Here is a 57,671-nt window from a genome sequence, read left to right as displayed (position 1 = left end):
GACCGTCAGGTTGTTGTTGCCCGACAGATCCGTAAGCCCGGTTGCACTCGTGCCACTGTCGCACACGTAAGTGTCGTCGCCTGCCGTGGGTGACAATGTGCAAGCCGCCATCGCTGATGAGGCAGGAAGCAGGAACGGAGCCGCTACCCACAAGGCGTTGAACAGACGATTGATATGCCGATCGCGCCGAATCATGTGCTATCCCTCTGCATGGGCATCCATGGCATGCCTGTTTCAGCATGGGTTGCACGACAGATGGCACACAGGACCCGGCAACGCTCGCTGTATGGAAAGGCACGCTAGCAACGAATCAAAGGCGTCGCTACTGTCAGATCTTACAGGTCGGTTTACCCGAATCAGGGGCTACAGATGCACTTCCACCGCCAACGGCAGGTGATCGCTCAAGTGCGTCCAGGGCTTGTTGCCGAGGATCTGCGGGGCGTGGCTGGTGGCGTTGCGCAGGTAAATGCGGTCCAGGCGTAGCAGGGGGAAGCGGGCGGGGTAGGTCCGGGCAGGACGCCCGTGATGGTGTTCAAAGGCCTCGTGCAGGTACTGGCGACGGGCAAGCGTGGTGTTGCCGCGCAATTGCCAGTCGTTGAAATCCCCGGCGATGATCACCGGAGCGTCCTCGGGAAGAGAGTCAAGCAATTTGCAGAGCAGCTTGAGCTGCAATTGGCGATGGCTTTCCAGCAGGCTCAGATGCACGCAGATCCCGTGGACTTCGGCATGGCCCGGCACGTCCAGCACACAATGCAGCAACCCGCGCCGTTCGGGACCGGTGATTGACACGTCGAGGTTGCGGAACTGGCGGATCGGGTATTTGGAAAGCAGCGCGTTGCCGTGATGTCCGTCGGGGTACACCGCGTTCCGGCCGTAGGCGAAGTCGCTCCACATGCTGTCGGCGAGAAATTCGTATTGCGAGGTCTGGGGCCAGTTGTCGTAGCGCAGGGCATGTCGATCATGTTCACCAAGCACCTCCTGAAGGAAAACCAGGTCGGCACCTGTGGCGCGCACCGCTTCGCGCAGCTCCGGCAAAATGAAACGACGATTGAGGGCTGTAAAGCCTTTATGGGTATTCACCGTGAGAACACGCAGTCGATGAATCGCCGCGGGTGCGTCCAGCGGCACTGATTCTTCGACCCGCCAGTGGGGATCGCGAGTCACGTTCACTCCTGAGTCAGACGTCTCTGTTCATGCGACTCATGGCGACTGCGGCAGTTCCGGAATTCTTGCCGGACAAAACTTCAAGGCCGAAAAATGTGGGGGCGAGCCTGCTCGCGATAGCAGTAGGTCAGCTTGACGAGATGTTGGCTGGGCCGCTATCGCGAGCAAGCTCGCTCCCACAGGGCTGGGGTCAGATAAATACAATTTCGTACGGCATGCCCATGCGATCGAGAATGACCCTCGGCACCAGCGGTGCGATGCAGTTGGTGGGCTCGCTGCCGAGCTGGCTGGCATAGGCGTGCATGGCGTGACGCTTGCGGGCGGTGGTCCACACGTCCAGCCGTAATTTGCGCGCCCGATGCCAGGGGATCCTGTTCTGCTCACGAACCGGCCAGTGCCAGGCCCATACGGGCAGTTCGTTGAACACCGCTCCGACGGTTTCAGCGGCCAAGGCTCCAGCGCGGCCGACCGTGTCGTGGTCGCTGTCGCCGTCCAGGCGCCAAGTGCTGAACACCACGTCGCCAGGTTTGAGGTAATGGCCGATGAACGCGGTCAGTTGGGCTTCATGTTCGGCGAGGCCCTTTTCCGGGAACCCTCCGCGGACCCACTGCAGGCCATTGGAAGGCACGCCCAGGCGATGCAGGGCGTCCACGCTCTCCTGGGGATGCGGGCGAAACGTGCGCAGCCGCTCATCAGACCACAGTGGCGAGCCCGGATGGCTCAGGCTGCCGTCGGTGACCGAGATCAGCAACATCGGTTGGCCCAGGTTGCTCAACAACTGGAGCAACCCACCGCAGGCGCCGACTTCGTCGCCAGGGTGCGGGGCAAGGATGACCGCGCGGGCGCCCGCGGGTATGAGTGTCTGGGTGCTGATGATCGGAATATCGGCCAGTTGCGGCGCGCTGTTCCAGATTTGCGGGTGATGCCGGCCTTGCAACCGAGAGGCAGGTTTCATGAGATACGTCCTTGTCGTGTCCAATCGTTCAGTCACGCATCGGGCCAGCCGCCCAATGTCGCCCCTTGGGAGCGATGACTGTGATTCGCGATGTTCCGAGTCCTGGAATCGACCGCAGGCGAAGTATTGACCATGCCAGCGGATTCGTCGCGTCAGAATGTGTATCTGAACCGGTTTTTTTTGTTCGAACTGTGTTGCGCGTGCAGCAGGGCGCGTCCTTGCGCCAGCCGACTCGGGGAAGGTCCCTTATTCCTCTTCTTCGCGTTGAAGCTCGAACAGCAGCAGTGAGCGCCCGGTCACGGAATATTCGAAATCGAAATCGAAACGCTCCTGGCCACGCACCGCGGGTTGGTTGGTGTCCACCATGCAGGTCCAGAAACTCCCTTCGGGCACCTCTGGCAGGCGGAAGTTGACGATGTCGTGGTGCGCGTTGACCACCAGCAACAATGTCGCGTCGCCGCCCTTGCGGCGGATGCCGGTCTCCTGTGCGCGGCCGTCCATCAACATGCCGAGGCAACGGCCTTGGCCATCCTGCCATTGTTCGACGGTCATCTCGCTTGCGTCGGGGGCCAGCCAGGTCACATCCTTTACGCCGATGTCCTCGTTGTAATTGCCGACCAGGAATCGACCGCGTCGCAGGATCGGGTAGGACATGCGCAGTTTGATCAAGCGCTTGACGAACTTCAGCAACGCCTGGCCATCAGCGCTCAGGTCCCAGTTGACCCAGCCGATTTCGCTGTCCTGGCAGTAGGCATTGTTGTTGCCGTGCTGGGTTCGGGCGAACTCGTCGCCAGCGACAATCATTGGTGTGCCTTGGGCCAGGAGCAGGGTGGCGAAGAAGTTGCGCATCTGCCGATGACGCAGCTCATTGATCTCGGGATCATCCGTCGGGCCTTCGACGCCATGGTTCCAGGACAGGTTGTTGTTGCTGCCGTCCTGGTTGTTCTCGTCGTTGGCTTCGTTGTGCTTGTCGTTGTAGGAGACCAGGTCGTGCAACGTGAAGCCGTCGTGGGCCGTGACGAAGTTGACCGAGGCGTACGGCCGTCGGCCACGCTGGTTGAACATCTCGCCCGAGGCGGTCATGCGGCTGGCGAAGTCGGCCAGTTGGCCATCGTCGCCTTTCCAGAAGGCGCGCACGGTGTCGCGGAATTTGTCATTCCATTCGACCCAACCTGGCGGGAAGCGTCCGACCTGATAGCCGCCGGGGCCGCAGTCCCAGGGCTCGGCGATCATTTTTACCTGGCGCAGCACCGGGTCCTGGCGACAGGCGACGAGGAAACTGTGGCGTTCGTCGAAGCCGTCGTGATACCGGCCCAGAATGGTCGCCAGGTCGAAGCGGAAGCCGTCCACGTGCATTTCCGTGGCCCAGTAGCGCAACGAGTCGGTGACCATTTGCAGCACGCAGGGATGACTCAGGTCCAGTGTATTGCCGGTGCCCGAATCGTTGATGTAGTAGCGCTTGTCGTCGGGCATCAGCCGGTAGTACGACGCGTTGTCGATGCCTCGCATGGACAACGTCGGGCCCTGTTCATTGCCCTCGGCGGTGTGGTTGTAAACCACATCGAGGATGACCTCCAGATTGGCCTCGTGCATGTGCGCGACCATTTCCTTGAACTCGGCAATCTTGCCGCTGGCCAGGTAGCGCGGATCCGGGGCAAAGAAGGCGATGCTGTTGTAGCCCCAGTAGTTGGTCATGCCCTTTTGCAGCAGGTGCTGGTCGTTGACGAACGCGTGGATGGGCAGCAATTCCACAGACGACACGCCCAGCTTGCGAATGTGTTCCAGGACATCGTCGACCATCAGGCCAGCGAACGTACCACGCAGGTTCTCCGGCACCGAGGGATGGCGCATGGAGATGCCGCGCACGTGGGTTTCATACAAGATGGTCTTGTCCCACGGCACGCTGACCCGATGATCGCGGCCCCAGGTATGGGCCGGGTCGATGACCTTGGACTTGGGCACGAATGGCGCGCTGTCACGCTCATCGAAACTGAGATCGCCATCGGGATGGCCGATGGTGTAGCCGAACAGGGCTTCCGACCATTTCAGCTCGCCCACCAGTTGCTTGGCGTAGGGGTCGATGAGCAGCTTGTTGGGGTTGAAGCGGTGGCCGTTCTCGGGGTCGTACGGACCGTAGACGCGGTAGCCATAAATCAGCCCCGGATGTGCGTCCGGTAGATAGCCGTGGTAGATCTCATCGGTGTATTCCGGTAGTTCGATACGCTCGAGTTCCACCTCGCCTGTGTCGTCGAAGATGCACAGTTCGACCTTGGTGGCGTTGGCCGAGAACAACGCGAAATTGACCCCCAGGCCATCCCAGGTCGCGCCGAGTGGAAACGGCAGCCCTTCACGTATCCGCGAAGCCTCGATAACGGGCGGCGGCGTGGTATTTTTCGGACGGGTCATAGTTGCTCCTGCAAAAGACAGATACGGTGGTGCGCTGCACGCAGGGCTGCGTGCTTTGCGCTTGTGGCGACAATACAAGTCTGCACGCCACAAGCAGGCCTCTTCGTTGAAAGAAGCACTGGCTTGGGAACGATGAGTCCGCGGGTTCAGACCGCCGGGGGCTTGCGCGTGGCGCGTGGCTTTTTAGCGCTAGCCTTGTCGGCGGGCGGGACCATTGCCGCGGTAGCTGCCGAAGGCTTGGTCGCGGGCTTGGCCTTGGGCGCGGTGCTCTTGGCGGCGGCCTTGGCGACGGTGGCCTTGGCGGCAGCAGCCGGCTTGGTGCCGTCAGTCTTGCTGGCCGCGGATTTGCTCGGTGCTTTCGGTGGTTTGCTTGGCGCCAGGGCTTCGGCCTCCGCCAGCTTGCGTGCCATTTCCCAATGGCGCTCTTCTTGCCCGGCAGGCTTACCTTCCGACTCCCAGATCTGATAGGCAAATTCACGAATGCGTTTATCGTCGGTACTCATCGCAGTGCTCCTGACTTGACTCAAGATTCAATAAAGACATTGACCGGGAAATCCCCCAGTGCGGCGCTGACCATCAGCTCCCTTTGGGGTGTGACTGCTGCGCTTGCAAAAAGTCCCCTCAGTTTTGCTCCCTCGGTGGCAAACGGTAGCGAGATGCGCGTGTCGCCCCAGTCCGATGCAGCGACTTGGGGCAGGGCACTGTTTTCCAGCAGGCGCGCCGTGTGAATCGGCACCACGACGATCGCCCGTTGCTGCTGGTGTTGGCGCACGAAGGCCAATACGTGCTCGGCATGCTCACCCTGTACCGGCAACGGCTCGTAGCTGCCCTGGCGGAACAGTTGCGGATACTCGGAACGCAAGGCCAGCGTCCGCGCGATCAGTGCCTGCTTGACACGCCCGTCGCGCCAATCACGCACAAGCGCCACGGGGGCGCTGTCGGCCTGCATCGCCTCACGGCGGGCCTCGAAATCCACTGGGCGACGGTTGTCCGGATCCACCAGGCTGAAGTCCCAGAACTCGTTGCCCTGGTACAGATCCGGTACGCCGGGGACGGTCATGCGCAGCAAGGTTTGCGCCAGGCTGTTGAGGCCGCCCGCTGGAGCGATGGCCTGCACGGCTTCGGCGATGGCGCAGCGCAGAGGCAAGCCCTCATCGCACAGCAGCAACCGCTCCAGGAACATCTGCGTTGCCTGCTCATAAGAGTCGTTGACGGCGGCCCAACTGCTTTGCAGCTTGGCTTCGCGCAACGCCTTGCGCTGCCATTGCCACAAGCGTTCGGCATAGCTGGCCAAGGCCTTGGGGTCCTGCAAGTCAAGGTCCAGCGGCCAACTTCCGAGCAGGGCCTGGTAAAGAATCAACTCGTCACCGGCCGAAGGGGCGGCCGGGTCGCTGTGCAGCGACGGGGCGAGGATGCGCCATTGCTCCACGCACGCGGTGTACCAATCGGGGCGTTCGCTGATCACCGCCAGCCGTGCTCGAGTGTCTTCCCCGCGTTTGTGGTCGTGGGTGGCGGTGGTCACCAGGTTGTCTGGGAAATGCTCCAACCGCTCGAAGCAGGCCCCGTGGAACTCCTGAGCCGGGGCGCTGAACCGTTCGGTGTTGTAGCCCACGTCATTGCGCGACAGCAGCACCGCCGAACGATACAGCGCAGTGTCTTCGACAGCCTTGGCGGCGGCCGGCGAAGTCAGTTGCTGGAAGCGCACGCAAGCGTGGCGCAGCCGTTTGCGCTCGCTGCCCCGAGGCCGCCCGCGCCAAGGCATGCCACCGAGCCAGTCGGCCAGACAGTCAAGCACCGGCCAGTCGGCTTCGCTGAGGGTTTGCCGGGCGCCTTCCAGGGCCTTCTGGAAAAACACCTCATCTTCGGCGGAGCGACCCAGCGGGGTGATATAGGTGCGGTACACCGGGAAATGCACGATCAGTTCCTGCAATGCCCGTCGAATGGCACCCAGGGTCAGGTCGCGGGTCATCACGTCATCCCGCGCCACCTGCAACAGGGCTTGGGCCACGCTTTCGAAGTCCCCGGCCAGGGATCCGTTGAGAATCTGCTGGCGGGCCAGGCGCGCCTCTTCGATAAAATGCGCTGGCCGTTCACTGTGGCGGCTCCAGAATTCAGCGAGGGGCTCGGCGCCGGCCGGGTTGTGTTGCAGCAACGAAATCTGGTTCATGAATTCGTAACCGGTGCTGCCGTCAACGTTCCAATCCCGGCGCAGGGTTTCGCCATCGCCAAGGATTTTCTCCACGAAAATCGGCAGATGCCGTGACGGGGACAGCGAGTCGACGCGCCGGCGCAGCTTGCGGCAGTAGCCCCGAGGATCGGCCAGGCCGTCAATGTGATCGATCCGCAGCCCGTCCACCAATCCTTCGGCAATCAGCTCGAAGATTTTCGCGTGGGTCGCTTCGAATACCGCCGGCCGCTCGACCCGTAGGCCGCCCAGTTCGTTGACATCGAAAAAGCGCCGCCAATTGATATCGTCCGCCGCCGTACGCCAACTGGCGAGACGGTAGCTCTGACGTTCCAGCAGCCGATGCAGGCGTTCGAAACCTTCCGGCTGCGTGGAGTCGTAGCCGCTCAGGGTGACCTGGATGGCGTCGAGTATCGCGGGCTCCGCTGCCAGGTCTCGCAGTTCCTGTTGCAAGGGACGGGCGAGGGAGTGGGCATCGGTCTGGTAGTTCAGCGTGGTAAAGCGCTCGGCCAGGCCCTTGAGCGACTCGATCTGCTCGGCTGCCAGGTCGTCCGAAGGCTTTAGCAACTCACCGTACTGCATGGGGCAGACAGGGAAGCGATGCTCATAATGCTCGACATAAAAGCTGCCTTGCGTGGCGTCGAAGCGCAGTTTCAGCGTGCCTTCTTGCAGGGCCACGCCGTAGTCGCTGCCCAGGAAGGGCAGGAGCAGTTGGCCTTCCATCAACGGGTCGGGGGAATGCCATTGGATGTCGAAAAATTCGCCATAGGGGCTCAGCCGTCCCCATTCCAGCAGGTCCAGCCACCACGGATTGTCATTGCCGCCGACGGCCATGTGGTTGGACACGATGTCGAGGATCAGCCCCATCCGATGTTCGCGCAGGGTGGCGACCAGGCGCTTGAGCGCGGCTTCACCCCCCAGCTCGGGGTTGACCTGGGTCGGGTCGACCACATCGTAGCCATGCATGGATCCGGCCCGCGCCTTGAGCAGCGGTGAGGCATAGATATGGCTTATACCCAGCGACGCGAAGTAAGGCACTTGCGGTATGGCGTCGTCGAGGGTGAAGCCCTTGTGAAATTGCAGGCGTAAGGTGGCCCGCAGGGATGGAGTCATTTTATCGTTCATCGGTCACGCTCGTTCGCCTGAAGCCTCGCGCAGGCGAGTATTTCCAGACGCCGTGCGGCGTCCGGGTCGTCCAGCAGCGCTCCGCTCTCCAGAGCCAGGCGCCGCCGCCAGTTAGGGTGGGTGTCGGTGGTGCCGGGGAGGTTGGCCTGCTCGTCGATGCCCAGGGCATCTTCCAACGGCAGCAGTACCAACGGCGCTCGGGTATGCCCGAGAAAGCGCACGCTGGCGTCCAGCACCTGGTCGGTTTCGCGGTGTTCCTCGCGGAAATTCTGCGGGTCCTGGTTCAGCGCGTTGCGCAACCCTTTGCGTTCACGCTGGCGATGTTTGCGCCAATCCATTTCGGTGTGGGAATCGATCAGCTCCAGCCGGGCATTCCAGTCGATGTCGTGGCCGTGCCACCAGCCGTTGAGAGTGGGCAGGTCATGGGTGCTGGTGGTCGCCAGGGCGTCGTCGGGCCAGTCGAGAATGGGCTTGAAGTGCGTGTTGTCCTGTTCGAACAACAACACGCGCATGCCGAGGATCGAGCGCGCCGCCAGTTTTTCACGCAGGCCGTCGGGCACCGTACCCAGGTCCTCGCCTAGGACGATGGCCTGGTGACGATGGGACTCCAGGGCCAATAGTCGCAACAGGTCGTCGATGGGGTAGTAGAGATAGGCGCCGTCGGTGGGCGGGGCATCGTTGGGGATCACCCATAGCCGTTGCAATCCCATGATATGGTCGATGCGCAAGCCTCCCGCGTGGGCGAAATTGGCCCGCAGCATCTCGATGAAGGCGCGAAAACCATTGCGAACCAGGCCCTCGGGGGAGAACGCGGAGATGCCCCAACCCTGGCCCGAGCGATTGAGGATGTCGGGGGGCGCGCCCACCGTAAGGGAAGCGAGCAACTCATCCTGCCGGCTCCAGGCCTGGCTGCCGGCGCCGTCGGCACCCACCGCGAGGTCGGCGATCAGGCCGATGCTCATGCCGCTGGATTTGGCGGCGCTCTGGGCACGCTCCAGGCAGCGGGCGATCAACCATTGGCAAAAAGCGTAGAAGCCGATTTCGTCAGCGTTTTCTTCGGCGAAACGGGCGATTGCCGGGCTGCGCGGGTCCCGCCATTCTTCGGGCCACTGGCGCCAGTCGAGGCTTTCGCCGCGAGCCGCGCGTTCGGCCTGGAGGGCTTCGAAGCGGCAGTGATTCTCCAAGGCTTCTCCACTGCTATGGCGGAAGCTGCTGAAGTCTTCGTGCAAGGGGTGCTCGCCCTGGCTGAAGCCGTCATACAGGGCGCGAAGCACCCGTTGCTTGGCTTGGGCAGCAACCGGCCAGTCGATGAGCGGCTGCTCTTCAAGGCTGCGCAATTGGTTGGTCAGGCCGCTGGCGTCGATCGCCGTGCGCAGCGCACGCTCGCCCAGGATGGTGCCCGGCGCGGCATACAGGCTGTTGAGAAACAACCGGCTGGAAGGCGAGTAAGGGCTGTAGCGGCCGGTATCGCTGCTGAACATCGCATGCATCGGGCTGATAGCCAGGGCATCGGCGCCGCGTTCGCCCGCGACCCGCGCCAGCTCTTCGAGGGCCTGGGTGTCGCCGAAGCCGCCATCACCCGGGCGTCGTAGCGAATAAAGCTGTGCGCTCAAACCCCAGGCCCGAGGCGTTGGATCATCCACGGCATCGGCCACGCTGTAGCAACGGGCCGGCGCCACCGCCAGGGTGAAATGTTGGCCCTGGATGCTCACGTGCTGATACCCCACCGGGACGATCCCGGGGAGAGCGGCGTCGGCATCGAGCTTTGAGCTCATCGTCGCGCCGTCCTCGAGTTGGATTTCGCAAGGCGTGCCGGGCTCGAAATAACGGCTCAGGTCGACATTGACGCCCACGTCCGCCGTAATCAGCGGTGGCAGGCGGTGGTTCTGTTGGTCCTCTTGCAATTGCAACAGGCTGGCGTCGATTTCCTGCGCGCTACCGGCGGGATGGCCCAGGCCGGTGAGGACCGAACGCAGGACCGCCGGCGATACTTTCTGGGCCCGGCCGTTGGCGTCGATCCAGTCCACCGCCAGGCCTGCCCGGCCAGCGAGGATTTCCAGTTGCGCATCACTCATAGGCGCTCTCCAGTAAGGGTGGGCAAGGTTGCCGCTTGCGTCAGACTGACCAGCGCGCTGTAGGGCGTGAGTACCCCCTGTTGCAACAGACCCATGGCCTGCGGTGGATGTTCGAAAAGAATCTGTGCATCTTGCGGGGCGCTGTGGTTGACAGGCTTGTCGCTGAGGTTCAGGTCGATGCGCAACACGCTGCCATCGCCCATTTGCCAGCGTGCGCTGACGGCGCCGTGACCCAATACGTCGGCGCCCAAGGCATGGGCGGCGGGCAGGCGCGGAACGATTTCCTCCCGACGGATTTTCAGCAGTAGGCGATAAAGAGCTTCACTGGCCAGTTGCTCCGGCTGGTGCGCCTCCAGGTTGGGCCTTGAAGCGTCGAACGTACTGGCCGCGTTCGGATCGGGAATCCGTTCACGCTTCTGCGGATCGGCAAAGGCGCTGAAGGCCTTGAACTCGTTGCGGCGGCCTTCACGCACCAGCTCGGCCAGTTCGCCGTGGTGGCTGGTAAAAAACAGGAACGGTTGTTCAGCGACGACCTCATCGCCCATGAACATCAGCGGAATCATCGGCGATAAAAGCAATAGGGCAGTCGCGGCTTGCAGGGCTTGCGGCGGCGCCAGTTGATGCAGACGTTCACCGAGGGCGCGGTTGCCGATCTGGTCGTGATTCTGCAGGAACAGCACGAACGCGCTGGGCGGCAAGTGACCGCTGGGCTCCCCGCGGGATTCGCCATGGCGGTTGGTATGGCCCTGGAACACGAAGCCCTGGCTCAGGCAGCGGGCGAGTTTTTCCGTCGGTTGCTCGGCATAGTCGGCGTAGTAAGCGTCGGTCTCGCCCGTCAGCAGCACGTGCAGCGCGTTGTGTCCGTCATCGTTCCACTGGGCGTCGTAGCCTTGTTCCAGAAGGCTGGCCTGGTTGTGTTCGTTCTCGACGGTCAGCCAGACATACCGTGTCGGGTCCACCTGCTGACGCACCCTGGCGGCCAGTTCCTGAAGGAAGTCGGGGTCTTCGATGGCGTGAACCGCGTCCAGGCGCAGGCCGTCGAAACGGTACTCCGACAGCCACATCAGCGCGTTGTCGATGAAGAAGTCACGGACCTCGCGGCGCCGGAAATCAATCGCCGCGCCCCATGGCGTGTGCTTGTCTTCGCGAAAGAAGCCCTTGGCGTAGCGGTGCAGGTAGTTGCCGTCGGGGCCGAAGTGATTGTAGACCACGTCCAGGATGACTGCGATTCCATGGCCATGGGCGCTGTCGATCAAGTGCTTGAGCTGGTCCGGCGTACCGTAAGAAGCCTGGGGCGCGTACGGCAGCACGCCGTCGTAGCCCCAGTTGCGGTCTCCGGGGAACTGCGAGAGCGGCATCAGTTCAATGGCCGTGACGCCAAGCCCGGCCAGGCGCGCCAGCTGTTGCTCGACACCTTCGAAACCGCCCAGGGCGCCGACATGTAGTTCATAGATGACGGCATCGTACCAGGGGCGTCCGCGCCAACCGGTGTGCCGCCATTGATAAGCGTGGGGGTCGACCACCACGCTGTGGCGGTCAATATCGCCATCCTGGGACCTGGAAGCCGGGTCAGGCACTTGCAGTTCACCATCGATGTTGTAGCGGTAGCGAGTGCCGGCGGGGCAACGGGCCTGGATCATGTGCCAGCCGTTGGCCTGGGGCAGCATCGGTATGGATTCTCCAGTGTCGAGTTCGACACTGACATAAAGGGCATCAGGGGCCCACAGGGCGAAACGGGTGTGCTCTGGATCAAGCAGGACCGCGCCGTGGGTCCAGGTTTCAGGCGTCCTTGACGGCATCGGTTACCTCATTGTCTGGCAGATTTTCCTAATGATTTAGCGACCAGTTGTTCGTAAAGTTCGGCGTAGGGTTCCACAGCCTTGCTCCAGTTGAACGGCGCGGACATCGCCCGGCAGCGCATCGCATTAAGCAGTTCGGGGAACTCGTACACCTTGAACGCACGGGTCAGCGCCTCTTTGTAACTGTCGACGGTGGATTCGTTGAACAAGAACCCGGTGACTCCGTCCTCGATCGTGTCGGCAAGCCCGCCGGTATTCCGGGCTACGGGCAGCGATCCAAAGCGTTGCGCATACATCTGGCTCAAGCCGCAGGGCTCGTAGCGGGACGGCATCAACAGGAAGTCGCTGCCGGCGAACATCCGCCGAGCGTCGGTTTCGTTGAAGCCGATGCGCACGCCGATCCGGCCTGGGAAGCGCAGGGCCAGTTCACGCATGGCTTGTTCTTCTTCCGGCTCGCCGCGGCCGATGATCGCGATCTGCCCGCCGGACTCGACGATGAATTCGGAAACGGCTTCGGTCAGGTCCAGGCCTTTCTGATACACCAGACGCGATACCACGGCGAACAGTGGGCCGGTGGAATCATCCAGGCCGAACAGGTCGCGTACATGCGCGGCGTTGGCTGCCTTGCCATCCCAGTCGCCTATGGAAAACTGGCGCTGCAGGTGGGTATCGGTCGCCGAGTCCCAGCTTTCATCGATGCCGTTGGGGATGCCACTGAGCAAGCCTTGTTGAGTCTTGGAGGCAAGGAACCCATCGAGTCCACAGCCAAACGCCGGTGTGGTGATCTCCTGGGCGTAGGTGGCGCTCACGGTGGTGATGTGGCTGGAATAGGCCATGCCGGCCTTCAGGAACGACAGCTTGCCGTAGAACTCCATGCCTTCCTGTTGCAGCGCGTGCTCAGGAATACCCAACTCAGGGCAGGACGCGAGGCTGACCACGCCCTGGTACGCCAGGTTGTGGATGGTGAACAGGGTGGGGGTGCGTTGGCCGCGCCAGTGCATGTAGGCAGGCGCCAGCCCGGCTGGCCAGTCGTGTGCGTGGACTAGGTCGGGGCACCAGTGGATTTGCGCCAGGTTGGCGGCGATGTCTGCCGCGGCGAGGCCCAGGCGGGCAAAGCGAATGTGGTTGTCGGGCCAGTCGCGGCCATTGTTGGCGCCGTAGGGAGAACCTTCGCGGGCATAGAGTTCGGGACAGATCAGTACGTAGATTACCAGACCGTCGGCCATGTCCATGCGGCCGATCTTGCAGGGCGGAAGTGCGGCATGGCCGCCCAGTTCGCCGATGATATGGATAGGATTGCCGCTGTTCATGACTTGCGGGTACCCAGGGATCAGTATCCGCACATCGTGCAGCCCGGCCATCGCCCGGGGCAGGGCGGAAGAAACGTCACCCAGCCCGCCGGTCTTCACCAGGTCGGCGATTTCGGACGTCACGAACAGAATTTTCTTGCGATTTGGATTCTGTCGAACGACAGGGAGCAGTGCCTTGCCTCCGGTGGCCAGCACCGGTGCCGTCGGCGATTCTGCCGCCGGCGGTAGTTGAGAGCGGACTTGCTGTGGTTCCAAGGCAGCACTGATCATAAATAACTCCTATGTTCTCGATCTGTTTCCGGCAAGCGCCAGAGCTGTTGTTACATTGGCCGAATCCTGCGGCCAGGCGCACGAGCGCTACGCAAGGAGAGCAAAGCGCTGCCCAATGCGGCGAAGCGAATCAGGTGAGGGGGCCGTTGCAAGGAATGCTCCAGCCGTTGTTGCCCTTCCTCTAACCTGACCTTTCGCCGTTGTGAAAAGTTTCGACTTTTTTTCGTCCTGATGACCGGTCGGTTTTGCGCCCGGACCGGCAGTCTAGGTCAGAAGCTAGAGCGGTGCGGTTCGCTTCGTCGAATTGTCGGACAATCACATTTATTGTCGGCAATGTCTTACACGACGAAGGGGAATACGAGCCGACGAAATGCAGCCTTTTTGAAACATTCGTGTTGTAGGTAAAGGCGCTGGTTCAATCGCGTGCGCGGTTCAACAGCGCATCGCACCATAAAGGGGCGGGCAGGATGGAGGCGTTTTGATGGCTTTCAAGCAGGGTGCAGATGCTTCATGGTTTGAGCTGGGTGGGAGGGAGCCTGCTCGCGAAAGCGCCAGGTCAGACGACATCTCCTCTAACTGACACACCGCCTTCGTCGGCACGCCGCCCGGAAACGGCTCGCTCCCACAGGGACGGGCAAACTCAGGCTATCGGCTTCAACACCCGAATCGGCTTGCCTGCCGTCCAGGCCTGCAAGTCTTCGATCATCTGGCCGTAGAATTGCTGGTAATTCTGGCGGCTCACGTAACCCACGTGAGGTGTTGCCAGTACGTTGTCCAGCGTCCGGAACGGGTGGTCGGGCGGCAACGGTTCCTGGGCGAATACATCCAGGCCCGCCCCAGCCAGGCGTTTGTGCTGCAGCGCATCGATCAAGGCAGCCTCGTCCACGATCGGCCCGCGGGCAGTATTGATCAGCAGCGCACCAGGCTTCATCCAGCCCAGCGCCTGGGCATCGACCAGGCCCCGGGTGCGGTCACCGAGGACCAGGTGGATCGAGAGAATATCGGCCTGCTCGAACAGCGCTTGCTTGCTTACATAGGTGACGCCGGCATCGGCTGCCCGTTCGGCCGTCAAGTTCTCGCTCCAGGCGATCACCCGCATGCCGAACACTTGGCCGAACTGCGCCACGCGCGTGCCGATGCTGCCCAGGCCGAGGATTGCCAGGGTCTTGCCGTGCAAGTCGCCGCCCAGGCCCTGTTGCCAAAGCCCGGCACGCAACGCGTTGGCTTCTGGGACGAGGTTGCGCGTCAGCGCCATGATCAGTGCCCAGGTCAGTTCGGGCGCGGCGTGCTTGTAGCTGTCGGTGCCACACACCTGGATACCCAGCGCGGCGGCAGCCTTGAGGTCGAGGGCGGCATTGCGCATGCCGCCGGTCAGCAATAGCTTGAGCTTGGGCAAGCGGCGCAGCAGCGCTTCATCGAAACGCGTCCGTTCGCGCATCACGCAGATGACATCGAAGCCTTGCAGGCGCGCGGCCAGGGTGTCGTGGTCGGAGGGATAGTCATGCAGGAACGTCACCTGGCCGACGCTCTCCAGTGCGGACCAATCCACCACATCCCTTGCCACGTCCTGCCAATCATCGATGACTGCAATCTGCACCGCCATGGAATACCTCGTCAGAGAATGGGTTTGTCCAGCCAGCCCAGCAGGGCTTTGTGGAACCGGTCTGGTTCCTCCATCTGCGGCGCGTGACCCAGATTGGGGAATTCCACCAGTGTCGATCGAGGAATCAGCTGGGCGACCTGCTTGCCCAGCACGTCATATTTGCCCAACCTGGCCTTCACTGCCGGCGCAGCGATGTCGCTGCCAATGGCGGTGGTGTCGGACGTGCCGATCAGCAGCAGAGTCGGCGCCTTCAGGTCCTTGAACTCGTAGTAGACCGGCTGGGTGAAGATCATGTCGTAGATCAGTGCTGAATTCCATGCCACCTGCTTATGTCCCGGGCCTTTGTTCAATCCGGCCAGCATGTCCACCCAACGCTCGTACTCCGGCTTCCAGCGACCGCCATAGTATGTATTGCGCTCGTAGGTACGGATGCCGTCGGCGCTGAGTTTCAGCTCGCGTTCATACCATTGGTCCACGCTGCGGTAGGGAACGCCGAGGGCCTTCCAGTCTTCGAGCCCGATGGGATTGACCATCGCCAGGCGTTCGACCTGATCGGGAAATTGCAGCGCATAGCGGGTGGCAAGCATGCCACCGGTGGAGTGGCCCAGCACGATGGCTTTCTGCACACCCAGGGTCTTGAGCAGCGCGTTGGTGTTGTTCGCCAGTTGGTGAAAGCTGTACTGGTAGTGGTCTGGCTTGCTCGAGGTGCAGAAGCCGATCTGGTCCGGCGCGATGACCCGGTAGCCAGCCTCGCTGAGGGTCTTGATCGAGTCGCCCCAGGTCGCGGCGCAGAAATTCTTGCCGTGCATCAGCACGACACTGCGACCGTTGGCCTTGCCTTGGGCGGGCACGTCCATGTAGCCCATCTGCAATGTTTTGCCCTGAGACTGCAAGGAAAAGTGCTTGAGGGTGTAGGGGTATTTGAAGCCTTCGAGCTGAGGGCCATAGGCCGGACCTTCGGGCGGGTTCTCGGCCTGGGCGAACAGCGGTAGGGCAGCGAGCAAGAACAGGCTGGACTTCCAGCGGGTAGTCAAACGCGGCATTGTCAAACTCCTTTAGGCAACCGACCGATCCTGGAACGGCTGGATTATGGCGACATTAATCACAGGCAACCGAACCGTGGGAACGTTCAACCCATCCAGCCCAGGGTTGCGAGCACGAGTACGCCATAACGCAGGCCTTTGGCGAGGGTGACCATCAACAGAAAGCGTCGCCACGGTTCACCCATTACGCCCGCCACCAGCGTCAGGGGATCGCCAATGATGGGCACCCAGCTCAGCAGCAGCGACCAATAGCCATAGCGCTGGTAATGCTGGCGGGCCTTGTCCAGGTGAGACGGGCTGACAGGGAACCAACGGCGGTCCTTGAACTGCTCAACGCGGGTCCCTAGCCACCAGTTCACCAGTGAGCCCAACACATTGCCGAAGGTGGCGACCCCCAGCAACAGCCAGACCGCGTGGCGCTCGCTGAGTACCAGGCCGATCAGCAGCGCTTCCGATTGCAGCGGCAACAGGGTCGCCGCGCCAAATGCCGCCAGGAACAGCCCGACATATGCCTCGGGCATCAGTGGGCTGGATAGTCCGCCACGACGGTTTGGGAGCCGTCCTTTTTCTGCCCGATCACCTGATAGGCATCACTCATGCCGTCCATTTCCATGCCCGGCGAGCCCATCGGCATGCCTGGCGCGGCAATGCCGAGCAGATCGTCGCGTTTGCTTAACGCCAGCACCTGCTCGGCGGGGACGTGACCCTCGACGAATTTGCCGTTGATCTCGGCGGTGTGACAGGAACGCAGGTTGGGCGCGACGCCCAGGCGCTGCTTGACCGAACTCATGTCGGCTTCGACATGGTCATTGACCTTAAGACCGTTGGCTTGCAGATGGGAGATCCACTTCTTGCAACAGCCGCAATTGGCGTCGCGGTGTACATCGATGGTGACCGGCTCGGCAGCCTGGGCCAGGGCAGAGGTGAAAACGGCGCTCAGTGCGAGCAGGTGCAGGGGATTGGCCATGGGTCAGGTCTCTTGGCGAACGGCTTTGGATGGAAGGATAACAGAGTAGCGACGGGCGCCCGACAGCAGGCTGAAGGGCGGATGACAGAATTGTAAGTTGCCTTGAAACGTGTGTGAACGCTGAACCACGTGGGAGCGAGCTTGCTCGCGATGGCGGCGGATCAATCAATTGCACGCTGATTGACACACCGTCATCGCGACGAAGGGAATCGGTGAAGGTCCTTTCAGCGAACCTTGAACCGCCCCATGATCGCATTCACCCGACTGTTGGCTTCCAGCAACTGACGGGTGTTGTTCTCGCTGGCCAGGCCGCTTTCCACCAGCTCTTCGACCATGTGCCGGATCTGCACCATGCTCCGGTTGATCTCCTCGGTCACTGCACTTTGCTGCTCGGCGGCGGTGGCGATCTGGGTGCTGAGGCTGTTGATCTGGCTGACGGAGCCGGCCATTTCGTCCAGGCCCGAGTTCACTCGGGAGGTGGCGTCGGCAGCCGATTGGCAACTGGTCTGGGTGTTTTCCATGGCCGCGACCGACGAGCTCACGCCTTGGGTCAGGCGCGTCAGCATTTCGTTGATCTCCGAAGTGCTGGCCTGGGTGCGGGCGGCGAGGGCGCGGACTTCGTCGGCGACCACCGCGAAGCCACGGCCTTGCTCGCCAGCCCGGGCGGCTTCGATGGCGGCGTTGAGCGCCAGCAGGTTGGTCTGCCCGGCGATGGCCCCGATCACACCGAGGATCTCGGTGATGCGCTGCGCATCCTGCTGCATGCTCTCGACCTTGTGGGTGGCGCTGGCCACTTCCTCGATCAACGCGACGACACTGTTCGATGCCTCGCCGACAACGACGCGGGAGCGATCGGCATGTTCATTGGCCCTCTGGGTGAAGGCGGCCGTCTCAGCGGCATTCTGCGCCACGCTTTCGGCCGTGGAACTCATTTCGGTGATGGCCGTTACCGTCTGGTCGGTCTCCGAGGCATGGCGCATCAGGATTTCACTGGTGTGGGCCGAAGTCTGCTGCAGCTTGTCCAGGCTAGATGCCATGGCGCCGGTGGCCTGGGTGACTTCGCCGATCATGTCTTGCAGGTACGCGATAAAGCGGTTGACCGAATGACCGATGGCGCCCAGTTCGTCTTCGGCGCGGATGGTGATGCGGCGGGTCAGGTCGGCGTCGCCCGTGGACAGCGCATCGATGTTGCCCTTGAGCACTTTCATGCGGTTGGTCAATTGGCGGATCGCATACAGCTGCATCAGCACCAACAGGATCACCATGGGTATCTGCAACAGGCTCAGCGTGTTCAATACGTCATCACGTTGGGCTGTGATCAGGCGGGTCGGCAGGGCCGTGGCGAGGAACCAGGGCGAGCCTTCGATAGGTCGCATGAAGAACGTGCTGGCTTCACCGTTGTTGTCGAATTCGACGCGCTGCGGTTGGTCACGGTTGGCCAGGCCAGCCTTGACCTGGGCGGCAAATGGCGAGCCAGCCGCCAGTTCGCTGATGTTCTTGAGCACGATCGGGCCGCTGATCCGCGAGCTGTTGCTGATGATCTTGCCGTCGCTTTCCACGATCAGCATCTCGGCGTTCAGTTCTGCTTCCTTGCGTGCGATCAGCTCGTTGAAAAAGCCGAGGGTCACGTCGATGGTGGAGACGCCATACGGCGCGCCATTCTTCTGGATGGCCATGGCGCAGTTGGTCCGGGGTTCGGCGCTCGCATCGTCCTTGTAGGCTGCCGCCCAGGCGCATTTGCCAGGGGGAGTGGCCATGCCGCCCTTGTGCCAGGGTTGCTCGTAGTAGTTCGGCGCAGCATCGCTGTTCCAGAAGGTGTTGACGATCAGCTTGCCGGAAGCGTCGCGGTGCCAGAACGTGCTGAATTTGCTGCGACCTTCGGCGCGCTGGTTGGGCAAAGGCCAGATCCCGCCGCCGAACACTTTCAGCTCACCGTACTGGTCCACCAGGCCTGGCAGTACCTTGTCGATGGCATCGCTGTCGAGCAAGGGGATGGTCTGGGTAATGCTGCGTTGCTGGGCCTGGACCTTGTTCAGTTCGCCCTGGATCTGCTCGGCGACCTCGGCAATGCGGTTCAGCGCCACTTGTTCCTCGGTGTGGCGCAGCTTGGGTGCGACGAGGTAACTGATGCCGACGACCGTCAGGATGGATAACACCAGAATGAACAGAACCAAAAATAACGTGTAGCGGGCCTGAATGGTGCGCAATGAGGGCATGTGGGTGTTCCTTGCACGGGGCGACTTTCGGAAGCAAATGGGATGAACGTTCCAATATATGTCGGCTTCTCTGCCAGGAGCTTGAGTGTGGGCCTGACCAGCCGTCAGGCGGCGGAATGGGCCTGGGCGTTTTTCCAGGTTTGAGCGTGAGCCTGCAATTCATCGTGAAGGCGTTGCATGGGGGCCGAGTGCAGGCTGAGCCTGCGCGGATGTGCAACTCGGTGGAACAGCGCCTGCCAACCTTGCCCGGCGTCCGTGGGCATCATCCCAGTGAAGAAAAAACCCGCAGCCAGCAGCAGCTGGTGGTCGGCGCAAAAGTGTCGACAGAGGCCGATTCGGACCGAAAGCGGCCAATGGGCCGGCAAGCGCCGAAGCTGCCCGACGAGGCATGTATCCACCCGATCCGCCACGATCTCGATCCGGCCGGGTAAATGGCTAAGCCGCAACGGATGAATGCCCTGCGGCCTATCCACAAGGGTGGTCCCGAAACGCGTTTCCAAAGCGCCCATCAGCCATTGGTGGGGCGCGGGCCATTGAAGACGTGGCAGCGGTCGAGGGTGGTCGCCGATCACTTGGCAGCCGATCACGATGGTTTCGGCCTGGTCCGTGGCGAACGGAGAGGGCACGAAGTCGGGTAGCAGGCCGACGTCATGAAAACCCAGTCGTTGGGACAGCCGTTGGCTGTAGGGATGGCTGGTGACCTGCTTGATCGATAGCCTGGCGAGCCCGAGCTGCCGGCAACCGTCCAGTAATTGTTGCCCCAGCCGCGAGGCGATCTGCCTGCCCTGCAACTCGGGGTCCACCGCAACCAGCGCCAGCTCGGCATCTTGAGTGGCGTGTCCCTGGCGGCACAACGCGGCATGACCGACCACGCGCCCGTCGACCACCGCCACCTGCGAATGCCAGCGCCCCTTGAGATTGTGCCGGCAGATCATTTGCGGCATGTAGACGTCAGGGGAGACGTAGTGATCGCCGTACACCCGACGAAACAGCTCGCACGTACCGGCGCTGTCGGTGGCTTGGAACGGCCTGAATACCAGAAGGCTCATCCGGCATCCTCCGGTGCCCGCGAACCGTATACCCGACGATCGATGATCGACAGGTGCTTGCCGGAACGGGGGTGGCGCTCCAGGTCCTGTGCGGTACAGGCCTGGGTATCCACATGAAGTCGATCGAGGCCTGGATATTGCTCGATCAAGGCCGCTTTAAGCGCATGGGATCGCGTTGGGCCTGCATCCTCGGCTTTTTCCGGCAGCCACTTGAGCAACACGCAGTCATTGCCCTGGCTGTGCTCGATGATCAGTTGCCACTGCACACCGCCGGCCACGCGCCGCGCGATGTCGCTTATTTCTTCGGGAAACAGCGACAACACGCCAACGCGTACGCGCCGGCTCTCTGCGCTGCGTCCTCGAAGGGCGAATTTGCGCCCCGGCGTGCCTGCCGGCTCGCACCAACTGGCGCGGTCTCCCACCGGGTATCGGACAATGGGCATGAGGGTCCGGTTGAAATTCGTCACCACCAGGTTTCCGGCTTGGCCAATGGCCTCGATCGCTTCCCCGCTCAGGTCGTCGACGATTTCCACCCGCGTGTGCTGATCGAATACCCGGTGCTCGCCCAAGCCGCAATCAGGCGTGCTCGCACCTACCAGTCCGGCATCCACGCTGGCGTATCCGATGGACGCGAAACGCGCGCCCGGGAAGGCGCGCTTCAATGTCGGCATCTGGCTTTCGAACAGGTTCTCCCCGCCAAAGAGCACGGTGGTGATTAGTGGCAGCCTGCGCCCTTTGCCAATGACATGGCTGGCGAAGGCCAGCAAGTGCGCAGGCACGCCGACGAGTACGTTGATGCGGTGTCCAGCAATGGCGTCGGCCAACACATCGAGTTCCACCGAGCCGGAGAAGGGAAACTCGGTAATCGCAACATCGACGCTGCACAGGGCGCCGTGGATGAACAGGAAACTGGCGTAGAGATCCCCCGAGAAAAACAGATTGGCAATGCGATCTCCCGCAGCCAATTGGGCTGTCAAGCTGCGACCGAAGCAATCGAGCATCAGTTGCCATTCTGCGTGGGTATACACCGATAACTTGCCTTCGCTGGTCGTACCGCCGGTCTTGAAGACCAGTGCGTCCTTAACGCGGCTGGTCAACACCGGCCAATGGTCCAGGTCGTGGCTGCCTTTCCAATACTCGCTGAGATTGACGATCGGCAACTGGTGGAACTCGCAGCCATGGACGGGTAGATGGCTCAGCTGCGTGCGATAGAACATCGAATGCGTGCGGATATGGTTGAGCCATTGGTCGTAGGTTAATGGGGCGCTCATCGGAATATTCTCAAGGCTATGGGTCGGCTTATCGGGTACCGGGCGAAATCAACGGCCGGCTAACCTGCAATCGATCACCAGCGGGACTTTGCCGCTGTGCTTGTTATGGTCGAACCGCTCAACCGGACAGTGCTCGACGTCCAGGATCAGCAACCCGGCGTTGACCGACGTGCGCAGCGCTGCGAGGCCCAGCACCTGGCGCCGTACCGTTTCGGCGTCGCCATCGGTACGAATCAGCAAACGCTCACCGCCACAGCCCGCATGGCTCAGAACGATCTGGATGGCCGTCTGCGCGTGCTCGGACAGGTCCCGGGTATTGATGAACTCCGTGGCGATGCGCACCAGTTGGCCGTGGCGCTCGCGCAGCTCGAATCTGGGCGACTCCAGGCCACACGCGCATGGGCCGGGTAGCCAGCGCCCTAGGTCGCCGACTTCGTATCGCTGGAGCGGGCGCGCCTGGCGTACGCGGGAGGTGAACAGCAAGCGCCCGATACCATCAGGGCCGACCGGCATATCCCGTTCCAGGTCAACGATTTCCAAGGATTGGATATCCTCCATCAGATGAAACACACCGTCGCCGCTGGCTATGCAGGCATGCCCGAGGGGGCCCGCATCGACGCTGCCGTAGATTGCCGAGCGAACGCAGGTGACGCCGCATTGCTCGAACAGGAGACGACAGTCCTGCCCCAGGTGTTCGCCACCAAGCATGATCTTGCGCACACCGCCGTAGCCTTGAAGGACTGATTGCTGGCTTGAGAACAGACGATGCAACGTGCTGGGCATGCCCATGAGCGTGTTGATTCGATGCTCGACGATCAACTGCGCGATCTCTGCAAAGTTGTCATCCGGCGGCGCACTCATCGGGTAATGCACGACATCCATCTGTTCGAGGATCTTGGTGAAACTGAGGAACCCGCCGTACAGGCTGCCACCATAGAACAGGTTCATCACTCGATCGTACATCGGGTCGAGTCCCGCGGCGCGCAGCCCATCGGCGGCGGCCCGCATGTGGCGGTCGAAATCACGATGGCTGTAGGGGGACAAAACCGGCGCGCCGCTGCTGCCGCCGGAACGGAAGAACAGCTGTGCCTGAGGGGCCGGGGGCAGCGCCACGAACGCGGCTTTGTCCATGATGGGCGTCGAAGGGGTCAGCGCCAATGGGCTCGCGGCGGCATCCAGCGTGACGCGATGGCTGGCAATGCCTGCATCAAGGCTGACCGATACCCGGCGACTCAATCGTTGCAGCCCGTAGACCCCATCGTGGGGCTCGCCGTCGTAACCTTGCTGGATTTCCCCCGTGGAGGTCACCCGGCCAACCCCAGCGGTCATCAGGCGCCGAACCAGCCCAGGAGCGCGTTCCGGCTCGCAGATGAGGGCGCAGCTCTGCAGCACATTGCGCCATGGCAGCAAGGTTTCGGCGAGCAGCACTTGCGGCATCGGCCGTAGCAGGAGCGTGCGAAACAATGGCGAAGGTTGCAGTGCGCGGTGGTGCTCCCAGAGAATGCGCCAGCCATTGCCCGTCCAGATCTGGCCGGTTTCGTTGGCAAAGCTGAAGTCCAGGCGGGCCAGTGCCGTACGGGTGGTGATCTCACTGGCTTCGGCGGCGGTGGTCTCCAGGGTGGGCCAGCGCCCGGTCCGGCGTTCGAACGCGGCGGCCAGGGCGCTTCCCACTGCTTGCAATTGCCCAGGATCATCGCTGTCCACCAGCAGCCATTGCGGGCTGGAGCAGGCCTGCTGGTCGAGGCGGCAGACTTCGTCCACCAGCGCATCCAAGGCCTGCTCGCTGGCGGCCAGAGGCGTGATATAGGCGAAGCTGATCCGGTGGCCCCAATCGATCCAGCGACAACCCGTTGGAATGCGCTCGCGCAATGCCTTCAAGGCAGCTTCGCCGCCCCAGGCACTGACGCCATTGGCAACGGCAAAAAGACGCCCGGTTTGTTCAGAGGGCACCGGCAATACCGCCAGATAACCACGTAGCCGGCCGCCTGGATCGCACGCCAGGAACGCCGCTAGGAGTTGCGCCGTCAGGTCGCCCTCGCGGGTGCTGGGGCGCAGCCAATTGACGTTGCCCGCAAGTAGGCCTTCCAGCGCCGCGCAAAACCCCAACAACGGCGAGTTGCCCGGCGTGACATGAACCACCAGGCCCAAGGGCTGCCAACTCTCGAAGGGCCCGTCGCAATAATCGATTCGCCGTAGCGAACGTGCATCGACGCCCAGCTCCCGTTCCAGCTTGAAGCTCAACGACTTGCGGGCGCAGAAAGCAATCAGGGCCTGGCGCTGGTCCTCGTCCAGCAGCGGGCTTCGGTCTGCCGCACGCAGCCATTGCGCGAACGCCTCGGCACAGTCGATAACCTCCTCGCTGCGAGGTGGCGTTTCCAGCAAGACGGGCAGTTGCGCTTGGAGGCGTTCAAGCGCTGCATCGAGCGGCAGCCCGGCGTTCAGTTGGCCGTTGATGAGGTACATATCAGTTTTCCTTGATCAATTCGGCAGCGGCCATGGCGCAGCTTCGGCTGGCACTGGTGCCGGCCCGGCCATGCAGCTCGAACCACTGGGTTTGAAGGCCGCACTTGCAGTTAGCCGGGTGCAGGGTCGCCAGATCACTCATCACCACGGCGTGCGCGGGGCTTGACGAGATGTAGGGCGAAACGAACGACAACAACCCTGGCTCGCCGAACGGCTGGACACTGAAGTCCGAGGGGTGGCGTATGTAGACTTTGGAATAGACCGGCACGTGGAACCGATGATGGGCGCACTCGATGTAAGGCACCGCGTGCTCGACCGCACCGTAGCCGTCGCGGCAGCGTTGGACCTCGATGCCGAGTTGCTGTGTGATGCGCTCGTAAACGTGACGTCGGGGGATTTCCTCGGCCGCCTGTTTCTTCCAGCCGCCGCCCAGGAAGACCAGCGAACCGGCGGCGAGCTTCAGGTCTTGTATGCCGGTTTCACGCATGCGCTCAAGCACATGCCAGAGCAGCGCCGGAAAGCCGAAGATGCGCACCGGCAGGCCCTCTTCGGCAAAAGATTGCAGAGTGCCGATGGCGCCGAAGACGTCGAATTCGTGGCCTTTTCCCGTGCATCGCAAGGCGTAGGCGATCCGATTGGTCGGTGCGAAGCGGCACAGGAACTGGTCGGTGTAGGCCGTGCCCAGGCGATTGGCCGCTTCGGGCTCATGGCTGAAGAGCAAGTAGTTGCACGGCGAGTCGGGTGTCGACCAGCCGTAATACTCAAAGATGTCTGCCACCATGCCTTGGGCCGCCGCCATGCTGCGCTCGTCGTAGCGCATGCGGCTTTTCTGCCCGCTGGTGCCCGAGGACGTGAGTTCCAATGCACCTTCGGCGGTGGGGCTGAGCAGCAATCGCTGCTTGAAGTAGCTGGCGTAAATGGGCGGCAGGCGCGACCAGTCAGTCAAACGGTCCAGGTCGTCGGCCCGAAGCCCGTTGGCGTTGAGCCAATGTTCGTAGCCTGGCGTGTGGTGGCTATGGAACAGGCTGATTTCAGCCATGGCTCTGTCGAACAGCCCCGGTGGCAGCGAATCGCCGTCATACGGCTGGGGCCATGCGCACAGCGCATCGGCATAGGGAAAGTGAATCATCGGGTCATCCTATGGGAAGGCAAATCAAGGGAGAGCAGCGGGGCGCGAGGTGAACAGGCGCAGCACGACAGGACAGCTGAGCCCGGCGATGCCGACCATCAGCGCGAAGGACTCAAGGTTCGCCCCGGCACCCAGCAGCGCCAACAGCGACCCTGTCGCGCTCATCACGGCGATGGAGATCATCCCGACCATGGCCGAAACCAAGCCCTTGCTATCGTCGGTGGCGAACAGGGCCAGTCGATACAGCGCGGCATTGCCCATGCCGAGCCCGATGGCATACAGCGACAGCCCACTGACCAGGACGGGAACGGACAGGGCGAACTGACTGCCGGCCACCAGCGCGGTCAGGCCTGTACACAACGGCCACAAGCTGTAGCGGACCACCCGATGCACCCCAGCCCGTTCCACCAGGGCGTTGAGGACGAGATTGCCGAGGATGACCGCCGCGAAAACCGGAATCTGCCAAACCCCATACGCCAAGGGGGACAGGCCTTGTCCTTGGATCAACAGCAGGGGCGACAGGCCGATCCAGGCAATCAGCGGCAGGCTCATCAACCCCAGCGCAACGCTGGCCGACATGAAGCCACCGTGGCCCAGCAGCGCTGCGTATCGCCTTACGAGCGAACGCAGGTCAAACGGTTCGACGACCGGTGTTCCAGCATGCGCGCCACGGGGCGTCCGCGGCATGAACCCCCACAAAGCCAACCAGCTGACCACCCCGAGGCCGGCCAGCAACATGAACAGCTCGCGCCACGACAGCCACTGCAGCAGCAGCCCGCCCGCCAAAGGGCCTAAAAGCGGCGAAAGAAGGGCGAGATTGCCCAGCATGGCCATGACCTTCACGGCGGCGGATTCGCAGAATATTTCCTGTATGGCGGGGTAGCTGACTGCAATCACGAAGCCCAGCCCCATCCCCTGGACCAGGCGAAGCCCATTGAAACCCTGCATGCCGGTGACCTGGGTGATCGCCACGCAAGCCAGCACGAACCCGGCACACCCCACGAGCATGAAGGGGCGCCGCCCATGACGATCCGACAACGGGCCGACCAGCCAAGGCAGCAGGACGCCGCCCAGCAGGTACAGGTTGAACGCATGGGGAATCTGATCGGGGGATGCATCGAGGTCCTGGGTCACGGTGAGCATGGCGGGCATGATCAGGTCGCTGGCCATGTAAGTGAGGAACTCGAAAAGGGCGATGGCCAGGCAGAAACCCGTCAGGCGAACGGGAGTAAGAAAAGTGGGCGGATTTGGCATGGGTTCCCAACGTCGGTTCTCAGAAAGAAGGAAATTTCTTCTTTTTCGAGAGTACGTTGGCGAGATCTAGGGTCGAAAGACGACTTTTCCCATAATGAGCCAAGGAAAGTAGACGGGTAGGTGTGGGAAAGGTCTCTTTCGTTGCGCGAATATGCCCAGGCGGTTGTACCATGCGATCCTGGCTGCCTAGCCACCTTGCCTATGGTGGAAGAAACGCAAGGCTAGGGGGCAGAACGGAAAACTTCAGGAAACTGGCAAATGACTCATTCGCAACGTTTGAAATACTCGATTCTGGTGGTTCTCGTCGTACTGGCGATCATGCTCGGACTGTCCTGGATGCAAGGCAAGGGCATGATCAGCGAGCAGCTGTTTCAATACATCGCCATTGCCGTGGCGGTCATCGTCGTGGTGATCAACGGCGTGATGCGACGCAAGGTCAAGCCTTGAGCGCCGCTCATTCTTCGGTGTTGAGCAGGGCCACGGCCTGGTGGTGCAAGCTGTAGCTTTTATCCGAATTGAGCGTGACCACGCCTTCGCCGCACAGGCGCTTTAGCACCTCACGCACGCTCAGAAAGGACAAGGGAATGTCCAGCCCCAACAATTGGCTATGGACGCCGCGTACACCCAGCCGGCGGTTTTCATCGGCGGCCTTGAGCAAGGCGTCGATGACCTTCAAGCGAATCAGGCTCGTCCTGAGCCCATAGCTCTTGAGCAGACGCTTGATCTGCTCGTTGCCGCCTCGTTCCGCTGGCCCAGGGAACGTACGGTTTGTGGCTGTCATCGTGACACGGGCCGATCCTGGCTTGCCCTCCATGGGCATTTGCGCGTTATGCATGTAAAGACTCCTTACCAGCCTGACAGAAAAGATCATCAACGCTCTCCTGTATAGGACGAACGAGGGCGGCCAATCATGAGGACGTGGGTGTGAAAAAAATGCCTGGATACCGTCAAACCCCGGTAGAAGCGGCTTGCCAGCCGATTAATTTTTTTTCATCCGGTTCGTTCTCAAGGTAGGCACATCCGCGTTGAAGCGCGGCGCATGTGAACTTCCAGGCCGGGGCGGACGTACAAGGGCGTATCGGCGGCCGTCCTGGTTTTTGTACGCTATCGATCAGGAGTGAGTGTGGGAATGTCCGGGCAGTTATCGAGGTTTTGCCTTGCCGGTGTCTTGCTGGGGATGTCCCTGGGCTTGAGTACCGTTGTCAGCGCACGAGGCGAGGCCGGGCAGGCCACTGCCGAAATTCGTCGCACCAGTTTTGGCGTGCCGCATATTCGCGCCCAGGATGAGCGGGGGTTGGGATACGGCATCGGCTATGCGTACGCCCAGGACAACCTATGCCTGTTGGCCAATGAGATCGTGACCGTCAACGGCCAACGCTCGCGCTATTTTGGTCCGGAACAGGTCACCGTCGAGCAACGCGAGAATCGTGCAAGCGACGTGTTTTTTGCGTGGCTCAACACGCCCCGGGCGGTTTCCGGTTTCTGGCAGGCGCAGACGCCCCAGGTACAGCAGTTGGTGGAAGGTTATGCCGCCGGCTACAACCGCGCGCTGGCTGAGCGCAAGGCCAAAGGCCTGCCGGAACAATGCGCAAGCGAGTGGGTGCGGCCAATCACCGCGCTGGATATTGTCAAGCTCACCCGGCGCCTGTTGGTGGAGGGTGGCGTCGGCCAGTTCACCGAGGCGTTGGCCGGGGCGCAGCCGCCCAAGGCTACGGCAGACGCGGGGGGCTCGGCGTCCGGTTTCGCCATCGCGGCGCAACGGCAACAGCGCTTCGCCCTGGAGCGCGGCAGTAACGCCCTGGCTATCGGCAGCGAACGCTCGTTCAATGGGCGCGGCATGCTGCTGGCTAATCCGCATTTCCCGTGGGTGGGAGGCATGCGTTTTTACCAGATGCATTTGACCATCCCCGGAAAGCTGGACGTGATGGGCGCGGCGTTGCCGGGCCTACCGATGATCAATATCGGCTTCAGCCGGCACTTGGCCTGGACCCATACCGTCGATACGTCCAAGCATTTCACCCTGTATCGGCTACAACTGGACCCCAAGGACCCGACTCGCTACCTGGTGGATGGCAAGTCCGTTGCCATGAGCCAGCAAACGGTCACGGTGGACATCAAGCAGGCCGATGGGCAGGTCAAGCCGGTCTCCCGTGTGGTCTACGGTTCGCAGTTCGGACCGATCGTGCAATGGCCCGGGAAACTGGATTGGGATAACCGGTTCGCCTATAGCCTGCGGGACGCCAACCTGGAAAACGACCGGGTGCTGGCGCAGTGGTACGCGATGAATCGAGCCGTCACGCTCAAGGATCTGCAAGAGGCCGTTCATGGCATTCAGGGGATTCCCTGGGTCAATACCCTGGCCGTTGATGACCAGGGACAAAGCCTCTATATGAACGTCTCGGTGGTGCCCAACGTCGATGCCGGCAAGCTTGCCCGATGCAGCGACCCCAAGGCCGGGCTGCGGCTGATCGTGCTGGACGGTTCACGCGGCGAATGCGCCTGGGATGTGGACCCCAAGGCGGTGCAGAAGGGTACCTATGCGGCGGACAAGCTCCCGCAACTGTTGCGCCGCGATTATGTGCAGAACTCCAACGATTCGGCGTGGATGGTCAATCCGTCGCAGCCGTTGTCCGGTTATTCCCCCGTGATCAGCCAGCAGGACCTGCCACTGGGCCTGCGGGCGCGTTTTGCCCTGGACCGACTGGGACAACTGGAAAAGGCGGGGCCGGTAACGGTGAGCGATTTGCAGGGCATGGTCATGGACGACCGGGTGTACCTGGCCGATCAGGTCATGCCGGACCTGCTGGCTTTCTGTGCCGCGAAGCTGGGGCCCGACGCACCGGCCCTGACGCAGGCATGCAGCCAGCTCAAGGCCTGGGACCGTACCGCCAGCCTGGACAGCGGCGTGGGGTTCGTCCATTTCCAGCACATCATGCAGGCATTGCAGGCGGCGCCGGGCATCTGGCGGGTCGCGTTCGACCCGAACGATCCGCAACATACCCCGCGCGGCCTGGCGATCGAAGCATCGCCAGTGGCTGATGCGCTGCGCCAGGCCATGGTCGCATCGGTCCAAGCGGTGGACGCTGCGGGACTGCAAGCGGATAGCCAATGGCGGGACGTGCAGGTGACCCGCAGCGGCGACCGCCGGATACCCATTCACGGTGGACCGGGCGAGCTGGGCATCTATAACGCCATCCAGAGCATGCCGGGCGCGAACGGCCAGCGGGAAGTGGTCAGCGGCACCAGTTATCTGCAAGTGGTGACGTTTGACGGCAACGGACCCAACGCACAGGGACTCTTGGCGTTCTCACTGTCCAGCGATCCTTCATCGCCCTATTCGGCGGACCAGACCCAGGCATTCTCGAAGGGGCAATTAAGTGTGCTGCCTTTCTCTGAACAGCAGATCAAGGCCGACCCGCATTACCAGGCGCAGACCATCCATGAGGGCGCGCAGGCGGGCAGGGTGGCGACGCAATAGCCGTGGGAGCAATCAGGCCGCGTCCCCAAGGGAGGCGGCCTATGTCAGTTTCGGGTAGGACGAGCGATGGCGTTTAACACCAGGTTGCCGTCGCTGTTCTGTGTCAGGTACACCGGCAAGACCTTGGGCAGCGAAGGCACCAGGTTCTTCACTTCGTTCAGGTTGTAGTTTCCACCGATGCGCAGAGTGCCCGTTGCGTTGTCCGCCAGCATCACGGGACGGTCGAGGTAGCGGTTGATCAGCGGCAGCGCGTCGGACAGGGCCAGGTTATCCAGCACCAGCTTGCCACTTCGCCATGCCAGCGAGCTGTCATCGAGGGCGACGTCACGAACCTTCGGCTGGAAATCGCCAGCCCTGTAGCTCGCCTGCATCCCAGGTGACAGTTGCTGGCCGCCCGCTTTGGATGCCCGATGGCTGGTTACCCACACGGAACCTTCCACCAGCGTAACCCGCACTTGATCCTGGTACATCCACACGTTGAAACGGGTCCCGGTCACGCGCACCTGGCCCTGGCCTGCCCGAACGACGAAGGGGTGGCGGCTATCGTGGCGGACATCGAAAAACGCTTCGCCTTTTTTCATCGTGACCCGGCGTTCGTCCTTGTAGTTGGCAAACACCAGCTCGCTTGCGAGGTTGAGCTCTACGTGACTGCCGTCCTCCAGAGTGATGTGACGCACGCTCGAACCTGCCTCGAATCGCTGGTAGGCGTTGGGCAACCACCCCATGTTCCAACCGGTAAAAGCAGCCAGGGGCAGGCCGAGGGCAAGCACCGTCGCCGCGATCGCCATGGAGCCTGCGCGAGACCGCGGGCGCTGGGTCGCAGGGATGGCCATTGGCTCGACGCGCGGCAGATGCTCGGCAACGCCCCAGATTTCCAGCATGGCTGCGTATTCAAAGGCGTGCAGCGGATCGGCGTCGTGCCATTGCTTGAACGCCAGCCGTTCGGCATCCGTGCAGTCGTCCGCGTGCAGACGCATGCACCAATGCGCGGCCGCATCGGTGATGGCATCGTATTCGGCTTCCGGGAGTGTACGTTCGGTCATGGGCTCTTCCTGGTTTGCCGCATTCTAACCCTCGGGGCCCATTGCCGAGAACAGGGATGATGGCATTTGCACGGCATGCATCGAGTTTTCCGTTGGTCAGACGTAGGAGCGTCCAGGTCCGGGTCGTACTGTCGCACACATGCCGTGAAAAAAAGATCAACGGCCTTGGCATGCCCACGGCTCAACGCACTCAAGTGGAACGCGATGGACTCGGATCGAGATGGCGCCCCAGTTCACAAATCAGCAGCGTGACCGAATCGGCGTTACGGAGTATGACGTCGATGCGCTTGTGCGGCAAAACCGGGTTCAAGAACGCGTTTCGTGCTTCGTCCATGTTCCGTGTGTCGGTGACTTTCAAAATGGCCTTGGCAATGTCTTTATACATTGGCAACAACTCCAGCCTCTTGTAACTGTTGTCGGTACTGTCCCACTGTCTGAACAGCTTGGATTTTGCCGTGCCCAGGGAAAGCCCATTGAGTTGCAGCTCCTTCTGCGTGTCATGACGTGTTTGCCCCAGGTGGGTCGAGGTTGAAATCAAGTTGGGAAACGGCAGCGCAGCGTCCAGGTAGATGATGTCGATCGTGTCGATGAGCTGATGGGATATCTCGTGGATAAGCGTCGCGCCTTGGGCATGCGCGTCGACGTTGAAGAACGCCGGCACCACGGTCTTGTACCAGTCCAGCCCCGGTTCGAAGAAAAACTGCGTCAGGTAGATTCGCCCGCGGGCCGCAGGTTCGAGCACAAATGCGGTTGCCCGGTCTTCCAGGTATTTCAAATTGCCAATGACGATACGGCTGGCGTTCTGCTGTTCCCAGGTGGGGTCGGCCAACGCCCTGCATATCGGGAAAATGGCGGTCTCCACTTTGCCGATCAGGGCGCTGTCGACCTGTCGGACCCCAAAGAACGACATCAGGAAGCTATCCAGCCGAGAACCTGGCAAAGGCTGCTTCTTGAACTGCTCTAGATTGAGCAAGGCGTTCAGCGAATAGAATCTGGCGGTTTCCACTGCCTGTACGATGACGTTGGCGCGATAAGGAGACTTCTTGCGTATCTCAGCCATCCCGCGCGCTTCGATGTTCAAGGATCCCTTTGCCTTGAAATCGCTATAGGTCACCGCCATTTTCGACCCCGCCTTGCCGAAACGAATGGTCTGTCGCTGTGGGTCGATTGCCCATGTCGTTTCGTCGGCGCTATACCTTAGCAACGGTCCTTGGTCATCACCGTGGATAATGCGCCAGCCCCGACCGGCCCTTGCCACTTGATAGACCTTGCCGGCCAGGGGCACGTAGAACTTGCCGCCGTCCTTTGATTCATAGGTGCCGTCGGCCCGGTTCTGCTGGAGCACCCAGAGGCTGATGCCTATGGCTTCGAAGGCCTGTAAGTCGGTGCGCAGTGGCGCGGTGCAGGCGATTTCCTGCCACCCGGGCGTCGAGGAGCCGCTTGGCGAGGCCGGTTCGGCGGGATCGAGGAGGCCGAATGTATCGTCGCGATTGAGCAAACCCAGCGACACCATTTCCGCGGCGCCGGCGATGAAATCATGCAGGCCGGTTTTCCAGTCGTGCTGCTGCAGGGCTTCGGCCGAACCCTTGAAGTCCTGATAGCTCTCCCAAAGCGTTTCCAGGAACGTCAACCTGGCCGGTAGCTGCCTACCCACCAATCCGATCCCAGAACTGAACAGGTGCAGCACCGTTGCCCAGTCGAATGGGCGATGGTCCTGGTTCTTCGTCCCCAGCATATCCAGTAGCAACGTCGCGTTGTCGTTGTACAGGGTTTCGAATACATCGGTGTCGATCGGATTCGAAGCGAGGGTAATCTCCGACAGTTGCCCGAGGGTGGCGGTAAACAGATTCCGGAAGGTGGCTCGCTGGTCTTCGGGCAGCCGGCGGACCAGCAGGTCCTGAAGCGCGCCGGGGGCATTGAGGGCGGCGACGATGCTTGGTTCATCCTTGAACTCGGCCAGGGAATGCCCCTCGTGGTAGGGAGTATATAAAACATGAGGGTCCGCCGGATCGGCGCTCGAGCTGATCACATAGAGCCCGAGCGCCCTTACCGCGGCGGCGCCGCCGGTCTTGATCAGTTCCAGTGGACGTATGAACGCACCGGCACCCCTGACCGCTCGACGGGCGATGGCGTCCGGCATGTCCAGGAGCTGGAGGATCAAGTCGAACGCCTTCGGGGAAATGTGCTGTTGCAGAAGACGTGAGTGAGCGTATTGCAACAATTGCCATGGCAGCTGCTGGCGAAAGCGTCGCTTCCTGGGCTGGACATCGGAAATTGCGCCGCAAAGCGCTTGTTTCACCTGATGTTTGTAAGTGCTCTGGATATCGAGCGACGACAACATCTGCCGCACCGCCAGTTCGTTCAGGCTGTCTGGCAATGATTGCGTGGAGGTCGAGAAAACCTTGAAGCCCTTGCTGGTGACATCGATGGGGTGCAAGGCAAAGTCGGTCAATGAACTGGCAGGGCCGACCACCGCCAGGTTTGGCGTGATCTGGATGGTTTCGGGGTTGAGTCTGTCCTCGGGGAAACGTGCGTCCAGCAGTGCTTGCAGACGATTTTGCACGTAGGTACGCAGGGGTTCGATGCCGTCCAGGTAATCCTTGCCATCGGCTACGCTGCTTTTGTATTGCTCCAGGATCTCGACGTGCAAACGTTGATCCTCGAGGGGGGCAGCGCCGAGCCAGGCGGGCAGTTTCTGCCGGTATTTGCTGGCCTGGGCGATGGCCGTGGCGCGTTTCAGGTTGGTGGGCGCTCCTTTTTCCAGCAGGGCTTCAAGACCGTTTGCCAGTGCCGAGCGGGTCAGTTGCCAATCCCCGCTTTTCAGGACACTCAGGTAGGCGTACTCAGTCTCGAAAAGGTGGATGAACGAGGTCATTCGATTCATCAGCACGTTCTCTTCGATCAGTTCGTAGGTGTCCAGTTGATAGCGTCGGTGGGGCTGGCGCTGGGCGGGGGGAAGGTTGGACAGCAAGCCAAATCGCCTGCGGGAATCGAGCAATTGCCGATTCAATTGTCGAGTGGCCAGATCGACCGAGGCGAATGCCTGTAGCCCGTCGGCAGGTGTCCAGACGATCGCCATGCCCGAGTACGGCGTATCGAGGCCACCACGCTCGGTCAATAGAAAACAGTTGGCCAGTGGCAGCGAGATGGCGACGCCGGACGATGCGCACGTCAGTTTCAATGAATAAACGTCTGGCCGGAATCCCCTGACGCCGATGCGCCGCCGGCGATCCGGGTAGTCGGGGTCGAAGGCGAACACCGTCGTGATCAGTTCATGGGCGATTGTCGGCAGCGTTGCGTCGATCGAGCGTAGATCAGCCTCTGCGCGAATCCCCACTGAAAACACATTGGTCAACTGTGCAAGCAATTGCCTGAGTCCGTTTTGAAGCGAAGACCGGAGAAACGATGGCAGCCTGGAAAATTCGCTAGCGAAGGCGCCTTCCACATCAATGTAGCTCTTGGCCTTTCTTTCCATCTGATCGGCCAGGAAGTTGGAAAGTCGCAATTTTCCATGGAAAGCGGGCTGGGTGCCCCAATGTCCGGCGGTCTTTTGATTGAGTAGCTTGTTGCTGATGAAGGCTCGTATGTCGAGGGCCTTGTCGACCAGTGCATGGACATTCACCCGGCCCTGGCGGGACATTTGCAGCGCATACCGCAGGTTGTGCGTCTGTTTGTCGATGATCGCGCCAGCCAGTGAATCAGCGATAGGCATGTCTATCGGTTCGCCGCAAATTTGCGGATGCTCGAAACCCAGGAGCCGGTTGCGCTCGTCCAGGTCCAGCAGGCTGTAGATCGCCTCCTTCTGCTCGGGCGTGCTGACCAGCGCTTCTTTGAATCCAAGGTAATTGCCAACGACTTGAAGGCCATCGGTGGGCGTGTAGAGGTAATGACCTTGCCCGCTGACCATCAGCGATCCAGCGAGCTCCACGAAGTTAGGTGCATATTCCCAGAGGCGCACCGTCTCGATGAACAGCACTGCCTCGTCCCGGCGCGACGGCCTGAACAGCCGAAGCAACTCGCGGCCCTGGGCCTCCGTCAGCTGGTTTTTTTCTCGTTTGATCAGAATGGCCGCCCACAGGGCGTCCTGAATGAATTGGGCCAGGAATTGGCGCCGAGATGTGTGGAAGGGGCCGCTGGTGTCCCAGAACGCGTTGACACGATCGATTAGCTTCGGGATCAGCCTTATCGCCGCACCCTTGATGATCGCTTCCCACTCCTGTCCGGAATAGGACGACGCAGGCGTGTCAGGGTGGGTCAGGTCGGCAAGATGCCCGGCTGGCCAGCCTTGATGGTGGAAATAGACCAGCACCGCCTCGCTCAGGGGAATGCTTTGGGTGACATGAATCGCCTCGGGCGCCTGGGTGTAGTCGATCTTGGACAGCGCAATGCGTACCTGCCTGGGATCGAGGCCGGGTAGCGCGTCGCCCAGTATCTGGTCCAGCAGCGACGCGAGCGGGGGCAACTTGACCAATTCCTCCACCATGGACAGCACGTTGTGGTGCTGGGCATGTTCGATGGTGTTGATTTGAGTCTCGAAAACGTCCCCGTCGATGGCCTGCCAGGATTGTTCGATATCCGTCGTGCCCTTCAGTTCGCTGCGCTGGGCAATCGACAGGAGCCGAAACAGATTGTTGCGATCGCGGTTGTCCAGCAGTGTCTGGTCAATCCAGGCCAGGAGCGCTGCGGGACTGTCGAACTTGCGAACGCCGTCCCATGGCGTGTACAGGAATGCTGGATCGACGGCGGTATCGCCGCGTCTGGGCGTGGTTCGCAGGCAAAAGCAGCCAGCCAACGCAATGGCCGGCTTGCCTTCGGCGCTGAGCTGGATGGTCTCGGCGATCATCGGAGGCGTCTGTGCGGCGCGTTGCGCATGGGTGGGCAGCGAAACGTTTTGCAGCCAGTCGAGGTCGGCCTGCGTCAGGCCATGGTGTGCCTCCAGCTCATCCAAGCCCTTGGCGGCCAACAGCTGGGGAAATAATAACGGCAGTGCTGCTGTGCTCATCGTCGCTTCTCGTCAGGGCAGGCCAATGCGGCGTCCCGGTGGATGAAGCGGCCAGACTAGGCCACGCTGAAAGGGCACAGGTGGTACATAGTTACCGCATGGACGATGGGCGTGTCTGCCAGGCTCGCTGGCGAACGCCCCGGCCCAAAGGGTTGCTTGCGCAAAGGTTGACAGCGCGCTCATGGGGCAGTGTTAATCAGCCCAAGTCTTGTCGTTTCAACGCTGTTGCTACCTCCACAATCACTCAGGAGCTTCAGATGTCCGCGCTTCCCGATCACACCGGTCCTTGCACGTTATCCCTTGACGCCTTGGTTGGGCTGTTGGAGCAGATCTTCCTGCGCCACGGCACATCGGCAGAGGTCGCCCGCACCCTCGCCGAAAACTGCGCCGCAGCCGAGCGCGACGGAGCCCATAGTCATGGAGTGTTCCGCATGCCGGGTTATGTCTCCACGCTCAAAAGCGGTTGGGTCGACGGCCGAGCCGTGCCGGTGGTCGAGGATGTCGCCTCAGGTTTCGTACGGGTGGACGCCGGCAATGGCTTTGCCCAGCCCGCTCTGGCGGCCGCCCGGCCCTTGCTGGTGGAAAAGGCCCGCAGCGCCGGTATCGCGGTGCTGGCGATCCGCAACTCCCATCATTTCGCGGCGCTTTGGCCGGACGTCGAGCCGTTTGCCTATGAAGGGTTGGTGGCACTGAGCGTTGTCAACAGCATGACCTGCGTAGTGCCTCATGGCGCGGACCGCCCCCTGTTCGGCACCAACCCCATCGCTTTCGCCGCGCCACGCGCCGGTGGCGAGCCGATCGTCTTCGACCTTGCCACCAGCGCCATCGCCCACGGCGATGTGCAGATTGCCGCGCGCAAAGGCGAGCTGCTGCCGCCGGGAATGGGGGTGGATAGCCTGGGCCAGCCGACCCGCGACCCGAAGGCGATTCTCGAAGGCGGGGCGCTCTTGCCATTTGGTGGGCACAAGGGGTCGGCGTTGTCGATGATGGTCGAATTGCTGGCGGCGGCGTTAACCGGGGGCAATTTTTCCTTCGAGTTCGACTGGCGCAATCACCCCGGCGCCAAAACGCCTTGGACTGGGCAATTGTTGATCGTGATCGACCCCAGCAAGGCCGCTGGGCAAGGATTTGCCGAGCGCAGCCAGGAACTCGTCAGGCAGATGCACGGGGTGGGGCTGCGCCGTTTGCCCGGGGATCGTCGGCACCGGGAGCGCGGCAAGTCCACAGAACAGGGCATCACGCTGGATGAGCAGGCGTTCGCTCAGTTGCGGGAACTGGCGGGAGCGTAGACCGAAGGCCAGCGGTTTTTTCATGGCAAGGGAGCGGTCTCCCTTGCCTTGGGTCGGTGCTCAACGTCGCCCGAGCAATAACCCTACTACGAGGCCAAACCCCGCGGAAATAGCCACAGTCTGCCAAGGGTGCCCGCCAATATAGACTTGCGTTGCATCGACCATCGGCCGCGTGCGCTCCCGGGCGCTGGCAACCGCATCCAAAGCCTGTTGCAGTTTCAGGGCGATCTGGCCGCGCAGGTTTTCAGCATCCTCGCCGACCAACGACGCACTGCTCTTGAGTAATTTTTCCGACTCTTCGATCAATGCCTTCAGTTCGCTGAAGGCTTGATCCTTGATTTGCTCTCCGTTCGGTTGCGCGGCGCTTTTACGGGCCATTGAGGTGCTCCTTGAGGATGGATGGCAGTGAACAGTGGAGTGCCACGCTTCGGTAAAAGTTGCAGCGCCAGGGGTGCGTCCGTACAGCGCAGGGCCAATTCGGTGTTAAGCCGTTTCCCCGCAAGGTGTAAGATGCCGCCTATTTACGCAACAGGAAATTCCCCATGAGTTTCAATCTGGCTGACAGGCCCCTGGCCGAGCGCGCCGCGCTGGAAGACGAAAAATCCCGGCTCTTCGAGCTTTGGCAGAACAACCTGGGCAAGGCTAAGGGCGACGCCGCTCGGTTGTTCGGCGAGCGTTCCAAGCGCAAGGGCAAGTGGGCCGAATGGGTACGCGCCGAACTGGACGGCATGTCGCCCCCGGAATACGCCAACATGGTGCGCAGCGAGGTCAATCGACTGATGGCCGCCAATAAATAAAAACTTACGCAAAGGTCGCGATGATCGCCTCGCGCACCTTGTCCACCGCCAGGTCCTTCTGCCCGTGGGTCCGCGACCCCAGCTCGATGGGATAGCGCGGCAAGGCCAGCGGGCAGGGCACCAATGCCAGGCCGCTGAGCTGGGCGATGGCGCGGGCGGCATGGTCTGGGATGGTCGCCACGGCCTGGCTGTCCTTGAGCAGGAACGGCAGCGCCGCAAAATGCGTGGTCGAGGCACATACTCTTCGTCGCAGGCCCAGCGCGGCCAGCCCCTCATCGGTGATGCCGATGAAGCCGCCGGACGACACCAACAGATGCTCCCGCGCCACGAAGGCTTCGAGGGTAAGGTCCTGCTGGCCCGCTGCCAGACTGGCCGGATCCATGAGGCAAGCGTAGCCACCTTCGCCGAGGACCCTGCGACTCAGCAGCCGTTCGGTAAATCCCCCCGCCGTAATCGCCAGGTCCAGACTGCGCTCCATCAAGGCCCTGCCGACGATCTGGCTATGGGTCTGGCGAAAGATCAAGCGCAGGCCCGGCGCCCGTCGTGCCACTTCCTCTATCAGGCGGCTTCCATAGGCGATCTCGAAATCGTCGGACAAGCCGAGGATGACGGATCGACCTTCGTAGTGGCTGGCGCCAGGATCGACCATTGCCAGGCTCTGGCGGCACTTGTCCAAGGCTTCACTGATGACGGGTTTCAACTGGTTGGCGCGCAAGGTAGGGGCCAGGCCCCGACCCGTGCGCACGAACAGTTGGTCGTCATAAATGCCGCGAAGCCTGCGCAGCGCCGCACTGATGGCGGACTGGGTAACCCCCAGGCGCAACGCGGCGCGGCTTGCGCTGGATTCGTCGTGCAAGGCTTCGAAGGTTTTCAGCAGGTTAAGATCGACGTCGACGATATTCATTTGGCTCATATCTTTTAGCAGCATTTCGGGCTTTATTGATGATCGGCCGTGGCGTGAAAATCAGCAACACCTGAAACCACGGAGTTCAAGACCATGCCCAAATCCATCGTCGCTGCCCTGCAAATCGGCTCGCTACCGGGTGGCAAAGCCGAAACACTGACGCAGATCCTTTCCTATGAAGAGGCAATTCGCGACGCGGGCGCTCGTTTGGTCGTAATGCCGGAGGCGCTGCTGGGTGGTTATCCCAAGGGCGAGGGTTTTGGAACGCAATTGGGCTATCGGCTACCGGAAGGACGCGAGGCGTTCGCTCGCTACTTCGCCAACGCCATCGACGTACCTGGCGTCGAGACGGAGGCATTGGCCGGCCTGTCGGCGCGCACCGGGGCAAGCCTGGTGCTGGGTGTTATCGAGCGGGCCGGCAATACCTTGTATTGCACGGCCCTGTACTTCGAGCCCGACGCCGGCTTGGTGGCCAAGCACCGTAAGCTGATGCCCACCGGCACAGAACGGTTGATCTGGGGCAAGGGCGACGGGTCGACTCTGCCGGTGATCGACAGCCAGGTGGGTCGCGTGGGCGCGGCGGTGTGCTGGGAAAACATGATGCCGCTGCTGCGCACGGCGATGTATGCCAAAGGCGTCGACGTCTGGTGTGCCCCAACGGTGGATGAGCGGGAGATGTGGCAAGTGAGCATGCGGCATATCGCTCACGAAGGTCGTTGCTTCGTGGCCAGTGCCTGCCAGGTCCAGGCATCCCCCGAGGCGCTGGGAGTCGAAGTGGCTAACTGGCCGGCACAACGGCCATTGATCGCCGGCGGCAGCGTGATCGTGGGCCCCATGGGGGACGTGCTGGCTGGCCCGCTGAAGGGTACCGCCGGGTTGCTGACCGCTGAAATCGACACCGACGAATTGGTGCGTGCGCGCTATGACTATGATGTGGTCGGCCACTACGCCCGGCCCGACGTGTTCGAACTGGTGGTGGACGAGCGGGCCAAGCCGGGCGTGCGCTTCACTGCATGAGTCACCAGGTGGCCGAGGCGCCTGGCAAGTCAAGGGTCCCGCGGTCGACGAAGCGCATCGTGCCGAATACACCGCCGGCGAGCTTGCCCTTGAGTACATAGGGCAGGTTGTCCAGGCGCTGGGTCTGGCTCAGGCCCAGCGTCTGGCGCAGCACCGAAAAGGCCGAGATGCTCACCGGCACGCTCAATACGCCTTCGGAGAAACGCGGGATCGAGCCGCTCTGGTCACTGACCCCCGTCGCCAGGGTGTGGCCGTTGACTTCCAGGTCCAGCGCGACGCCGTTGTACTCGATAGTGGTTTCGTTGGGGTTCTGTAAGCGCAGTTTCACCGCAAAGCGCAGTTCCATGCCCTGGCTGGGTAACGGCTCGATACCGACCACATTGATGTTCAGCGGATCCCGTTGCTGGAAGAGGGCGCAGGCGCTCAGGCTGAGCACTATCAAAATGAAGGACAAGCCGCGGATTGTGCGCATGAAAGGGGCTCTCGCGTTGGGGCGGGTGGGACAGGACAATAACATTCCACTCGCCATGAGGCTCAAGTCAAAGCGGTGTCGCCTACTGACAGTTTCTGACACCAGCCTCTGCTAATCTGCTGCAACTTTCCTCGTGGGCCTATCATCGTGTCGCGAACCACTCGGCTGCTTACTTTGTTGCAAGTCTTGCGGGGCAAGCGATGCCCAGTCACGGCTGCGACATTAGCGGGCGAGTTGAAGGTCTCCGAGCGCACGCTTTATCGCGATATCGCCGAACTCACGGCCCTCGGCGCACCGATCCAGGGCGAGGCAGGCATCGGCTATGTGCTGCGCAGCGGCCTGTTCTTGCCGCCCTTGATGTTCACCGCCGATGAAATCGAGGCCATCGTGCTGGGTTTGCGTTATGTCGACCAGCGCGGCGACGAGGTGCTGGGCAAGGCAGCCGCCGATGCCCTGGCCAAGGTCGAGGCGGTGCTGGCGCCCGGTTTGCGCGATGCGCTGCACAACCCCACCGTATTACCGGGCCCGGCGGGCTACGGCTATCCGCAAAACACTGTCGAGCTGAATGTCTATCGCCAGGCCATTCGCACGCAGGCCAAGCTGCATATCGACTACGCCGATGTGAACAAGGCCCCGAGCCAGCGCTTGATCTGGCCGCTGGCCCTGGGTTTTTTCAATGAGGCTCGGGTGGTGGTGGCCTGGTGCGAATTGCGTGGCGCCTATCGTACTTTTCGCACGGACCGGATTGCCTCGGCCGTCGTCCAGGGCGAGCGTTATCCAGGCAGGCGCAGTGACTGGCTGCGCGCCTGGTTTGCGCTGATGAATCTCGACGAGACGGGGCGTTTCACTCCTGACAAAAACTGACACAGCGCTGTTTTAGCATGGCCTTGAAACGAAAAAACAAGGAGCCCTGACATGTCCAATCCCGTCTCTTCCCTGGCGCCGGCCATCGCCGGCTACATTGCCGCCGCCAACGCCCGCGACAGCTCGGCGGTGACGCGTTTCTTTGCCGAAGACGCCAATGTGTTCGATGAAGGCAACCATCGGGTCGGCACCCGGGCCATCGCTCAATGGATGGAAGACACCGCGCGGCGCTACCAGCCACGGGTGGAAGTGCTCAACGTGCAGCAGCGTACCGGAAAGGTGCTGGTCCACAACCTGATCTCCGGGACCTTCCCTGGCAGCCCGCTCGAGTTGCGCTATACCTTCCGACTCGATGAGCAGGGGAAGATCAGCCGGTTGGATATTTCTGTCTAGAGGGTGGGGTTTGGGTAAACCCGATTGAGGAGAAACGCACGGGATCGCCCCGCATGGCATACTCCCCACCTTTGCCTTCCGGACCCGGGCCGTATGACTTTCGACTCACCCTTGAGCGCTTGGCAACACGCTATCGAACACCATGGTTTTGTCCAGGATGAAGCCCAGGAGTTGGCCATCATGGCCCTTGAGCAATGCCACAAGGCATTGCATGAGGGCCGCAAGTCGATCAAGGGCGTCTATCTGTGGGGGCCGGTCGGGCGCGGCAAGACGTGGCTCATGGACCGCTTCTATGAAAGCCTCAAGGTTCCGGCCCGTCGGCAACACTTCCACCATTTCATGGCCTGGGTGCATCAGCGCTCGTTCCAGCTCACCGGCACACCGGACCCGTTGCAGGCGCTTGCGCGGGAGTTGAGCCGAGAAGTGCGCGTGCTGTGCTTCGACGAGCTGTTCGTCACGGACATCGGCGATGCGATCATTCTTGGCCGCCTGTTCCAGGTCATGTTCGAATTGGGCATGGTTGTGGTCAGCACCTCCAACCTGCCGCCGGATGAACTTTATGCCAGCGGCCATAACCGGGAGCGATTCCTGCCGACCATTGCGTCCATCAAACGCTACATGCAAGTAGTTCCGGTCAACGGCTGGCAAGACCACCGCCAGCACCCGGGGGCGCTGCAGCAGCGCTACTGGGTGCGTGACCCGGCCCAGGCGGACCCTTTGGCGGAGGTCTTCGACCGGTTGAGCAAGGGGCAGGCACCTGTCAGTCAGCCGATCGAAGTCGGCCATCGCCAGGTCATGGCGCTCAAGGCTTGTGACAAGGTGCTCTGGAGCCGCTATCCGGATATCTGCGAACAACCGTTCTCGGCCGTCGACTTCATGGCGCTGTGCGACCGTTTCAGCGCCATCCTTCTCAGCGATGTCCCGTGCCTGAGCGCCGAACAGCGTGAAGGGCGTATCGCCCGTGGCACCGAGGACGGGGTGGAGCGGGTCGAGGCCGGCGACCGCGTGTTGCCGCAGCTGTCGATACACGACGATGGCGTCCGTCGGTTCATCGCTCTGGTCGATGAGTGTTATGACCGAAAGGTGCCGTTGTATCTGTCGGCCCAGGTTCCGATGGACCAGTTGTACACGGAGGGCTATCTGCAATTCCCGTTTCGCCGTACTCTCAGTCGCCTCCAGGAAATGCAATTGCAACGTTTCGGTCAGCTCGCCTGACCGGATCCCGCCGCGGCCAAGCCGTCGGCCATACCGAAAACGAGATGGAAGATCATGGAAGAAGCCAAGGAAATCCTTGTATTGCAAGCCAGCTACAGCAATCCGATCCATGCCGAAGCGATTTGCCACGTGCTCAACGGCTATGCCGAGGATCCGATGGGTGGCGGCCATTCGCTACCGGCCGAAGTGCTTGCGCATTTGCCCCAGGAACTGGCCAAGCGCGCACATGCCTTCAGTGTGCTGGCGTTCGTCAATGGTGAACCGGCAGGGTTGATCAATTGCTTCGAGGGTTTCTCGACGTTTGCCTGCCGACCGTTGGTGAACGTCCACGATGTTGCGGTGATGCCAGCGTTTCGCGGGCTGGGCTTGAGCCAGAAGATGTTGCAGAAAGTCGAAGATATTGCCCGCCAGCGTGGGTGCTGCAAGATCACCCTGGAAGTGCTGGAAGGCAACGCCGTGGCCCAGGCCAGTTATGCCAAGTTCGGTTTTGCCGCCGGCATGTTCGACCCGGCCCATGGCCGTATGTTGTTCTGGATCAAACCCCTGTAGCAACGGGGACTTTTCGGCTACTTCAAAACGACCTGGCCCGCCGGCCCCTTGGGTTTCATGAGGCTGAAATCGATCAGCGCCTTATGCTGGCTTTGATAGGGGTTGCCGATCAGCAATGGGAGCGCCGTGAACGAATCGCTGACCAAGCTTTTGCTCCGGTCCAGCTCATCGAAGTTCAAGCCCGCCAAGTCCGCCCAGGTGTGGATCAGGTGTGAGCTGCTGTAAGGACGTGACAGGTCGCCGGTGAAGTTCCAGTCATGGGTTTCGCGCCATTTGGGCGAGGCCCAGGCCATGAACGGAATGGTGTACATCGGCGCGGTCGGCTTGCCTTCGTTGCGGCCCAGGGTGTCATGCCCTGGCGAATCGAAGACGTCCTCGCCATGGTCCGACAGGTACAACAGGAAACCGTTGGGGTCGGTGCGGGCGTAGTCCTTGATCAGGCTGGAGACGACGAAGTCGTTGTACAGCACCGCGTTGTCGTAGCTGTTGTAGGTCGGCACCTGGTCGTCACGTACGCCGGCGGGCACGCCCTGGCGATCGGTGAATTTATTGAAGGTCGGCGGATAGCGGTATTGATAACTCATGTGTGTGCCGAGCAGGTGAACCACAATCAGCTTGCGTGGCGCGGTGTCCGCCAGGGCTTTGTTGAACGGTTCGATCACGTCGCCATCGTATTGCGCGGCATTCTGGTTGCGGTTGTTGTTCAGGTAGACCTGCTCATCGGCCTGTTGGGAGAAGGTTGTGAGCATGGTGTTGCGCTTGGTCATCGTCTGCTGGTTGGTGATCCAGAACGTCTTGTAGCCGGCCTGTTTCATCATGCTCACCAGTGACGGTGTGCTGAGGTAGAGGTCGGGACTTTCCTCGTCGGCGAAGGTCAGCACCTGCTGCAAGGCTTCGATGGTGTAGGGCCGCGGGGTGATGACATTGTCAAATACCGCGAGTTGATCCTTGAGCTTGTCCAGCTCCGGCGTCGTTTCCCTCGGATAGCCATACAGGCTCATGCGCTGGCGATTGGTGGATTCGCCGATCACCAGCACCAGGGTCGCGGGCTGGTTGGCTGCGCTGTCTTTGAGGTTGCGCAGGGGCGCGATCTTGCTGGTGCTTTGAAGCATGCCTTGCATGTTTTCCAGCTGTTCACCGTAGCGACGATAAGCCACCAGCATCTGCCAGGGCACGGCCGGCTCGATGCGATCCTCGAATTTCTCCAGACCGCCGGCAAGCGTGCCAGTGCGCAGGGTCTGCTTGACCAATGGGTAACCGACGACGGCAACGACGATCAGGCCGGCGGCGATCATCGCCTGGCCCCGGGGCAAATAGACCGGGCGCAGGCGTGTCCAGAGGAAATAGCCAACCAGGGTGTGTGCGAGGAACGCCGGCACCATCCACCAAGCGAAATACTGGGTCATGTATTCGCCGGCTTCGTTCACGTTCGACTCGAACATGATGAAGATGACGCTTTGGGAAAATTCCTGCTGGTAAATAAAGAAATAGCCCAGGCTGGCCATCGAGCATGCCCACAGCACCACGCCGATCGCCGCGGCGAGCAGGCGCGTGCGAGCCGGAAACAGCAGCAGCGGCGCCAGCCAGAACGCACTCATGACGAAGGCTTGGCGAAACCCGGTGAAACCTGAGGTATCGCTTGCCAGGATAAGCAATTGGGTAATGCCGGAAAAATACCAGAAGAACAGAAAAAGCCAGCCGAACCCGGCCCAATCGAAACTTTTCGCAGTCGTTTTGCTGCGTTTGAACACACTCATCAAGCGCTCCAGCTTTTGCCGACGGGGTCCACTGGCACCGATCTGGCGCCGGCAGTATGCGTCGTAACTATTTGTCAGCGCAGGAGTATTGCGAGGGTGGTGTGAAAACTTCGTGAGTTTTTTGCAGGCGAATCATGGCGTCCGGTTCCGCTGGTGTGGCGGGAACGGCTTTGTGGCGATGGAGCAAGCTCGATCGCCACAAGGGTAATTAGGAGTGTTTGTCAGTGTGACACCGGCTCGCCCGGTGCCACGTGCCGCCTGGGCCAGAATCAGCGAGCCAAAGCCTGGCTCTGGTAAGGAAGCTGTGCGTGTTGCAACTGCAAGCGCAACTGCGTCACTTCATCAAGCAGCAAATCACGCTCTTCTTTCAGCAGGCGTAGTTCGTCGCGACGAATGGTCACGTAAAGGGTCTGAGGAGGACGTGCGGTAACGACAGGGCCCATTGCTCACCTCGCAAATGGCTACATCAACTAGAGAGATGTCGTCAGTTTCTTGGCGACAATTCTTTATCGGCACCAATTCTGAATACTTTTGCCCGTTGATGGAACTTTTTTATTTTTCATGGTCGACGTGTCTTCGGCGGGTTATTGAACGTTATCCTTTGTGATCGGGCGATTTACCCGGAAACTATGCGGCAATGCTCTGGACTAACCTCCACAAGTCACCTTGAGCTAAACCTTTGACACACCTTAATTTGTAGTAGGGAGCATCAGCACATGCAACTCGGGATCATCGGACTGGGCCGCATGGGCGGCAATATTGCACGGCGCCTGATGCTCAATGGGCACACCACCGTTGTTTATGACCGCAATGCCGCTTTCGTCGAAAACCTGAGCCAGGAAGGCGCGACGGGCGTCGCGGACCTGCCGGCTCTGGTCGCCGGGCTGCAAAAGCCTCGGGCGGTCTGGGTCATGCTGCCGGCCGGCGCACCCACCGAGGACACCATCAACGTGCTCAGCGAACTGCTGGAGCCGGGCGACGTGGTCATCGATGGCGGTAACACGTATTACAAGGACGACATTCGCCGCGCCCAGACGCTGTCGGAAAAAGGCTTGAACTACATTGATGTCGGCACCTCCGGTGGCGTCTGGGGGCTCGAGCGCGGTTACTGCATGATGATCGGTGGCGACGCCGACGTCGTTCGTCGCCTGGACCCGCTGTTTGAAAGCCTCGCGCCAGGCATGGGCGATATTCTACGCACCCGTGACCGCAAGTCCGACGACGATCGCGCCGAACGAGGCTATATCCATGCGGGCCCGGCCGGCTCTGGGCACTTCGTCAAGATGATCCACAACGGCATCGAATACGGAATGATGCAAGCGTTCGCCGAGGGCTTCGACATCCTCAAGACAAAATCCAGCGAAAGCCTGCCGCCTGAACAGCGCTTCGACTTGAACCTGGCCGACATCGCCGAAGTCTGGCGTCGTGGCAGCGTGGTGTCGTCCTGGCTGTTGGACCTGACCGCCGATGCATTGGCCAGCGATCCGAAGCTGGATGGCTTTTCCGGCGAAGTGGCCGACAGTGGGGAAGGGCGCTGGACCATCGAGGCCGCCATCGAGCAAGCGGTGCCGGTGCCGGTACTGTCCAGTTCGCTGTTTGCCCGTTTCCGCTCCCGTCAGCAGGCCACCTATGGCGACAAGATGCTCTCGGCCATGCGCTTTGGCTTCGGCGGCCATGTGGAGACTACGAAAAAATGACCTCGATCGGCAGGAAGTCCAAGGCTCAACCTGCGCCACCGACCACGCTGTTCCTGTTCGGTGCCCATGGAGACCTGGTCAAGCGCTTGCTCATGCCGGCGCTTTACCACCTCAGCCGTGACGGGCTGTTGGGGGATGGCCTGCAGATCGTTGGTGTTGACCACAACGCCATCAGCGATGTGGATTTTGCAAAAAAGCTCGAGGATTTCATTCGTAGCGAAGCGGCGAGCAAGGGCGGCGATCCCGACCGCGCGCTCGATCCGACGCTGTGGGCCAGGCTGGCCCAAGGCATCAGTTACGTCCAGGGTGACTTCCTCGATGACAGCACCTACGAAGCGCTGGCGGCGAAAATCGCCGCCAGCGGCACTGGCAATGCGGTTTTCTATCTGGCGACCGCGCCACGTTTTTTCAGTGAAGTGGTCCGCCGCCTTGGCGCGGCCGGGCTGCTTCAAGAGCAGGATGACGCCTTCCGGCGCGTGGTGATCGAGAAGCCGTTCGGCTCCGACCTGCACACCGCCGAGGCGCTCAATGCCTGCCTGCTAAAGGTCATGGGCGAAAAGCAGATCTATCGGATCGACCATTACCTGGGCAAGGAGACGGTGCAGAACATTCTGGTCAGCCGTTTCTCCAACAGCTTGTTCGAGGCGTTCTGGAACAACCACTACATCGACCACGTGCAGATCACGGCCGCCGAAACCGTTGGCGTCGAAACCCGTGGCAGTTTTTATGAGCACACCGGCGCCCTGCGGGACATGGTGCCCAACCACTTGTTCCAATTGCTGGCGATGGTCGCCATGGAACCGCCGGCCGCTTTCGGTGCCGACGCGGTGCGCGGCGAGAAGGCCAAGGTGGTGGGGGCGATCCGCCCCTGGTCGGTGGAACAGGCGCGCGCCAATTCGGTACGTGGCCAATACACGGCCGGGGAAGTAGGCGGCAACGCAGTGAAGGGTTACCGCGAGGAAACCAATGTCGCGCCCGACAGCAGCACCGAAACCTACGTCGCCCTGAAAGTCATGATCGATAACTGGCGGTGGGTCGGCGTGCCGTTCTACCTGCGCACCGGCAAGCGCATGAGCGTGCGCGACACGGAAATCGTTATCTGCTTCAAACCGGCGCCTTACGCTCAGTTCCGTGACACTGAAGTCGACGAATTGCAACCTACCTACTTGAGAATCCAGATCCAGCCTAACGAAGGCATGTGGTTCGACCTGTTGGCCAAGCGGCCCGGGCCGGCCCTCGACATGGCGAATATCGAGCTGGGTTTTGCCTACAAGGATTTCTTCGAAATGCAGCCGTCCACGGGTTACGAAACCCTGATCTACGATTGCCTGACAGGCGACCAGACGTTGTTCCAGCGCGCCGACAACATCGAAAACGGCTGGCGCGCGGTGCAGCCGTTCCTCGACGCGTGGCGAGAAGACGCAACGGTGCAGCCGTACAAGGCCGGAGAGGATGGCCCGGCGGCTGCTGATGATCTGCTGACTCGCGACGGTCGCGTCTGGCATGGCCTCGGATGAGTAATCAGCTGAAACGCCCGATCCGCTTCCTGCTAAGTGATATGGACGGCACCTTACTGCTGCCTGATCACAGCCTCAGCCAGCGCACCATCGCCGCCGTCCGCTCGTTGCGCGAGGCCGGCGTGTTGTTCAGCCTCGCCACCGGACGACCGCCACGGGCAATGTTGCAGCAGATCGAGGCGCTGGGCGTCGACCTGCCGACAGCAGCGTTCAACGGCGGTACGCTGGTGCATCCGGACGGCACCTTCCTGGCCGTGCATTACCTGCCGCCCGAGGCGGCGCTGGCCACCCTGGCCTTGTACGCCGATCAGCCCGGCATCGAGGTCTGGGTGTTTGCCGACGGCGATTGGCTGGTGCGCGACGCCAATGGGCCCATGGTGCCGGTGGAAACCCGTGGCCTGGGTTATCCGCCTGTCGAAGTGGACAGTTTCGAACCCTATCTGGAGCGCATCGACAAGATCGTTGCGACAAGCGCCAACACAGACTTGCTGGTGGAGCTGGAGGCGCGCTTGCACCCACTGCTCAAAGGCCAGGCCCAGGTATCGCGTTCGCAACCGATCTATCTGGACGTGACCGCGATGAAGGCGAACAAGGGGGAGGCGCTGTCGACCCTGGCCGAGTTCCTCGGCGTGCCGCTGGAGCAGACCGCCGCAATGGGGGATGGTGGCAACGACCCGGCGATGTTCCATCGCGCGGGGCTTTCGATTGCGATGGGGCAGGCCGAAGAGGCGATCAAGCGCCAGGCTGACGTGGTCACCGCAGCCAACACCGAGGACGGTGCGGCGTTGGCGATCGAGCGGTACATCCTGCCGCGGTGACTTCCCTTCCATCCCGGATGATTGGGCGGGCTCTTTCTTATGGTGGTCATGCTTGCCAGCCGCCGTTTTTTCCCGAGCCTGAAATTTGTTTCCATCAAGTTGTAAGACAACTGCCCCGCTGGCTTGAGTATTGGGTAGAATCCGACGCTGATCGGATTATGGGAGGAAACAATGGGGAATAGCTCAACTCAGGGCGGTGATACGCGCATGGCCACGCCACTGGAACGCTTCATGCAATCGGAGTCCTCGGGCGGCATCGTGCTCATGTTTTCGGCGCTCGCCGCGCTGATCGTGGCTAACAGCCCACTGTTCACCACTTATACCAGCGTACTGCATGCCTCTTTTCTGGGTATGTCTGTTGAACACTGGGTCAACGATGCGCTGATGGCGATATTTTTTCTATTGGTAGGCCTCGAGATCAAGCGTGAGATGCAGATTGGCGAACTCGCCAAATGGAGCCAGAGGGCACTGCCGGGTTTTGCCGCCCTGGGGGGCATGATTGTCCCCGCGCTTATCTACGCCTGGGTCAATAGGCATTCTTCTGAAACGTTGGCGGGTTGGGCCATCCCCGCAGCAACCGACATTGCATTTGCGCTGGGTGTGCTCTCGTTGCTGGGCAACCGAGTGCCGATGTCTCTCAAGGTCTTCCTCTCAGCCCTTGCCATTCTGGATGACCTGGGCGCGGTCGCTATCATTGCCATGTTCTATACCAGCGGCCTGGACGTGACCATGCTTGCGGCTTCCGCTGGGGTGATTGCAGTGTTGCTGATCATGAACAAGGCCGGGGTAACCAGACTGTTGCCCTATCTGGCGCTGGGTTTGGTGTTGTGGGTGCTGGTTCTAAAATCCGGTGTACACGCAACGCTGGCGGGGGTCGCACTTGCCTTTTGCATCCCGCTGAACAAAGACGCCCCTGCAGAGGATTCCCCATCCCTCAAGCTTGAACGACGGTTATCGCCGTGGGTCGCTTTTCTCATCATGCCGATCTTCGGTTTTGCCAATGCCGGCGTCTCCCTGGCGGGTGTGTCATTGAGCAATCTGCTGGATCCCGTGCCGTTGGGGGTCGCCGCGGGACTGTTGCTGGGCAAACAGCTCGGCGTCTTCACCTTCGCGCTGGTGGCGATCAAGACCGGGCTGGCGCAAATGCCGACCCACAGTTCGTGGCGGCAAGTATATGGCGTGGCGTTGTTGTGCGGGATCGGGTTCACGATGAGCTTGTTTATCGGCAACCTGGCGTTCCCCGGTGCGCAGTTGTTGATCGATGAAGTGAAGGTTGGCGTATTGGCTGGTTCTACATTGGCTGCACTTGCAGGCATTCTGGTGTTGCGGTTTTGCGCCACTTCCAAGGCTTGAAAGAAGAAGACCGCCGAACGGCTTGATCTCACCTATAAAAAAACGGCGCTTATCCAGAAATGGAAAGCGCCGTTTTTTTGGTTCTGAAAAAGAACCGGTATTTCTTGGGGAAGTTATTCCGGCATCGACCAGGATTGAAGTTTGTAGCCTTCCTGGCTCAGTTCGGCACGGGCCTGTTTCAACAGGTCGGCAAGTTGCGCCGGGTCGGTGTAGGCGCTGCTTGGAATCTGGGTACGACCGATATGGGTATTGGTGCGGTCAATGACGGTCAGGCTCAGTTCGCCGTTACCGTCTTGTGGGGCCCAGGCCACGCATTGGAAAGGACGGAATGCGCGGTCGGCAATCAAAAGAGCTTCGTTGATACGGAGCGGGGCGTTCATGGCGTTTATCTCTCAAGGGTGCCCAATCAAATGATGTGCCGTCGGTTGGGCATACCGTGCGGCGGGTTACTTGTACTGATGTCCCGAACCCGGGACCAGGTCACACAATCTTTGAATAAATTTCGATTTTCTTTCAGACCAGGCTTTTCGGCTTTTGTTTGAAAGCGCCGTGAAAGATTCGACGCGCGGAAACTAACGAAGCGCATTTCTTATAACCGGTTTTGGGCCGACTTGATAACTAATCGATACAAGCAAGTGTCAACTTCTTGCTACTGTTACATGCAGGTTCGCCAAACGCCTGTTTCTAATCATATTTCCTTAATTTTGGCGCCAAGGATCAGTCATGATCGAAGCCAGTGCGTTGCGTCGCCTTCTCGTGGTTGACCCTTGTGATGATTGCCATCGCCTGATGCCAGGCTTGCGCGCCATCGGCTGGGATGTCGACAGCTGTTCCCTTGAGCATGCCAGCGACCGGAGCTGTGACGTCGGCCTCTTGCGCTTGCAGCCCTTCCATCTGGAGCGGCCGGAAGCGGTCAAGGAACTGATCAGCCGCAGCGGGACTGAATGGATCGCCGTGCTCAGCCAGGAAGTGCTGCGCCTGCAGAACGTCGGGGATTTTGTCTGCGAATGGTTCTTTGACTTCCACACCCTGCCGTTCGATGTGTCCCGGGTCCAGGTGACGCTGGGGCGGGCGTTCGGCATGGCGCGGTTGCGGGGGCAGGGCTCTGTCCATATCGATCAGCCTGAACACGAGCTGCTGGGCGACAGCAAGCCAATTCGCGAGCTGCGCAAGTTACTGAGCAAACTGGCGCCGGCTGAATCGCCCGTACTGATTCGCGGCGAGAGCGGCACCGGCAAGGAGTTGGTGGCGCGCACCCTGCATTGCCAGTCCCATCGGCGTAACAAACCGTTCATTGCGATCAATTGTGGCGCGATCCCGGAGCATCTGATCCAGTCCGAGCTCTTTGGCCACGAGAAGGGCGCCTTCACCGGCGCCCATCAACGCAAGATCGGACGGATCGAAGCCGCCCACGGTGGCACGTTGTTCCTCGACGAAATTGGTGACTTGCCGCTGGAATTGCAGGCCAATCTGCTGCGATTCCTCCAGGAAAAACACATCGAGCGAGTCGGTGGCAGCCAGCCGATTGCCGTTGATGTCAGGGTGTTGGCGGCGACACATGTGGACTTGGAAGCGGCCATCGAGCTCCGGCGTTTCCGAGAGGATCTGTACTATCGCTTGAACGTTCTGCAAGTCGTGATGGCGCCGTTGCGGGAGCGTCATGGCGACTTGGCGATGCTGGCGAGCCATTTTTCCCATTTCTACAGTCACGAAACCGGTCGCCGACCTCGCAGTTTCAGCGAGGACGCATTAGTGGCGATGGGGATGCACGACTGGCCCGGCAACGTGCGCGAGCTGGCCAACCGCGTCCGTCGCGGCCTGGTACTGGCGGAAGGGCGACAGATCGAAGCCCGGGACCTGGGCCTGGCCAGCCATCAGGGCGTCGTCGCCCCGATGGGTACTCTGGAAGACTACAAGACCCGCGCCGAACGCCAGGCCTTGAGCGACGTGCTCAATCGCCACAGCGACAACCTGAGCGTGGCGGCCCGTGTGCTGGGCGTGTCGCGTCCGACGTTTTATCGGCTGCTGCACAAGCACCAGATTCGCTGAACGGCCTCGCTCCCACAGTGGGGAGTCAGCTTTCCAGACCGCGTCGTTCGATCAGGCCGAATACGTCCGTCGCTTCCAGCCCCCACAACCGACCGGTAGGACGCCCCCACGATACTTGTGGGAGCGAGCTTGCTCGCGATGACATTCGAGATTTGTACTGGGATTGCCCGCGCCAGTAAATGTCGCCATCGAAGCCAGCAATCTCCATCACCAGGATTCGCCGACCTGGCTAATGCGCAAGGCTGTGATCTCCCTCAGTTGTCGATTGCATGATCAGCCTTTGCATCAGAAGTAATACGGGAATTTCAGGCTGAAGGTGAAATCCGGTGCGTCGTCGGTCAGCCCGATGGACAGGTTGGGCACGATGGTCAGGTTGTCGCTGGCGGCCAGGGTCATGCCGATGTTGAAGTAGCCCGCGTTGGCGTCGCTGGACACCACCGATTCCCAATCCCCGCCGTCCTGCTTGAGCTTGCTTTTCTTCTGGATCAAGTCGGAGACCGAAAACGACATGCTCATTTTCTCGTTCAGGGCAAAGGCGATACCCGCGCCGATCTGGAAGCTGTCGCCGATCCGCACCTTGCCAGGCACCTCCTGGTTGACGGTCGAGCTGATGTCGTCGAAGGATTCTTCGAAATTGTGGGTATAGGAAAGGCTGCCGAACAGCACGGCCGGATCGAACGTCTTGACCAGGGAGATGCCCGGGGTGATCGACCAGACGCCGTTGCCCGTGGGCAAGTCTTCGGGAACGAACAGGTTGGTGTTGGCCTGGGACTGGCGCAGCTTGATGCCAAACGGATCCTTGCCGGTGGGTGCCTTGACGCGAAGGGTCACCACGGCATCCGGGCTGCTGACCGATTCATCCATGAATTTGTAGGCGATGCCGAAATTCACGTCGCCGATGGTCGGGTCGCGGGTGACGGTTTCTTCGCTGGTCACCCCGGCGGCCCCTTGATTGGCGCCACCGGACTGGTAGGTTGATTCGCGATAGATCACCGGCACATTGAGGTCGAACTGCCAGCGGTTGTCGAAGTTGTAGCGACCGGTGAGGTCCAGCGTCCAGGTGTCGGCCTTGATCCGATCGAGGTTGATATTGCCCAGGAAAATCGAATCCAGGGCCAGGAAACCGTTGAGGATCAGCTGTCGCGTGTCGTAGCGCGAATAAGTCACGCCGGTTTCGAAGCTGAATTTTCCGCCGCCGAAGAAGCCGCTGGCTTCATCGTAGAGGTTGGAGACGCTCTGGGCCGGCTGCGAATCGTCGGCCAGGGACTGTCCGTAACCGCTGCCTCCTGAACTGGCCGCGCCGCTGCCCGCCACGCCCTGGTTGCCTTTCATGTCGGCCGGGGATTTAGCCAGGCGCTTGGGCGGCGGGGCGGTGGGTTGGTCTTCCACCTGGCGGACGCGTTGTTCGAGGACCGCCAGGGCTTTTTGCTGGACCTCGTACCGTTGCTTGAGCTCTAGAAGTTCTTGTTTCAGGGCCTCGATGTCCGAGTCCGGTGCAGCTTGCACCAGAGTTGCCGGGAACATCGTGCTTAAACACATCACAGCGCGCAACGATACGGATCGATACATGAAATATGCCGTCCCTATTTGCCCAATGATTGGAGATCAGCGTAGATCAATATCCGAGGTTTCGAAGGCCGCGCAGCTGCGTAAGGTTGCAGTCCAGGGCTCCGGTGCTGGGGCCATTGTTGTTCAGTACGACATTGAGCTGGGTCATGTTGTTGACCAGGTTGCTGTTACCCAGCAAGCGGGTGTTCTGCAGCAAGCCACCCTGGGCCACCTGCTGCAGGGTATTGCCCTGGTTATGGTTGGCCTGGATCGCCATCTGTACGCCGCTGCCGGTCGCGGTGACAGCGACGCTGCCGGCGGCGTTGCTGCCGCTGATGGTCTGGCCCTTGGTCAGCAGTTGGCCTTGCGAGGGGGCCAGGGCAGGGGCGTGGCTGCTTTCCTTCACGTTGATGCTGACGTTGTTATAGGCCGTGTTGCCGTCACCCGCGGCTCGCACGCTTTGGGTCACGCCCTGGCCCGAGCCCAGGCCGGCGCCGCCGGTGACCGTGCCGTTGCCCTGTTCCGGGACGCTGCCGTTGCCGGTCTGCTTGATGGTGGACACATAGAACTGCGGTTTGACCGTCGAGGCCTGGATCTGCATGGAGCTTGACGCGCCAATCACGTCGCCACTGGCGTTTCGCCAGGTGCTGCTCATGACGATGCCAAAGCTGATGACTCGCCCAGGCATGACATAACGACCCCGAAGCTCGGCGAGTTCCTGATCCTTGACTTCGATGGGTTTGAAACCGGCGTGGGCAAGACCCGACGTCGTTGCGGCCAGGCAGGCCAGCGTGAGCCAGTATGAGGTTTTCATGTGTTGCTCCCGGAGCTTCCTGCTCCTTTTGTATTTTTATTGGCAGTTGTCCGGCGATTAGAAAAAATCGCTCTGAATGAAGCCGAAATCCATTAGTTCCGCGTCCTTGACCGGGTTGAAGCCGTCCAGTTTGTTGCGTGCCGTCAGGGGTTGCGGTGGGCTGCGCAACGCGTTGGTCTTGTCGTAGCCGGGGCCGACGATGGCGAAGACGATGCCGTTCCAGCCTTTGACGAATTCGTCATGGGCGTAGCGTTTGTGCCCCAGCACCGGGTCAGCGATGTAGACCCATTGCTTGTCGGATCGCTGCAGTACCACGAAGTGCTTGTAGCCGCGTATATCCATCAGGACCACGACTGGAATCGTCACCGCGGAAAGTTTCTCCGGCGGTATCCGATAGCCCCGGGCGCGCATGCCGATGGTTTCGACGTAGCGTTTCATGTCCAGCATGGAGAAGCCCTGGGTACGAACCAGGTCGTGGTCGGCATTGACCAGCATGCCCTTGATAACCTGTTCTTCATCCACGTCGAGCCAGTAGGCCTGGCGCAACACGGTGGCCAGTGCGGCGGCACCGCAGCTGAAGTCGGTTTTCTGCTCGACGATGTCGCTGAACTTGCGTTCGCGCACGCTCTGCACCGGTTTGTAGACGAGCATGCCGCCAGGCAGGGCGGCAACGGGCATCTGCGCGGCTTCGCTCGCGCAGGCAAAGCATAGACACAGGCAAAGCGCTCTCGCACGCATGATCGATACGCCTAGTGGATATCGGGAAAAGCCCCTGTGGGAGCGAGCAGGGCCCGCTGCCACAGGGAAGCTTTTTTTACATGCAGGCCTTGCAACCCGCAGCAATCGACAGCGAGTTGCTCTGCTGATTGCCCACGCCCGCCGACACGTTGGCGCCGCCGTTGCCGGAGAAGCCGTTCATGGAGTTGGTCATGGTTGCGTTGTTGATCACAGGGTTTTTCCAGCCGTCGCGGGTCAACACTTGTTGGGTGTTGCTGCCGGCCAGTTCGAAGGTGCCGACGGCGGAGAACTTGAACTTGTCGTCGTCGTGGCCGCCACCGTAACCGCCTCTGTTGCCCCAGCCGCCGTCATCTTCGACGGTACCGTTGCCTTTGGCCTTGAAGGTGCCAGAAGCCTCGTAGCTGTTGGTAAGGGTGACAACCTCGTTTTTCTTCACGCCTTTGTTGTCGACCACCAGGCCGGTGGAAGACTGGTCAGCCGACGCAGCGGCTTGAGCCACCCGGCCGCCCGACACAGCGATGGCCAGGTTGTTTTTCTGCTGGTTGAAGTTGCCGGCGGTCACGTTGATGCCGATGTTGCCGGAGCCGTTGTTGCCCGCGTTGGTGAGCGACGCGTTGTTCAGCGTGGAGTTGTTCTTGACGTAGTTGTTGTTATTGACTTGCGTGGCGCTGGACATGGCGACAGCCGAGCCGAAGATGAAGCTTTCATCGGCGGTGGCCAGTGCGGCGGCATTGTCCTGCTGGTTGCCATCCCCGGCGGCGATGTTGGCGCCCATGTTGCCGTTGCTGCCATTGAGGGAATCAGTGGCCTCGGCGGTGTTTCGGGTCGCCTGGTTGGTCACTTCGTTGCCGTCACTGTTCTGCACATCCAGCACCGTGGCCCCAGCGCCGGCGCTGATGGAGAGCAGTTGTTCCAGCGTTGGCCCTTTAGGGCCGTGGTTGCCATGGCCGTTGCCATGACCATTGCCGTGACCGTTTCCGTCAGCCTGTGCAGCCATTGCCATGACAGCGGCGAGAGCGAAAACCAATGGTTTGAGCGCCATTGTGGGTTTCATGGTGTTTCTCCTTGCGTGTCGTTGGTTAAGTGTCGGTACTTTCTTATGCGCTGCGCCGGGTCAGTCAGCGACCCGGATGCTCAGGGTGTTAGCCATGCGGTTCCCCACCCCGGCACTCTGATGCACCTGGATAACCCCTCGGCTGCCGGTGAAGGCCTGGTCGCTCGTTGCGACCTGGCGGCTGCCGGTTGGGGTGTCAGTTGCTCCGGAGTTCGGTACCAGCGCCACGTTCTGTTGAGACAGGGCGCTGTCGTCCATGCTTTGCGGGCGGGCACTGATGCTCACCCGCATGACATTGGCCATCTGGTTGTTGGCGCCGGCGGACTGGTTGACGCCCAGCACGCCGTTGCCGTTGGTGAATGAGCTGCCACCAATGCGCGCGCTTGCGTTCATCGATGCACTGGCCGACGTGTCGAGGCGTTGCCGCACGACGGTGGTCGCCTGGGCGTCGGTGCCAATGGCAATGGCCCGGGTGTTGGTCTGTTGGGTCCGGTCCCCGGCCGCCTGGTTGACATTGAGGTTGCCGGTATAGCGACTGCCGGAGTTCTGCAGATCGGCATGGCTCACCGCCACGCCTGGATCGGCGAGCACGGCGGATGAGCCGAGCAGCGCGATCAGGAGCCAAGTCGATTTCATCTCACTGGCCCCCCGCCAAGCGGCCCAATGGGGCCAGGCCGGAACTCAGCGAGCGGTTGATGGTGCCGGAAATGGCGCCGCCGCTACCGCCACCGTGTCCAGCGCTCATGCCCGGCATGCCGTTGGGATTGGTCACCACGTTGAGGCCTTGCACGCCGGTATTCGGATTGACCGTGTTGCGGATCGTCGAGCCGCTGGCAATGCCGGCGAATTCGCCGTCGCTGAGCTCAGTGCTCGCGGTTGCCTGGTTGATCCGATCGGAAGGGTTGGCGTTGACGGTGGTCGGGTAGGGGTCTTTGCCGCCGTTGCGACCGATATGGACGGGCTGCACGTCACGGTCGAGTACGATGACGCCGTTGCCCTCGGCTTGTGCCGGCAGACTG

At 61.3% G+C, this 57,671-nt stretch carries 47 protein-coding genes and 2 pseudogenes (2 of these 49 only partly in view); 14 read left to right on the top strand and 35 right to left on the bottom strand.

The genetic code is table 11. The annotated features are described in order from the left end of the window. The 20 genes and pseudogenes from J3P90_RS14325 to J3P90_RS14230 form a co-directional block, all read right to left on the bottom strand. On the bottom strand, positions 1-195 hold the 5' portion of the coding sequence (locus tag J3P90_RS14325; protein WP_434674924.1) for an autotransporter outer membrane beta-barrel domain-containing protein. Its footprint begins 2,226 nt before the window's first position; only the first 195 of its 2,421 coding nucleotides appear in the window; it begins with the start codon at positions 193-195; its stop codon lies beyond the left edge, outside the window. A gap of 168 nt (positions 196-363) precedes the next feature. After that, positions 364-1,164 (bottom strand): endonuclease/exonuclease/phosphatase family protein, encoded by an 801-nt coding sequence (locus tag J3P90_RS14320; protein WP_420766800.1) that lies wholly within the window; start codon positions 1,162-1,164, stop codon positions 364-366. Positions 1,165-1,354: 190 nt separating this feature from the next. Continuing rightward, a complete protein-coding gene (locus tag J3P90_RS14315; protein ID WP_434674923.1) occupies positions 1,355-2,119 on the bottom strand; it encodes a PIG-L deacetylase family protein in 765 nt (254 codons plus the stop codon). Between the two features lie 246 nt (positions 2,120-2,365). After that, a complete protein-coding gene (gene glgX, locus J3P90_RS14310) occupies positions 2,366-4,525 on the bottom strand; it encodes a glycogen debranching protein GlgX (protein WP_420766802.1) in 2,160 nt (719 codons plus the stop codon). A 146-nt stretch (positions 4,526-4,671) separates the two neighbouring features. Further along, positions 4,672-5,028, bottom strand: coding sequence for a DUF2934 domain-containing protein (locus J3P90_RS14305; protein WP_420766803.1), 357 nt, complete (start codon positions 5,026-5,028; stop codon positions 4,672-4,674). Between the two features lie 20 nt (positions 5,029-5,048). Further along, a complete protein-coding gene (locus J3P90_RS14300; protein WP_434674922.1) occupies positions 5,049-7,835 on the bottom strand; it encodes a malto-oligosyltrehalose synthase in 2,787 nt (928 codons plus the stop codon). Then, entirely contained in the window at positions 7,832-9,910 is a 2,079-nt protein-coding gene (gene malQ / locus J3P90_RS14295; RefSeq protein WP_434563852.1) for a 4-alpha-glucanotransferase, read from the bottom strand. The genes J3P90_RS14300 and malQ overlap by 4 nt, the downstream gene beginning before the upstream one ends. Further along, the gene (gene treZ, locus J3P90_RS14290; RefSeq protein ID WP_420766806.1) at positions 9,907-11,709 is read right to left on the bottom strand and encodes a malto-oligosyltrehalose trehalohydrolase; all 1,803 of its coding nucleotides are present in this window, start codon (positions 11,707-11,709) and stop codon (positions 9,907-9,909) included. Before treZ ends, malQ begins: the two co-directional genes overlap by 4 nt. A gap of 8 nt (positions 11,710-11,717) precedes the next feature. Continuing rightward, a complete protein-coding gene (glgA, locus tag J3P90_RS14285; RefSeq protein WP_420766807.1) occupies positions 11,718-13,289 on the bottom strand; it encodes a glycogen synthase GlgA in 1,572 nt (523 codons plus the stop codon). Between the two features lie 640 nt (positions 13,290-13,929). Beyond that, positions 13,930-14,892 (bottom strand): D-2-hydroxyacid dehydrogenase family protein, encoded by a 963-nt coding sequence (locus J3P90_RS14280; RefSeq protein ID WP_434674921.1) that lies wholly within the window; start codon positions 14,890-14,892, stop codon positions 13,930-13,932. 11 nt (positions 14,893-14,903) lie between these two features. Continuing rightward, positions 14,904-15,935 carry an alpha/beta fold hydrolase gene (locus J3P90_RS14275; RefSeq protein ID WP_434563860.1) on the bottom strand — a complete coding sequence of 344 codons (1,032 nt, stop codon included), beginning with the start codon at positions 15,933-15,935 and terminating at the stop codon, positions 14,904-14,906. 86 nt (positions 15,936-16,021) lie between these two features. Further along, positions 16,022-16,456 carry a YqaA family protein gene (locus tag J3P90_RS14270; RefSeq protein WP_434611225.1) on the bottom strand — a complete coding sequence of 145 codons (435 nt, stop codon included), beginning with the start codon at positions 16,454-16,456 and terminating at the stop codon, positions 16,022-16,024. Next, complete coding sequence (locus J3P90_RS14265; RefSeq protein WP_434650917.1) at positions 16,456-16,902, bottom strand: DUF411 domain-containing protein; 447 nt, start codon at positions 16,900-16,902, stop codon at positions 16,456-16,458. The genes J3P90_RS14270 and J3P90_RS14265 overlap by 1 nt, the downstream gene beginning before the upstream one ends. A gap of 224 nt (positions 16,903-17,126) precedes the next feature. After that, positions 17,127-17,654, bottom strand: a pseudogene (locus J3P90_RS14260) (methyl-accepting chemotaxis protein); the annotation flags it as partial. Positions 17,655-18,032: 378 nt separating this feature from the next. Continuing rightward, positions 18,033-19,118: pseudogene (locus tag J3P90_RS14255) on the bottom strand (cache domain-containing protein); the annotation flags it as partial. A 104-nt stretch (positions 19,119-19,222) separates the two neighbouring features. Continuing rightward, a complete protein-coding gene (locus J3P90_RS14250) occupies positions 19,223-20,167 on the bottom strand; it encodes a GNAT family N-acetyltransferase (RefSeq protein ID WP_434674920.1) in 945 nt (314 codons plus the stop codon). Continuing rightward, the gene (locus tag J3P90_RS14245; protein ID WP_434674919.1) at positions 20,164-21,438 is read right to left on the bottom strand and encodes a phenylacetate--CoA ligase family protein; all 1,275 of its coding nucleotides are present in this window, start codon (positions 21,436-21,438) and stop codon (positions 20,164-20,166) included. Before J3P90_RS14245 ends, J3P90_RS14250 begins: the two co-directional genes overlap by 4 nt. Before the next feature lie 48 nt (positions 21,439-21,486). After that, positions 21,487-23,901: an acyl-CoA reductase gene (locus J3P90_RS14240; protein WP_434674918.1), complete on the bottom strand. Its 2,415-nt coding sequence runs from the start codon at positions 23,899-23,901 to the stop codon at positions 21,487-21,489. Between the two features lies 1 nt (position 23,902). Further along, on the bottom strand, positions 23,903-25,030 hold the full coding sequence (locus J3P90_RS14235) for an acyl-protein synthase (RefSeq protein WP_434674917.1): 1,128 nt from the start codon (positions 25,028-25,030) through the stop codon (positions 23,903-23,905). 24 nt (positions 25,031-25,054) lie between these two features. After that, positions 25,055-26,284: an MFS transporter gene (locus J3P90_RS14230; RefSeq protein ID WP_434674916.1), complete on the bottom strand. Its 1,230-nt coding sequence runs from the start codon at positions 26,282-26,284 to the stop codon at positions 25,055-25,057. Between the two features lie 258 nt (positions 26,285-26,542). Here J3P90_RS14230 and J3P90_RS14225 point away from each other — a divergent pair, with 258 nt between their 5' ends. Then, positions 26,543-26,731, top strand: coding sequence for a hypothetical protein (locus tag J3P90_RS14225; RefSeq protein WP_186631798.1), 189 nt, complete (start codon positions 26,543-26,545; stop codon positions 26,729-26,731). Positions 26,732-26,738: 7 nt separating this feature from the next. On the opposite strand, the gene J3P90_RS14220 is transcribed toward J3P90_RS14225, so the two are convergent. Next, a complete protein-coding gene (locus J3P90_RS14220) occupies positions 26,739-27,119 on the bottom strand; it encodes a fe2+ zn2+ uptake regulation protein (RefSeq protein WP_434563878.1) in 381 nt (126 codons plus the stop codon). Positions 27,120-27,413: 294 nt separating this feature from the next. Here J3P90_RS14220 and pvdQ point away from each other — a divergent pair, with 294 nt between their 5' ends. Continuing rightward, positions 27,414-29,762: a bifunctional acylase PvdQ gene (gene pvdQ / locus J3P90_RS14215; RefSeq protein ID WP_434674915.1), complete on the top strand. Its 2,349-nt coding sequence runs from the start codon at positions 27,414-27,416 to the stop codon at positions 29,760-29,762. A gap of 44 nt (positions 29,763-29,806) precedes the next feature. Here pvdQ and J3P90_RS14210 read toward each other — a convergent pair whose 3' ends face one another. Both J3P90_RS14210 and J3P90_RS14205 read right to left on the bottom strand, forming a co-directional pair. Further along, positions 29,807-30,805: a FecR family protein gene (locus J3P90_RS14210; protein WP_434674914.1), complete on the bottom strand. Its 999-nt coding sequence runs from the start codon at positions 30,803-30,805 to the stop codon at positions 29,807-29,809. A 190-nt stretch (positions 30,806-30,995) separates the two neighbouring features. Further along, positions 30,996-33,680, bottom strand: coding sequence for a dermonecrotic toxin domain-containing protein (locus tag J3P90_RS14205; protein WP_434676579.1), 2,685 nt, complete (start codon positions 33,678-33,680; stop codon positions 30,996-30,998). Positions 33,681-36,064: 2,384 nt separating this feature from the next. On the opposite strand from J3P90_RS14205, the gene J3P90_RS14200 reads away from it, so the two are divergent. After that, positions 36,065-37,096 carry an Ldh family oxidoreductase gene (locus J3P90_RS14200; protein ID WP_434674913.1) on the top strand — a complete coding sequence of 344 codons (1,032 nt, stop codon included), beginning with the start codon at positions 36,065-36,067 and terminating at the stop codon, positions 37,094-37,096. 60 nt (positions 37,097-37,156) lie between these two features. On the opposite strand, the gene J3P90_RS14195 is transcribed toward J3P90_RS14200, so the two are convergent. Further along, positions 37,157-37,474, bottom strand: a complete 318-nt coding sequence (locus J3P90_RS14195; protein ID WP_420766822.1) for a DUF883 family protein — start codon at positions 37,472-37,474, stop codon at positions 37,157-37,159. Between the two features lie 164 nt (positions 37,475-37,638). Between J3P90_RS14195 and J3P90_RS14190 the strand changes: the two genes are divergently transcribed. Beyond that, the gene (locus J3P90_RS14190; protein ID WP_039591001.1) at positions 37,639-37,893 is read left to right on the top strand and encodes a hypothetical protein; all 255 of its coding nucleotides are present in this window, start codon (positions 37,639-37,641) and stop codon (positions 37,891-37,893) included. 4 nt (positions 37,894-37,897) lie between these two features. Here J3P90_RS14190 and J3P90_RS14185 read toward each other — a convergent pair whose 3' ends face one another. Next, on the bottom strand, positions 37,898-38,806 hold the full coding sequence (locus J3P90_RS14185; protein ID WP_434650937.1) for a LysR substrate-binding domain-containing protein: 909 nt from the start codon (positions 38,804-38,806) through the stop codon (positions 37,898-37,900). 84 nt (positions 38,807-38,890) lie between these two features. On the opposite strand from J3P90_RS14185, the gene J3P90_RS14180 reads away from it, so the two are divergent. Continuing rightward, complete coding sequence (locus J3P90_RS14180) at positions 38,891-39,814, top strand: carbon-nitrogen hydrolase family protein (protein ID WP_434674912.1); 924 nt, start codon at positions 38,891-38,893, stop codon at positions 39,812-39,814. Position 39,815: 1 nt separating this feature from the next. Here J3P90_RS14180 and J3P90_RS14175 read toward each other — a convergent pair whose 3' ends face one another. Further along, positions 39,816-40,286 carry an LEA type 2 family protein gene (locus J3P90_RS14175; RefSeq protein ID WP_434563890.1) on the bottom strand — a complete coding sequence of 157 codons (471 nt, stop codon included), beginning with the start codon at positions 40,284-40,286 and terminating at the stop codon, positions 39,816-39,818. 147 nt (positions 40,287-40,433) lie between these two features. Between J3P90_RS14175 and J3P90_RS14170 the strand changes: the two genes are divergently transcribed. The 4 genes from J3P90_RS14170 (at position 40,434) to J3P90_RS14155 (ending at position 43,307) form a co-directional block, all read left to right on the top strand. Next, positions 40,434-41,150 carry a helix-turn-helix transcriptional regulator gene (locus J3P90_RS14170; protein ID WP_434563892.1) on the top strand — a complete coding sequence of 239 codons (717 nt, stop codon included), beginning with the start codon at positions 40,434-40,436 and terminating at the stop codon, positions 41,148-41,150. Between the two features lie 51 nt (positions 41,151-41,201). Continuing rightward, positions 41,202-41,543 carry a nuclear transport factor 2 family protein gene (locus J3P90_RS14165; RefSeq protein WP_434611252.1) on the top strand — a complete coding sequence of 114 codons (342 nt, stop codon included), beginning with the start codon at positions 41,202-41,204 and terminating at the stop codon, positions 41,541-41,543. A 93-nt stretch (positions 41,544-41,636) separates the two neighbouring features. After that, positions 41,637-42,758 (top strand): cell division protein ZapE, encoded by a 1,122-nt coding sequence (zapE, locus tag J3P90_RS14160; protein ID WP_434674911.1) that lies wholly within the window; start codon positions 41,637-41,639, stop codon positions 42,756-42,758. Between the two features lie 54 nt (positions 42,759-42,812). Next, positions 42,813-43,307 (top strand): GNAT family N-acetyltransferase, encoded by a 495-nt coding sequence (locus J3P90_RS14155; RefSeq protein WP_420766829.1) that lies wholly within the window; start codon positions 42,813-42,815, stop codon positions 43,305-43,307. Between the two features lie 17 nt (positions 43,308-43,324). On the opposite strand, the gene J3P90_RS14150 is transcribed toward J3P90_RS14155, so the two are convergent. Continuing rightward, positions 43,325-45,064: a phosphoethanolamine transferase CptA gene (locus J3P90_RS14150; protein ID WP_434674910.1), complete on the bottom strand. Its 1,740-nt coding sequence runs from the start codon at positions 45,062-45,064 to the stop codon at positions 43,325-43,327. 269 nt (positions 45,065-45,333) lie between these two features. Continuing rightward, a complete protein-coding gene (locus J3P90_RS14145) occupies positions 45,334-45,507 on the bottom strand; it encodes a DUF6026 family protein (protein ID WP_196304772.1) in 174 nt (57 codons plus the stop codon). A gap of 273 nt (positions 45,508-45,780) precedes the next feature. On the opposite strand from J3P90_RS14145, the gene gnd reads away from it, so the two are divergent. The 4 genes from gnd (at position 45,781) to nhaA (ending at position 50,449) form a co-directional block, all read left to right on the top strand. Then, a complete protein-coding gene (gnd, locus tag J3P90_RS14140; RefSeq protein WP_434563898.1) occupies positions 45,781-46,761 on the top strand; it encodes a phosphogluconate dehydrogenase (NAD(+)-dependent, decarboxylating) in 981 nt (326 codons plus the stop codon). Further along, positions 46,758-48,278 (top strand): glucose-6-phosphate dehydrogenase, encoded by a 1,521-nt coding sequence (gene zwf, locus J3P90_RS14135; protein WP_434563900.1) that lies wholly within the window; start codon positions 46,758-46,760, stop codon positions 48,276-48,278. The genes gnd and zwf overlap by 4 nt, the downstream gene beginning before the upstream one ends. Next, entirely contained in the window at positions 48,275-49,096 is an 822-nt protein-coding gene (locus J3P90_RS14130; protein ID WP_420766833.1) for an HAD family hydrolase, read from the top strand. The genes zwf and J3P90_RS14130 overlap by 4 nt, the downstream gene beginning before the upstream one ends. Positions 49,097-49,303: 207 nt before the next feature. After that, positions 49,304-50,449, top strand: coding sequence for a Na+/H+ antiporter NhaA (gene nhaA / locus J3P90_RS14125; protein ID WP_434674909.1), 1,146 nt, complete (start codon positions 49,304-49,306; stop codon positions 50,447-50,449). A 113-nt stretch (positions 50,450-50,562) separates the two neighbouring features. On the opposite strand, the gene J3P90_RS14120 is transcribed toward nhaA, so the two are convergent. Then, a complete protein-coding gene (locus J3P90_RS14120; protein WP_030142711.1) occupies positions 50,563-50,829 on the bottom strand; it encodes a hypothetical protein in 267 nt (88 codons plus the stop codon). Between the two features lie 343 nt (positions 50,830-51,172). On the opposite strand from J3P90_RS14120, the gene J3P90_RS14115 reads away from it, so the two are divergent. Continuing rightward, entirely contained in the window at positions 51,173-52,498 is a 1,326-nt protein-coding gene (locus tag J3P90_RS14115; protein WP_420766835.1) for a sigma-54 dependent transcriptional regulator, read from the top strand. Between the two features lie 285 nt (positions 52,499-52,783). On the opposite strand, the gene J3P90_RS14110 is transcribed toward J3P90_RS14115, so the two are convergent. The 6 genes from J3P90_RS14110 to J3P90_RS14085 form a co-directional block, all read right to left on the bottom strand. Then, entirely contained in the window at positions 52,784-54,067 is a 1,284-nt protein-coding gene (locus J3P90_RS14110) for a hypothetical protein (RefSeq protein WP_434563902.1), read from the bottom strand. Between the two features lie 46 nt (positions 54,068-54,113). Next, complete coding sequence (locus tag J3P90_RS14105) at positions 54,114-54,860, bottom strand: hypothetical protein (protein ID WP_420766837.1); 747 nt, start codon at positions 54,858-54,860, stop codon at positions 54,114-54,116. Between the two features lie 57 nt (positions 54,861-54,917). Next, the gene (locus J3P90_RS14100; RefSeq protein ID WP_420766838.1) at positions 54,918-55,598 is read right to left on the bottom strand and encodes a C39 family peptidase; all 681 of its coding nucleotides are present in this window, start codon (positions 55,596-55,598) and stop codon (positions 54,918-54,920) included. 76 nt (positions 55,599-55,674) lie between these two features. After that, positions 55,675-56,652, bottom strand: coding sequence for a heme utilization protein (locus tag J3P90_RS14095; protein WP_420766839.1), 978 nt, complete (start codon positions 56,650-56,652; stop codon positions 55,675-55,677). A gap of 60 nt (positions 56,653-56,712) precedes the next feature. Continuing rightward, positions 56,713-57,288, bottom strand: a complete 576-nt coding sequence (locus J3P90_RS14090; RefSeq protein WP_434674908.1) for an adhesin — start codon at positions 57,286-57,288, stop codon at positions 56,713-56,715. 1 nt (position 57,289) lies between these two features. After that, positions 57,290-57,671, bottom strand: partial view of a hypothetical protein gene (locus J3P90_RS14085; RefSeq protein WP_420766841.1) — the 3' portion only. Its footprint extends 65 nt past the window's final position; 382 of the gene's 447 nt are visible here — the last part of the coding sequence; its start codon lies beyond the right edge, outside the window; the stop codon is at positions 57,290-57,292.

The organism is Pseudomonas sp. D3-10 (genome assembly GCF_051132175.1).
In the GTDB taxonomy this organism is placed as follows: Bacteria; Pseudomonadota; Gammaproteobacteria; order Pseudomonadales; family Pseudomonadaceae; genus Aquipseudomonas.
The sequence above is the reverse complement of the archived record's forward strand: the minus strand, read 5'-3'. Positions and strand labels throughout refer to the sequence as shown.

Bases quoted from the DNA above. Each gene is read 5' to 3' on its own strand.
- J3P90_RS14220 (WP_434563878.1), bottom strand. From the start codon at position 27,119: ATGCATAACGCGCAAATGCCCATGGAGGGCAAGCCAGGATCGGCCCGT.
- J3P90_RS14105 (WP_420766837.1), bottom strand. From the start codon at position 54,860: ATGAAAACCTCATACTGGCTCACGCTGGCCTGCCTGGCCGCAACGACG.
- J3P90_RS14315 (WP_434674923.1), bottom strand. From the start codon at position 2,119: ATGAAACCTGCCTCTCGGTTGCAAGGCCGGCATCACCCGCAAATCTGG.
- J3P90_RS14275 (WP_434563860.1), bottom strand. From the start codon at position 15,935: ATGCCGCGTTTGACTACCCGCTGGAAGTCCAGCCTGTTCTTGCTCGCT.
- J3P90_RS14185 (WP_434650937.1), bottom strand. From the start codon at position 38,806: ATGAGCCAAATGAATATCGTCGACGTCGATCTTAACCTGCTGAAAACC.
- J3P90_RS14115 (WP_420766835.1), top strand. From the start codon at position 51,173: ATGATCGAAGCCAGTGCGTTGCGTCGCCTTCTCGTGGTTGACCCTTGT.
- pvdQ (WP_434674915.1), top strand. From the start codon at position 27,414: ATGTCCGGGCAGTTATCGAGGTTTTGCCTTGCCGGTGTCTTGCTGGGG.
- zapE (WP_434674911.1), top strand. From the start codon at position 41,637: ATGACTTTCGACTCACCCTTGAGCGCTTGGCAACACGCTATCGAACAC.
- J3P90_RS14180 (WP_434674912.1), top strand. From the start codon at position 38,891: ATGCCCAAATCCATCGTCGCTGCCCTGCAAATCGGCTCGCTACCGGGT.
- J3P90_RS14300 (WP_434674922.1), bottom strand. From the start codon at position 7,835: ATGAACGATAAAATGACTCCATCCCTGCGGGCCACCTTACGCCTGCAA.
- J3P90_RS14210 (WP_434674914.1), bottom strand. From the start codon at position 30,805: ATGACCGAACGTACACTCCCGGAAGCCGAATACGATGCCATCACCGAT.
- J3P90_RS14225 (WP_186631798.1), top strand. From the start codon at position 26,543: ATGACTCATTCGCAACGTTTGAAATACTCGATTCTGGTGGTTCTCGTC.
- malQ (WP_434563852.1), bottom strand. From the start codon at position 9,910: ATGAGTGATGCGCAACTGGAAATCCTCGCTGGCCGGGCAGGCCTGGCG.
- glgA (WP_420766807.1), bottom strand. From the start codon at position 13,289: ATGATCAGTGCTGCCTTGGAACCACAGCAAGTCCGCTCTCAACTACCG.
- J3P90_RS14145 (WP_196304772.1), bottom strand. From the start codon at position 45,507: ATGGGCCCTGTCGTTACCGCACGTCCTCCTCAGACCCTTTACGTGACC.
- J3P90_RS14240 (WP_434674918.1), bottom strand. From the start codon at position 23,901: ATGTACCTCATCAACGGCCAACTGAACGCCGGGCTGCCGCTCGATGCA.
- nhaA (WP_434674909.1), top strand. From the start codon at position 49,304: ATGGCCACGCCACTGGAACGCTTCATGCAATCGGAGTCCTCGGGCGGC.
- J3P90_RS14245 (WP_434674919.1), bottom strand. From the start codon at position 21,438: ATGAGCGCCCCATTAACCTACGACCAATGGCTCAACCATATCCGCACG.
- J3P90_RS14165 (WP_434611252.1), top strand. From the start codon at position 41,202: ATGTCCAATCCCGTCTCTTCCCTGGCGCCGGCCATCGCCGGCTACATT.
- J3P90_RS14095 (WP_420766839.1), bottom strand. From the start codon at position 56,652: ATGAAACCCACAATGGCGCTCAAACCATTGGTTTTCGCTCTCGCCGCT.
- J3P90_RS14270 (WP_434611225.1), bottom strand. From the start codon at position 16,456: ATGCCCGAGGCATATGTCGGGCTGTTCCTGGCGGCATTTGGCGCGGCG.
- J3P90_RS14305 (WP_420766803.1), bottom strand. From the start codon at position 5,028: ATGAGTACCGACGATAAACGCATTCGTGAATTTGCCTATCAGATCTGG.
- J3P90_RS14230 (WP_434674916.1), bottom strand. From the start codon at position 26,284: ATGCCAAATCCGCCCACTTTTCTTACTCCCGTTCGCCTGACGGGTTTC.
- J3P90_RS14150 (WP_434674910.1), bottom strand. From the start codon at position 45,064: ATGAGTGTGTTCAAACGCAGCAAAACGACTGCGAAAAGTTTCGATTGG.
- J3P90_RS14235 (WP_434674917.1), bottom strand. From the start codon at position 25,030: ATGATTCACTTTCCCTATGCCGATGCGCTGTGCGCATGGCCCCAGCCG.
- zwf (WP_434563900.1), top strand. From the start codon at position 46,758: ATGACCTCGATCGGCAGGAAGTCCAAGGCTCAACCTGCGCCACCGACC.
- J3P90_RS14280 (WP_434674921.1), bottom strand. From the start codon at position 14,892: ATGGCGGTGCAGATTGCAGTCATCGATGATTGGCAGGACGTGGCAAGG.
- J3P90_RS14090 (WP_434674908.1), bottom strand. From the start codon at position 57,288: ATGAAATCGACTTGGCTCCTGATCGCGCTGCTCGGCTCATCCGCCGTG.
- J3P90_RS14265 (WP_434650917.1), bottom strand. From the start codon at position 16,902: ATGGCCAATCCCCTGCACCTGCTCGCACTGAGCGCCGTTTTCACCTCT.
- J3P90_RS14120 (WP_030142711.1), bottom strand. From the start codon at position 50,829: ATGAACGCCCCGCTCCGTATCAACGAAGCTCTTTTGATTGCCGACCGC.
- glgX (WP_420766802.1), bottom strand. From the start codon at position 4,525: ATGACCCGTCCGAAAAATACCACGCCGCCGCCCGTTATCGAGGCTTCG.
- J3P90_RS14100 (WP_420766838.1), bottom strand. From the start codon at position 55,598: ATGCGTGCGAGAGCGCTTTGCCTGTGTCTATGCTTTGCCTGCGCGAGC.
- J3P90_RS14175 (WP_434563890.1), bottom strand. From the start codon at position 40,286: ATGCGCACAATCCGCGGCTTGTCCTTCATTTTGATAGTGCTCAGCCTG.
- J3P90_RS14110 (WP_434563902.1), bottom strand. From the start codon at position 54,067: ATGTATCGATCCGTATCGTTGCGCGCTGTGATGTGTTTAAGCACGATG.
- J3P90_RS14155 (WP_420766829.1), top strand. From the start codon at position 42,813: ATGGAAGAAGCCAAGGAAATCCTTGTATTGCAAGCCAGCTACAGCAAT.
- J3P90_RS14250 (WP_434674920.1), bottom strand. From the start codon at position 20,167: ATGAGCCTTCTGGTATTCAGGCCGTTCCAAGCCACCGACAGCGCCGGT.
- J3P90_RS14195 (WP_420766822.1), bottom strand. From the start codon at position 37,474: ATGGCCCGTAAAAGCGCCGCGCAACCGAACGGAGAGCAAATCAAGGAT.
- gnd (WP_434563898.1), top strand. From the start codon at position 45,781: ATGCAACTCGGGATCATCGGACTGGGCCGCATGGGCGGCAATATTGCA.
- J3P90_RS14205 (WP_434676579.1), bottom strand. From the start codon at position 33,680: ATGACCTCGTTCATCCACCTTTTCGAGACTGAGTACGCCTACCTGAGT.
- J3P90_RS14200 (WP_434674913.1), top strand. From the start codon at position 36,065: ATGTCCGCGCTTCCCGATCACACCGGTCCTTGCACGTTATCCCTTGAC.
- J3P90_RS14190 (WP_039591001.1), top strand. From the start codon at position 37,639: ATGAGTTTCAATCTGGCTGACAGGCCCCTGGCCGAGCGCGCCGCGCTG.
- treZ (WP_420766806.1), bottom strand. From the start codon at position 11,709: ATGCCGTCAAGGACGCCTGAAACCTGGACCCACGGCGCGGTCCTGCTT.
- J3P90_RS14130 (WP_420766833.1), top strand. From the start codon at position 48,275: ATGAGTAATCAGCTGAAACGCCCGATCCGCTTCCTGCTAAGTGATATG.